This is a genomic window from Mycobacterium nebraskense, assembly GCF_002102255.1.
Taxonomy (GTDB): domain Bacteria; phylum Actinomycetota; class Actinomycetes; order Mycobacteriales; family Mycobacteriaceae; genus Mycobacterium; species Mycobacterium nebraskense.
Map to the genome: position 1 here is coordinate 1 of NZ_LQPH01000161.1, position 57,671 is coordinate 57,671.

The window sequence follows — 57,671 nt, forward strand, 5'->3', positions numbered from 1 at the left end:
CTACCTGCTGCCCCGGCAAGATGACCCGCAGTCGGCGACCACCGACCGGTTCCCGGCGGCCTCACCGCACTACTAAGGCATTGCTGAGGTGCATGCAGTCCCGACCGCGGCGGGACTAGGGCGGGGTTAGCTCCAGTTCCAGACCGACATTTCCCCGGGGAAGGTAGTTGTTGCACACGTGGGTGGACTTGGCGACAACGCCCTTGTTGTTGCAGAAGATCTTCATGTGATTGGGCCACGCGAACCAAAGCGGATCGCCGTAGACAGCCTCGGAGAACACGCGAGTTTTGCAACATCCAACGCACCTTTCTCAATAGCGCCCGACGGTCGCTAAGACATCGACCTAAACGCCTACTTTCTGCTGCACCCCGCACCAGAAGACGCTTCGGCGACATAGGCCCGCTGGTGACGTTGGCGGTTGGTCTATAGGGAAACCATCAAAGACCTCACCGTCGAGCATGAAGTCCTGAAGTCTTGGAGGACAAAGTGAAGCGGCTGCTGCGGAAAGAGGGGTTTGCGGACGGTGGCCTACGATGCGGGCTCATCGGCCTTGCGGCGGTGCGCGGCGAGGAAGTCATCGACGATGCGCTCACAGTCTTGACGATCGATGGCACGCAGCCCGGTGAGTCGGGCAAACGCCACTGGCCCGACGAGTTGACACAGGATGAGCTCCGGGTCGAAATCGTCGAGGTCGGCGCGGGCTTCGGGGCTTTGCAACAGGGCATCGAATGGCTGGCGATACTGGTCGATGATCCGTGTGCGCAGCGCGTGCCGGTCGTGGGTTTCCTGGGTGCCGTTTGGTGTGCGGCCAAGCGCGACCCAGGCCAGGGTGGTGACGTGCAGCGGTGCCTCCTGGAACAGCGTGGCCTGTCGGCTCAACAGTTCGATGAGTTGGTCGCGCAACGATCCCGTCTCCGGTGCAGGGTGGACCTGCGGCAGCAGCCTTTCAAATGTGGCGGCAAGCAGTTGAGTGGAGCTGCTGAAGTGGCGATACAGGGTCGTGCGCGCGACTTTGGAGGCTTTGGTGACCGCGTCGATGGTGACGGCTTCGATGCCGCCGGCGCTCAGGAGTTTGGTGGCCGCATCCAATAGCCGGGTTCGTGAGCGCAACAGGCGCGGGTCGACGTCATCATCGTCGTCGACCGGGAATTCCAGGGTGTCGCGCTCCATGTAGTCACCGTAAACCTCGCGCGTAGCTGGCCGGCACCGAATCGCGGCTGCATCGGTCGATTGATTCGACCCCTAGACGGCTACGCTACTACTAGTAGCGTAGCGATACCACTAGTACACTTGTCTGTAGGGGTCTGTGGGGCGAAGGAGGACGCATGATCGGGCAGCGGGTCGGACGATCCCTGGTTGAGCAGCTTCAGGGCGCGGCCACCACAGGCCGGTTCGTGTGGCGGACGAACGAACTCTGCCGGCGGGCGCGAGGGGGAATCGCACAGACGGGCGGGGCTGGTCGGCGATGAATGTGCCGCTTGGGCTAACCAAGACGCATGTGTGGGCGCGGGGGGTTCGCGATTTCAGGCTGGTCCGCCGCGGTATCACTCGGCGCCTACACCGACAGCCGCCGGTTGATGACCGCGGCCGCGTTCGTCCCCGTCACTACCCTCCTCGCTCCTGCTCCTACTTGGACGACGAGTTGATGAACCGGGAAATGTATGACCACGTGCGCGACGAGCCGATCAGGTTGATCTCCCGGCTGGGATTTCGCCTGCGCCGTTCATGAAGCGGTCACTGTTTCGGGGTCGGTGCATCGTCATTGTCAAACCGCCTGTGCGCAAAGGGATCACGTGTCGCTGTACCGGACATGCTGGACCGTCGACGGCGCGTTGGTCACCGCCTGAAGCGGCTGGTTGCGCGGCGGCGATCAGAGAGCTTCGGACACCGGTGGCGGTTTCGCCGGGCAGGTAGAAGGGTACTGGTAGTACTGTTGCGATACCGTTGATTTCTTTCGAAGTAGCGGGGCGGGGGATGGCAGACAACGGGTGGGTCTCTTCGGGCGTGGCGACCTTGAGTCGCCCTGTTCGGGAGCGACTTCAAAAGGTTGCGGCCGGTGAGGGCGCGTACAGCGATCGGCTAGCGCGCTTGGCGGGTTTCAGTATCCGACATAAGGTGCTGATCATCGGCATGTGGGTGGTGAGCGCCGCTGCCCTGGCGGTGCTGTTCCCGCAGCTGGAAACCGTTGTTAGACAGCAGTCAGTGAATCTCATACCGCGCGATGCGCCATCGCTTCAGACGGTAGACCGCATGGGCGCGGCCTTCGGCGAGCAGGGATCCAAGACGACGATATTTGTCGCGATGGAGGATCCGGCGGGCCTGACTGCGCCGGTGCGCGGACGCTACAACGCGATGATTTCCCGGTTGCGTGCCGATTCGGAGCATGTGCGCTTGGTTCAAGACTTGTTGGCCGACCCAGTCACCGCAAGCCAGGCAGTCAGCCAAGACGGCAAAGCCTGGTATGTGCCGGTGGGAGTGGCCGGAACGCTGGGCGATCTCAAAGCTGCCGAATCGGTCCAGGCGGTCCGCACGATCGCCGCCCAGGCATTCAGCGGCTCACCCACCGATGTTCGCGTCACCGGGCCCCCGGCCACCTTCCGCGATCAAATCGCTTCGGCCGAAGAGGATTTGGTTGTCATCTCGGTCGCGACGGCAGGCCTGATCGCGATGATTTTGCTGGTCGTGTATCGGTCGGTGTTTACCGCGTTGCTGCCGCTGCTGGTCATCGGTGTGAGCCTGGCGGTGGGGCGCGGAGTGCTATCAGCGTTGGGTGAATCGGGCATGCCGGTGTCGCAGTTCACCATCGCCTTCATGACGGTGATCTTGCTGGGTGCTGGCACCGATTATTCGGTGTTCTTGATCAGTCGATATCACGAGCAGCGACGCCAAAACGTCCCGCCGGATCTGTCGGTGATCAACGCGACCGCCACCATCGGGCGCGTGATTTTGGCTTCGGCCGCCACCGTGGCGTTTGCGTTTCTGGCCATGGTGTTCGCGAAGTTGAGCGTGTTCGCCGCGTTGGGTCCCGCGTGCGCAATCGCCGTCTTTGTCGGATTTGCGGCCACGGTGACTTTATTTCCCCCGGTGTTGGCGCTGGCGGCCAAACGCGGCATCGGTGAACCCAAGGCCGACCGCACACGCCGCTACTGGAACTGGATCGCCGTGGCCGTGGTGCGTCGACCCGTTCCACTGCTGGTCGCCAGTCTGGCCCTGGTGCTAGGCCTGGCGGCCGTCGCGCTGACTATGCACATCAGCTACGACGATCGCCAAGGACAGCCGGCGACCACCGCCAGCAATGAGGGGTATCACCTGCTGGACCGCCACTTTCGCAAGGACGTCATCATCACCGAATTCATGCTGGTTGAATCGCCCACTGATATGCGCACCAGCAAGGCCCTGGCCGACCTGGATGAAATGGCGTCTCGGGTCTCGCAACTGCCTGGTGTCACCAAGGTCTCCGGTGTCACCCGGCCCACGGGCGCACGCCTGGACCAGGCTCAACTGTCGTGGCAAAACGGCCAGATCGGTAACAAGATGGCCGGCGCGGTCGCCAAGGGAGACGCCCATAAGGATGACCTGGCCAAACTCACCCACGGCGCCGACCAACTCGCCGGCGGTCTCGCGCAACTGGACACCACCTTGCGCACCGCGTTGACACCGTTGACCGGGATCCTCACCCAGGCCCAATCCAGTGGATCCCAAGTCCAGCGGTTCCGTCCGCTGCTACAGCAGCTTTCGGCTACCGCCCCGGCCGTCGACCAAGCCATCCGAACCGGTCCGGGACTGCGCCAGCAAGCCGACCAAGCCCAAAACGCAATCGCCGCCATCGACCCGCTCGTTGCTGCGCTCAACACCTCCCCATGGTGTGCGACCACACCGGAATGCGCCCAACTCCGCGACCAGGTGCAGATCCTGGTGACCCTGCGCCATACCGGCTTCTTCAACCAGCTCGCCAACCTCGGCGACCTTTACCAGCCCGGCAGCGACACCGCGGCCGGCACCGTGGCCGACGTCCAAAACGCAATCACGTCGCTGGACAAGGCTTTCGGAGCACTCGGCGACCCCGCCGACCTGGCCGGCAACATCCGCCGCCTCCAAAGCGGCATCAGCCAACTCGCCTCCGGCGCACAGGCCCTCGCCACCGGCGTGCACACCCTGGCCGACAGCAACATCGAAATGCTGTCGGGCATGAGCCAAATCGCCACCCAACTGCAGAATTCCGCACGAACCACCGCCGGCTCAGACAACGCCAGCGGCTTCTACCTTCCCACCAATGCCTTCGAGAACCGCCAATTCGCCGACGTCGCAAAGCACTTCCTGTCACCTGATGGCAAGACCGCGCGTTTCGCCATCGAATCCAGTTACGACCCCTACAGCAGCGACGCGATGAACCTCGCCCACAAAATCACCGAGATCGCCGATGCCGCACGACCCAACACCTCGCTGGCCAACGCCACGGTGTCGATGGCCGGATTCCCCGCCGTCAACTCCGACATCCAACGCCTGCTCGCCGCCGACTTTCATCAGCTGGCCTTTGCGACCCTCGTCATCGTCGGCCTCATCTTGGTCGTATTGCTGCGCGCCCTGGTCGCCCCGCTCTACCTGTTGGGTACCGTCGTGCTCAACTACGGCGCCGCGCTCGGACTGGGAACCCTCGTCTTTCAATATGGCCTCGGCAAGGAAATCGCCTGGCCCGTACCGCTTCTAGCGTTCATCATCCTGGTGGCCGTCGGCGCCGACTACAACATGCTGCTCATCTCGCGACTACGCGAAGAATCGACCCACAACATTCGCGTCGGCGTCCTGCGAACCGTCGCAAACACCGGCTCAGTCATCACTTCGGCCGGGCTCATCTTCGCCGCCAGCATGTTCGGCCTGATCGTCGGCTCCATCGCGATCATGATCCAAGCCGGATTCATCATTGGCTGCGGCCTACTTCTGGATACCTTCGTCGTTCGCACCCTCACCGTTCCCGCGATCGCCACACTGCTGCGCGAAGCGAGCTGGTGGCCGCAACGGAAACCCCTGACTCACAACGGCCGACCACATCGGACCACATGACAATTAGCCAGGAGCGCATCCGCACCAGCGACGGGATCACTCTCGTGGCCGACTGCTACCAGCACGCCGCGACTCGCCCCGTCGTGCTGCTCCTCCATGGCGGCGGTCAGAACCGTCACGCGTGGGCCACCACCGCTCGTCGACTCCATTCCCACGGCTACACCGTCGTCGCCTACGACACACGAGGTCACGGCGACAGCGACTGGGACCCGATCGGACAATACGACGTCGAACGGTTCGTATCCGATCTGATCTCGGTACGAGGACACGTCAGCGCCGACAGTCCCCCCGCCGTCGTCGGCGCGTCGCTGGGTGGGCTGATCATCCTCGCTACCCATCTGCTGGCCCCACCCGACCTCTGGGCAGCCGTTGTCCTGGTCGACATCACCCCGCGGATCGAATTTCATGGAGCCCGTCGCGTCGTGTCATTCATGGCCGCCCACCCCGACGGATTCGGCTCACTCAATGACGCCGCCGACATCATCGCCGAATACAACCCCCGGCGCGCGCGACCCGAAAATCTCGACGGCCTGCACAAGGTCCTGCGGCAACGTAGCGACGGACGATGGATCTGGCGCTGGGACCCAGCGTTCATCAGCTCCAACTTCGATGTCCTGCAAGGCAATCTCATGACAGGCAGCGAGGAGTTCGACGCCATCAGCGGATTTCTCGCCGAAGGAGCACGTCGAATCACGGCCCCAACGCTGTTAGTACGCGGCGCACTGTCAGACGTAGTCTCCCAGGAAACCGTCAACGAATTCCTCCAGCTCGTCCCGCACGCCGAAACGACGGACGTCACCGGCACCGGTCACATGGTTGCCGGCGACAACAACGACGCGTTTACCGCCGCGGTCACCGACTTCCTCGACCGCACCACAAGGACCCCGACGTAAGCATCCAGCGAACCTGCACCCGCCCCGGCTGACACGTCGGACACCCATCGAGATGGCTCGATCTATCGTTCGCACGCCTTCGGCGCTTGTGCCGTCCTGTCGCCAGGCGCGCGGCTACTGATGCGCCATGGCCACTGATTGTGTTGCGTCTAAGTCATTCTCGTCAACAGGAAGGTCGTGCCGAATCACCCGGACTCGACCCCGCGGCAGACACGCCATGTAGCCGTGGCACTTCCCATAGAGCTCCCACGAAGTCGCCGCCGCATCCGGGTCGACATCGATGCGGTGGCCGCGGGAGAAACACAGATGCAGCGCACCGTCGTCGTCGCACCAGGCACGCGTGCAGATCGCTCCGGCCAGGTCCAACAGTGGCCGCTCCTCGGCCGAAAGATTGATAGGGTCGATCAACACTTCTTCCTCAGGCCAGCCTGCTGCCGGAGGGAGGGTCAGCCGCATCGGTCGGGAAATCACCAGCTGGTTGTGATCGTCCAGGTCGACTACCAGCCCTTCGTGCAGCGAGACTCGTTGCACGGTGCACTGCTCGATCCATTGCGTGTACATAACCACTCCCTTCGACGCACCAGCGAGTCGCCTACCTATGCTACCGCTAGTAGCGCACCGATACTATTAGTATTGCTATGCGCTCTTGCTCGCGTTCCACGCAGCAAGAATGCGCTGCAGACCTCGATCAATGCGCTCGCGCGCCTCCGCTGCTGTCGCCCGTCCGACGACGAAAGCCATTAGATTGGCCAGCCAGATATCTGCGATGACTCCGGCGATCTGTCGCTCGCAAGCTCCCTGCGTCGGCCCACCAACCGTGCGCGCCAGCATGCTTTCGACGACGTCGGCGGCGTGTTGCACTGTCAAGGCTTCGTCTGTGCCCGCCATAACGAATGCCCGAACCACGGCCTCGGTGAGCTGCAGGTTTTGCTGCCACTCGTCGTGGAGCCGCGCTGTCAACGATCCCAGTCCGTCACTCGGGGAAGCGGCGCACGTGCTCCAGTCGCGTTCCTGATTCACCCGCTCGAACTCACGGGCGAGCAGCGTCACCAGCAGGTCGGTCTTCGACGCGAAATGGTCATACAGTGACCCGACAGTGATGCCAGCTTGCTTGGCCACCGTCTTGAGACGCACGGCCTTGAAACCGCCCGCCGTTGCGACCGCTCGGGCAGCATCGAGGATTGCGGTGCTGCCCCCGGTACCGGTCTCGGAATCTGGCGCCGCGCGGAACGGTACGTCAACCGACACTACGACTTCACTTCGGGGATAGACCTTTCGACGAGGAGGTGGCGGGATGACATTCCTCAAATCCCCCTTCGGGGAAGACGATGTCTTTGCAGACCGTTGGATATGCGTGCAGCCGCAAGCGCAACTGCAAGAGCCGCGAGTGCGGTAAACGGGGCTAGCACGAGCGTACTGGTGACACAGCCATGAGTGGGTACTGAAGCTGTGCCGTCCAGACCGCGGTGCGAAACGCGGACCCGATCGGCGGACGCTTCCGGGCGCACTCGGCAGCGAATACTCATGCGGGTAGCCGCAATTCCCCACGCAACCCACGGCACCCGACGCTGCGACACCGGCAAGGAAATACCCCCAGTACTTTCGGTTTCGCTACGCTACTGTTCGTACCATAGCTCATAATGCAGTTGGAATGTCACATTGACGAAGGTGATGGCATGCCGTCAGCAAACATCCGCTCGTTACGGGACCGACGCCGCGCCGAGTTGATCTCCGAGATCCAGAACACCGCACACCAGCTTTTCGCCGAACGCGGATTCGCTGCCGTGACAACCGAGGACATCGCGGCCGCGGCCGGAATCTCGATCAGTACCTACTTCCGCTACGCACCCACCAAGGAAGACCTGCTTGTCGCACCCGTCCGGCAAACGGTCGCCGAAATCGTTGCGTCCTACCGCGCCCAGCCGTCCGATGCATCAGCAACCGAAACTCTGATGCGTCTGCTTATCGAAACCGCTTGGGACAAAGCAAATCAGAATCTGCAATACTGGCGAGAAGCCATCCGGACCGCCCCCCACCTACTGGGCGAATCGGCGCTGATCAGCGAGAACGATAACCACCGGCTCATCGAACTGGTCGCTACGCATATGGACGTCGACGCGGTGACCGACATCCGCCCCTCGCTGCTGGTCCACACGGGTTTGGCCACTGCACAATTCATACTTCGGCGCTGGCTTAGCACGGACACCAAAACGAGTCCACCGCTCCACATTCAACTGGAACAAGCCTTGAGAATCACACTAGCCGGATTCGACTAATCGCGGACCGCGATGAACCATCGCGCTCGGCGGCAGCCGCGGCCGTTGCCACGTCCACAGCCCGGAGGACCCGGCCGGTAACCCGAAACCCCACACCATATTTGTAACGGCAACCACCGGTGATCAAATGGGCTAACCCTAGTGGGGCAGGCGCAATTGCTAGGTAGAGCCCGCTTTTCGGGTGGCAAGATACTGATTCCAGTCGCGTTTGGCATATGCCGCCCAGCGGGTCGCGGTGACGATATCGATGGCGAGTAGGTCGGCCAGAACTGCGCCCGGTAACTCGGCTGCCATTGTGATGAGGCCGGTGTTGCGACCGCCTCGGATTGTCAGGCCGCTATGTTTGAGTCGCTTGCCGAACACGCCCGAGTTGACTGGGCGGTCTGGTGTTCGTCCGGGAAACAGGAGCCGGTCCGGTGTTGAGGGTTCGGGCAGGGTCGAGCGCCGGGTTGGACGCGGCAGTTGTGCGAGCAGTTGGGCGAGCTTAGGAGGCAGCACCATTTCGTGGTCGCGCAGGGTGAGGTAGGTGTGGCCGTCCTGGGTGTGTATCTGGTTCTGTCGTAACCCGAGTACTCGCATGGTGGTGATTCCGTACAGCAGGATGAGCGCACCACTGGCGCGCACATCGATGTCAATGGTGTTGTCGTTGAGGCATCGGCGGAGTTGCTCGAGGTGCGTGGCTTCGTCGATGAACACCGAGGGCGGGCTGGGTCGGTTGGCCGGCGCGGAGGCGCCGTGGGTGATGCGACGCTGAGTTGTCCAGTGCAGGAAGGGCCGGATCTCTCGGTGTCGCCAGGTGCCGTGGGCCAACCAGTTGTCGATGTCTGCTTGGTCCATGGTGGCGAGGGTGCGTCCCCGGGTCTCGAGCCAAGCGAGGAATTCCAGTGCGACGCACACCTGGCGGCGAATGCGTGCTGCCCCGGTGTCGGCGTCGTCTGAAAACTGACCCCGTGTCCCCGGGTGGTTTCTAGGGGCGGTCGCAACACTTCTCTAGGTTCTGGAGGTTGTGTTGTCATCGTCGCGTCGCGTGAAAAAAGGCCCGTGGCGTGTTCCCGCTGAATGAGTCCGTCAAGTTTTAGAGTCCTGTGGCCCGATGGTGGGCTGGAAGGGACGATGAACAGATGGCTGGTCGGAAGCGGCATTCCGCTGAGGACATCGTGCGCAAGCTGCGCCGAGCAGACGAGCTGGCTGCCGAGGGCAGGACCGGTGAGGAGATCGCCGCCGAGATCGGGGTGTCGGCGGCGACGCTGTACAACTGGCGGCGCGCCTACGGCGGAATGGACACCGATGCCGCGAAGGAACTCAAGGAGCTGCGCGAGCAGAACGGCCGGCTCAAGCGGCTGCTGGCCGACGCGGAGCTGGAGAAGGACGCGCTACGCGAGGTGGCCAAGGGAAAATTCTGAGCCCAGCTGCCAAGCGCCGCGCCGTGGACATGCTCAAGGACACGTTGAGCATGTCGGAACGGTTGGCTTGCAGAGCAGTTGGGCTTGCTCGTTCCACCTACCGGCGACTGCCGATGGCGACCACGCTGGCCGACCCCGACGCCGACCTGCGGGCCTGGCTGCGCGCCTACGCCACCAAACACCCGTGCCACGGATTCCGGCGTGCATGGGCGGCGTTGCGGCACGACGAGGGCCGGGTGATCAACGTGAAGAAGGTGCACCGGCTGTGGTGCGCCGAGGGACTGCAGCGGCGGGTTCACAGTCCGCGTAAGCGGGCCGGGACGTCCTCGGCGCCCCCGGAGGTGATCGCCGATGCCCCGAAGGTGGTGTGGGCTATGGACTTCCAGTTCGACTCCACCACTGACGGCAAGGCCGTCAAGATCGCGTCGATGGTCGACGAACACACCCGGGAGTCCCTGCTGCATCTGGTGGAACGGTCGATCACCGCCGAGCGGCTCGTCGCCGAACTGGAGAAGGTGTTCGCCACCGCAGGCGGGCCGCCGAAGGTGCTGCGGATGGACAACGGTCCTGAGTTGGTTTCTCAAGCGCTGCAACGGTTCTGCGAGAACAAGGTCGGAATGTCCTACATCCCGCCCGGCACTCCGTGGAACAACGGGTACATCGAATCGTTCAACAACCGACTACGGAAGGAGTGTCTCAACCGCAACCACTGGAGCACCCTGTTCGAGGCCCGGGTGGTGATCGGCGACTTCAAGCACGAGCACAACACACGGCACCGGCATTCGGCCCTGGGCTACCGCACACCGGCCGAGTACGCTGCGGCCTGCACGCATGACCACTACGCCATGGCCTGCGAGATCAACTGAATCCAGAACTACGACAACCTGGCTCTACAACCGGGTGGACTCAATATCGGGGACTCGCCACCCGGGCCGACGGCCACAGTCCGCCAAGCGTGAGCGATTTACGGAGCTGCGCGCCCGGGGCTGGTCCATCTTGGCGGCGGGTCGTGAAGTCGGTGTGTCCCGTACCGCAGCAAACAATTGGGCAAGGGGGTACAAAACCTATCGGCGTGGCGAGGCCGTGGGATTCGTGCCCGCACTCGATCGTTTGGCTGTGCGCCAGATCAGCGATCGCTATCTATCCGAAGAGGAGCGGATCGGCATCGCCGATCTGCGCCGCACGGGCATGGGTGTTCGGCAGATCGCCACCACGCTTGGCCGGGCACCATCGACCGTATCGAGGGAGTTGCGCCGCAACAGCCGCCGCGACGGCCAGTACCGGCCGTTTGAAGCCCACCGCTGGGCGGTTCAGCGCAGAGCGCGTCGTCACCAGCGGCGGGTCGACAAGAATCCCGCCCTGTGTGACCTGATCGCCGAGCTCCTCGCTCAACGGTGGAGCCCGCAGCAGATCGCCCGACACTTGCGGCGCGAATACCCCGAGGACCGATTGATGTGGTTGTGCCACGAAAGCATCTACCGGGCTGTGTACCAACCCCATTCGCGCTTGATACGGCCGCCACAGGTCAGGTCGTCACACCGGGGTCCGTTGCGCACTGGCAGGACCCATCGCCGCGCGCACCAGCGGCCGGGTCGGCGGCGTCCGAGGTTCGCCCAGCCGATGTTGTCGATCCATCAGCGGCCATTCGCTCCCGCCGACCGCAGCCAGCCGGGGCATTGGGAAGGTGACCTCATCGTCGGCAAGAACCAGCGCTCGGCGATCGGGACCCTGGTCGAGCGCCAGACCCGCCTGATTCGGCTGATGCACCTTCCCACCCGTGACGCCGACTCCCTGCGTATCGCGATCGCCACGACCATGGGTGGCCTGCCATCGAACTTGATCCGATCGATCACCTGGGATCAGGGCATCGAAATGGCCCGACACACCGACATCACCGCAGACCTCGGCGTGCCGGTCTACTTTTGCGACTCCCGCTCGCCGTGGCAGCGCGGCAGCAACGAGAACGCGAACGGGCTGCTACGCCAATATTTCCCCAAGGGCACCAGCCTAAGCACCTACACACCCGACCATCTGCGCGCTGTCGAATACGAGATCAATAACCGCCCCCGCCACACCCTCGAAGACCGCAGTCCCGCCGAACTTTTCACCGCGCTGCTAACCTCACCAGACCATCAACTGTTGCGACGTTGACTAGAAGCCACCCCGCCGTTGACACCCGGGATTGCTTAGTGGTTGTTTGGCTCGGCGGGCTCGGTGCAGGAGGTACCAGATGGTGTAGCTGCGGACCAGCCGTGCGTGTTCGGCGGGATAGTTGGCTAGGTGGCGATCCACCCATGGCTCGATACGTTCGAGGTATTCGTTACGCGGCGTCAATACTGCTGTGCGAACGAGGATTTCACGTACGTAGTTGACATGCCCACCGGGTGGGAGCTGATCGAGTGCGTGGTGAGTGATGGTCTGTCCGGTGCGCGCCAGATTCATGAGGAGCTCCGCGGCGGCGCTCTTGCCGAGCCAGACGGCGACGCTGCGTGGATCATTGGCGTTGGCAAGAGCGTCCGCCAGTGGCTTCAGTTGCGCCGGTATCTGGCCATCCGGCCCGGCTAAGGCGTTGTGCAGTAATTCGGCGGTGTGGCAGCGGCTACATCGATTATGCGCGCGAATACCCGGTTGACCGCAATTGGCGCAGCGGTAGTCGAGCGTGGAGCCAGAACATGGCCCGCAGATTTGGCGCTCGTCGGGGTCAAATCCGATCAGCACCGCCTGCTGGCCGCACGCCGCGCATGGTGACGGGTACATCTTCGCCTTGCGCACGCACGGTGTGCAGACAGGCCCCGCTGGCCAATGGCGGGCTACAACGCGCCGTTGTCGGCAGAACGCGCAGGTGGATTTCGAGTGTGGTGAACGTATCCCGGAATAGGTCCTCGTTGTGATGGCGCGGCAGGTGCCGCACAAGTGCGGGCCGAGGACGCTGCTGCTTTGGCGGCGCCGGGTGGCTCCGCATAATCCGCATACCCACACGGTGCTGGCTTTGGCGTAGCAGTTCGTGCAGATGCGTCCTTCCGATGCCACGTACGGGGCGCGGCGCCGTTGTCCGCATCCCGAGCAGGTGTATAGGCGCGGTGGCGCGCACGTGGGACACAGCACGCCGCCGTCGACGAGTCGACGTGCCCGGGGACGGAGGCGTCCGCAGATGCTACATTCCTTGCGCGACAACGGGTCGCGGCTGTAACAGTTCGTGCACACGGGTCCGTCGGGAAGATTGACGCGTCTGCTGACAGAGGTCTTTGCGCATCGCGCGCACGTGAACGATCGATCGAGATCTCTGCAGCGACCACAAATGCGGCCGGTCGGACCGATCGCGGTCAGAGACACGCGCTGTTGACAATTCGTACAGGCCGGCGGCTTCACCGACGCGTGGCCATCAGCCACCAGTACGTGCGTCAAGCGCATAAGCCCCCGCGGGCAGGACGCGTCCGGGTTGAGCACTCCGTCGCCATGAGCGGCCAGGTACGCGTCGACCTGATTGAGCGTTTTCGGCCGGTCGACACGAGCAGCTTTCAGGAGGCGGTCGGCATCTGCAAGCGATAGGTCGCCAAGAGCGCGGACTACGTGAGCGCGGACTCGATCCCACGCGTCGGGCCTGAAGTTCGCCGATCCTCTCATGAGCTGCGGTCAGGTCGACGCACAGTCGTGCGCCGCACCTTCGGCACCTCCCGCGGTGAGTCCCCGGCCGCCTTCTTCACCGATTGATTGACGGCTTCGATTTCGATCAGGTCGTTGGGCGAGCATTCCAAGATGTCGCACAACGCTGCCAGCACGTCCATTGAGAGCCGTTGGGGAGGCGCAGTGACCAGGCGAAACACTTGCTCTCGCGACAGGACCACGCCACGTTCGGCCAACAGCGGAACCAGATCAGTCGTCTGGTACAGCTCCCGTTGCGCCATCAGCGCCCGCAGCCGCCACTGATAACCCATCTTCTTGATCACGGTTGATCCTCCCCGACGGCAATGCCGCGTTTGGTGAGCGCTTCACGGAGCAAACGGTTGCGGTACTCGTCAGACGTGGCTATAGATCGACGTGGTGCTCGCATAGGAATGTCCGACTTGGTCTTGCACGAAGCGCTCCGGGTAATCGAATTCGGTCAGGTGTGTGACGTAGGGTCTGGCGCAGCGAATGCAGGTCCAGCTCCTGCGGCAACCCCGCGGCGTCACGCGCAGCCACAAAGGCCTCGTTCGCGGCGCGTCTGGAGAGACGGCCGCAACGTTCGGTGACCCATAACGCCGGATGCCGGCCCGCTCGAAAGCATGGACGAACCTCCTCCAGGTAGGACTCGAAAACCTGGACAATCCAGTCCATTTCCGGCACCGTCAGCACGACGCGTCGCTTCGGCGAACTACCGCGGGACGCTTTTCCGAATCGGACGAATACGCCGCCAAAACGCCCGTAGGACGGTAGCTTTGGATTCGATCTCAGATCCACCAGGTCTAGCCCCACCGCCTCTTGGCGCCGCAAGCCTTCTCCGGGGGTCTGCGACCTGTTGCATGACGTCGCTCGTAGTGGGTGATCTGGTGGGCGGTGCGGCGTTTCTCCGTGGGTGTGGTGCTCGTGGCTGGTAGTCGTTTCTGACTGTCGACTTGAAAGCGAGGGCCCATGCGAGCGTTTCCGGTGAGTTTGCCGTCCGGGCAACGGTATTGGACGGTGCTGGATGAGGATCTGCAGGTAGTCGGCATCGCCGATGAGTATCTGCGGCATCAGCGGTTCGGCCGCGACGGCGCGGAATCCACGACGAAGGCGTATGCACACGCGATCGCGTTGTTCCTGCGCTGGTGCGCCAGGACGGGCCGGTCCTGGCAGGCCGGTGTCGAGCAGTTCGCGTTGTTCATGACGTGGCTGGCCCATGCCGGACCGCTGGCCAGCGGGCGTCGATGACGTCGCTTCGGGAGTGGTGTTGGCCGGTCCGGGGGCCGCCCCGGCGCGGGGCCCATCGCGGATCAACGGGGTGCTCACCGCGGTGCGGGGGATGGTGGTGCACGCGGTCGCGACCGGCAACGGCTCGGCGGGTTTGGTGTCGATGCTGTACGAGGTGGCCGATGACCGAGACCTGCCGGCGGAAGCCCGCAACGACGATGGCCACCTGGCATGGCGGATGCGGGCCCGGCACCGGTTGCGGGAACCGGAAACGACGATCGATCGGGCCAGCGATGAGCAGATCGTCGCGCTGCTGCGGGCCTGCCGGTCCACGCGGGACAAGCTGATCGTGCTGCTGATGGCCAGGGGCGGGCTGCGTCGGGGCGAGGTGTGCGGGCTGCGGCGCAGTGATGTGCACCTGCTGGTGGATTCGCGCCGGTTGGGATGCGAGGTCGCTCGGGCGCATCTGCATGTGGTGCGCCGAGACGACAACCCGAACGGGGCGTGGGCCAAATCGCGCCGACAGCGGGTGGTGCCGCTGGATTTCCTTGTCGTGCAAGCATTCGACGTCTACGAGTTCGAGCGCATGCGAGTTCCGGCCGCGGCGGGTAGTGATTTCGTGTTCGTCAACCTGTTCCGCGGCCGCGTCGGCGCGCCGATGCGGCCCGACGCGATCGGCGAGCTGATGGCAGCGGTCTCCCGCCGGGCCGGATTGGACACCCCGGTCCGCCCGCACCAGCTGCGACACGCCTACGGCAGCAACGTCGTCGACGCCGGGGCCGGTATCGACGTGGTCGCTGATTTGCTCGGACACGCGGCTGTCTCCTCGTCCCAGATCTACCTGCATCCGGACGCATCTCGACTGCGGGCCGCGGTGGACGCGGTGCCCAGCCCCCGCGAACAGACCGGAGCGAGCCGGTGACCGCCGTGACGTCGGCCAGGACGATCCCGGGCGATGAGGAATCCTGCAAGTTCGCGCATGTGTTGGACGGGGCCGCCCTGAGTGGCGCGGCCACGCACCTGGCCAGGGCGCTGGACCAAGGACTGCTTGACGAGGCCGGATGGGATCCGGTGACCCGGGTGCTGTACTTGCCCGCGCAGCATCGGCTGCTCGGCCGGAAGGTGTGCCGGGTGGAACGATGCGTCGGAACCGTCCACAACGACGCCCCCGAGATCTGCCACCGATGTTTCACCAGGCTGACCGGCATGGGCATGAGCGTCGAGGACATCGCCGCTGCCGAAAGCCTGCCCGCCGCACCGGTTCCCGCGGAACGCTGCGCCGTCCCGCAGTGCCGGTGCACGCCGACGGTGCGGGACGCGGTGATGTGTGAACCGCACGCCCAACAGTTCCGGGGCAGGCGCATCCCGATCTCGCTGGAACAGTTCGTGAGCGATCCGCGAGTGCGGCCAAGGCCGCCGCTGCCGGCATGCCTGGTGCCGGCGTGCACCCGCACGGCCGACGGCGCGATCGGCTACTGCACGACCCACTATCAGCGATGGAGCGTGGACCAGCAAGAGCATGCCGAACTCGATGAACAGTGGTGGCGGGTCCGGGAATCGGGCGTGGCCGAGCCGGGGCAGGTCAACCTGCGGGCGCTGCCTTCCCTGGTAGTTGTGGAAGTGCTGACGGGCTTGCAGACCCGTGTTAGGGATGGCTTGCGGCTCACCGACGTTGTGCTGCGAGCGGTCTGCGACACGCTGCGTCGCCACCAGGTCGGCTCGATCCACGACTGCGATCCGGGCCTGGCTCCCGGCAAGCGTGCACGCTCGGTGCTGGCCTCGTTCGCCCGCGACGCCCGCCGCGTGTTGGCCGATCCGGGTGTCGAGCAGGATAAGGACCGCTGGGATCTGGCGATCTTCGGTACCCCGGCACGCTGTCGTTCACCAAGATCACCCAGCCCTGGCTGGCCGGGGCCGCGAAGCGGTGGGCTGCCGAGCAACTGCCCCAGCACCGCGGCAGCGGCGCCTCTCGCGTTCGCGGCAAGATCAACAGCATCGGGCTGCTGTCCGAGCACTTGCATCGCCGACCCGATCACGGGCTTGACCCGACCGCGCTGGGCCGGACCGACTTGGAGGGATTCCTCAACCGGCTCGGCCATCTGGAGTTCACCGGCCAGATCGGTCGCTACCGCCGCAACATGATCTGCCGTGACATGCGGCAGGTGTTGGCCGGGATCCGATCCCTGGGGCTGACGAGAACCGGACGGCCGGCGGCCGGGTTGCCCGGCGACTGCGCCATCGAACGCGCCGACATCCCCGCCGACCCCGAACGCGGCGAGCCCGGCCGATGCCTGCCACCGGAGATCATGGCCGTCCTGTGCGCCAACCTCGACTCCCTCGAACCCGTCGAGGTCAGGGTCGCCACCCAGATCGGCATCGACACCGGCCGCCGCCCCGAGGACATCCTCAATCTGCCGCTGGATTGCCTGGCCCGCGACAAAGACGGCGGCGACGTACTGGTCTACGACAACATCAAAGCCAACCGGCTCGGCCGACGGCTGCCGATCAGCACGGCCACCGCCGCGGTGATCACCGGCCAACAACAACGAATCCGTCAACGCTTCCCCCACACCCTGGCCGCGAAGCTGAAGCTGCTGCCCACGCCCTATCGAAATCCCGACGGGCACAAGGCAATCAGCAGAACCACCCTGCAGGCGCGCCACCGCGACTGGGTGGCCGACCTGCCGACACTGCGCACCCGCGATGGAGTCGAGTTTGACATGACCAAGATCGTGCCCTACGCCTACCGGCACATTGTCCCCGCTTAGTTCCCGTGTTGCGATTGGCCTGAAAGGCCCGGGCGTGCTCGGCGTTTCTGCTTTGGTGAGGCCGTGTGGTGTTTGTATGGTCTCCAGTCGTGATCTTGAGCTTTTTCTCGTCGCAGGGCTGGCAGTCCTGGGGTGTCGAGCACCGGCCGGTGATCCCAGAGGGGATGCCGGTGCTGATCGATGACGACTTGCTGTTCGAGGACGGCCCGGCCGTGCCGCGGCCGACGACGGTGATCAATCGGTGGTTGCGGCTGCTTCCGGCCAGCGGGGCTCCGGCGCCGAGTTCGTGGGAGAACTACGCGCGGGCGGTCAAGGAATGGACGGAATTCCTCGCCGAACACGGTGTGGGCCTGTTCGATTCGCGAGACCGGCTCAAGGCAGGGCTGAGCCGATACGCCGAGCACCGCGCCGCCGGAGCAATCCGGGCGAGATTCGCGGCGACCACGTGGGCGCAGCACATGAGCATCCTGTCGCTGTTCTACCGGTGGGCGATGGACGAGGGATACGCCGAGGCGGAGCCGTTCACCTACCGATCCGCGCGAGCGGTCTTCGCCGGCACCGGCCGCGATGTCCGGGTGAACTTGGCGGTGCGCCGCACCCCGAAACCGCATGTGACCATCAAGTATTTGGAGCCGGACTTCACCGACCTGTTCCGGAAGGGGTTGCGCGGTTTGGCGCCGGATGGCACCCGCGACACCGGGTTCGCGGGCCGGGAGATGACCCGCAACGCCGCGATCGGGGACCTCGCGCTGGCGACCGGGTTGCGGCTGGGCGAGTTCACACATCTGCTGCCGTGGGAAATCCCGGCTCTGCCGCCGGCGCCGACGGTGATCCCGATCCCGTTTCCGGTGCCTGCGGGAATCACCAAGGGCCGCAAGTTCAGAACCACCTGGATCTCCTACGACGCCTTGGCCGGGCTGCACGACTACCTGCAGCTCGACCGCGCTGCCGTCACCGACGGATCGGCCTGGCGGCCACCACGACGCCGGGGCGAACCGCTGCAGGTCACCGAACCGGACGCCCGTGGCGGCCGGATCAACGGCGTCCGCCGGTCCTGGGAGTCGCTCACCCCGGCCGAGCGACGGCGGCTGGTGGCACCCGAGGGCGGGTCGTGCCTGCTAGCGGTGAAGGGTGATGGTGGCCCGTTCACGGCGTGGGCGACGGTGTTCGAACGCACCTCCGACCGGATCCGCGCACGGTTCGAACCACGGTTCCCGCACGTCCACCCGCACCGACTCCGCCACTCGTTCTCGATGCAGACGCTGGAATATCTGGTGACCGGCTATTACCGACAGGCAGCGAAGCTGGTATGCGACACCGACGCCGACGCAGCGCTGGTGTTCTACCTGACCAAGGCCGACCCGCTGCTGGTGCTGCGCGATTTGCTCGGGCATTCCACGGTTCTGACGACCGAGAAATACCTGAAACGTCTTGATACGACGCGGATTTACCGGCAAGCCTACGAAACCGCCGGAGCCGCAGCGGGACTCACCGAGGATACCGCCGCACAGCGGGAAGCCGACGCCGAGTTCGACGACGACACCGAAGAGGAGCTGTGATGCCGACGACGGTGCTCGATGATCCGCTGCGTTTGGCCTGCGTGTTCAGCGACGGCAGCAGAGCTGCATTCGATCTCACGGGGTTGCCGAACCCCGGGTTGGTGCGTGATCTGGCCACCGGGTTGGTGGAGCTGATCCATCCTCACGGCAGCGTCGATACTGCTGGCACCGTCGACCAGTACGTGCGTGGGTTGCACAGGATGGTGCGAACACTTTCTGATCAGGGTTTCACCGGCGGTGTCGGCGATCTGCGGCGCGGACAGCTGGCGCAGTTCTGGATGGCGGGCCCGAACTGGCTGGAGGCGCTGACTCGGTACTTGGTGGAAGGTTATGCGCGATCCGGCGGCCGTCTCGGCGAGGGGGTGCTGGAGCTGGCCGCAGGGCGGCACTTCAACATTCAGCGCAATCGGCGCCCGTTGCCGCCCTATTCCGAGGGCGCATGGCAGCGGCTGACCATGGCCTGCCGACAGCAGGTCGACGACTCCTACGCGGCACATCGGCGCGCGCTGGCGTCCGCCGCCGGAGGGCGGCATCCGGGCACGGGTGCGTGGACTCATCAGAACTTCTGCTGGCTGTTGTCGACACTCGGCCCGCTTGGCAGCAGCGAAGCTGCTGAGGAAATTGGCATGTCCATCAACGTTTTCCGTCATCGAGGAGTCATCGCTGTCTTCCACGAGGCTGCGCTGGCGATGTTCCCGCATCTCGAGGTCGTGATCGCCTACCGGCTGCTGTTCGGGATCTATTCCGGCATCGTCCCCGACGGCATCGCCGACTTGGACATCGGGGACATCGACTGGGCCGGGGATTCGACTGTTCTGCTGTCCTATATCAAACGGCGCACCGCCGCCGAGAGCGCGACGTTGCCGCGGCCGGCGGTGCGGTTGCTCGAGCAGTGGCTGGCGCACTCGGCGCTGTTGCGCAGCTTCGTGCCGCCGGACGAGCGCACCACGCTGTGGTTGGGGATGAGCCAGCCCGGCTACTCCCGCCGCCTCGATGACGTGAACCGGTCCGCGATTGGCCGGTGGATGCGCCGCCATGGCATCGTCGGCGACGACGGTCAGCCGATGAAACTGCACCGGTCCCGCATCCGCACCACCCATCACGCGATGCGGGACAAGAAGTCCTGGACCGGGAATGCGCGCGCCACGATCGACCCGAACCACACGCCCGCGGTCGAGGGTGACCACTACCTGTCGGCGACGACTCCCGGTCAACGCCACGCCGTCGAGACGATCATCGCCGACGCCCAGCACGACATCCTCCGCCGCGCGCACCCTCCGGCCGTGATCACCGAGGAAGACGCGGCGGCGCTCGCCGAGGGTTACCCGCAGCTGCTGGCGGTGATGAAGCTCGACGAAGGCGTGCTCGCCGAGCTGGTCGGTGGCGCGCGGGATGTGTTCACCGCAGCCTGCGCCGATCAGCTGGCCGGGTTACACGGGCCGGCAGGCAAACCATGCCCGGCACGTCCCTGGGTCTGCCTGCTCTGCCCGCTGGCGGTGTTCGCTCCGCGGCACGCAGTGAACCTGCTGCGGCTCAAGGCATTCTTCTCGCGCCAGTGGCAGCAGATGCCCGCCGCCCACTTCATGACCGTCTTCGGCCCCTACGCCGCCCGGATCGACCAGATCCTCGACCGCTTCGACCCCGCCGAACTCGCTGTCGCAGCCGCACGCGTCACCGACAGCGACGACGAAATCCCCTTGCGCCCAGAGGAACGCACCGCATGACGAGCACAATCGCGACCGCAGCACCCGGCGTTCAACCACGGTCGCCGTTCACCGGCGCGGACATCTGCCGCGACGCCGGGCTCACGCTGCCGGGCGGCACGCCACGACCGGTATTCGACGACGACCTGTGGGATTTCACCGACGTGGTCGGGCTCCCGGTCCAAATGGCCCTTTACCGACGCCGATTCGACTTCACCACCATCACCGACACCCGCTGGCGGCTGGTCGCCAAGGAGCTGATCCTGGCGCTGCTGGCCCCGAATCACAATGCCGTGGTCCGTCTGCCACGCGCCTACCGCACCCCACTGCATCTGACCAGCTGCTACAGCCGCCTCTACGAGGCCGGCAAGTTCTTCGGCTGGCTCGATCAGCGGGGCATCACTGCCCTCACCGAGCTCGACACCCACCTCTGCGAGGAATACCTGGCGTTCCGACGCTACGTGATCGACCCCGACGGCGTCATCGTTGGCGAGCAGAGCCCAGGCGTCCGGCGCGCAGCCGCGCAGATGATCGTCGATCTGGTCGACTACCGTGACCTGTTCACCGCCGACCGGGTTCCGGCCGATCTGCGCCCCTGGGGCGGCGCAACAGCATCCGCGGTCGCCGAAATGCCTTCTGGTCGCGACGGAAACAAGACACCTGCCGTTCCTGCCGAAGTGCTGCAGCCGATGCTGGCCGCGGCCCTGCACCTGGTGCAGATCCTCGGCCCGCACGTTGTCGAGCTGAACGAGCAGATCCGCAAGATCGACCGTGTCTGGGCTACCGGAGCCCCCGGGCTTCGTCACGGCTCCCCGGCGATGGTCAGCGACATCACGATGCTGCTGGCCGACCACAGGGCGACCGACACACCGCTGCCGATGCTCGAAGAACACGACGTCAACCGCAGACTCAAGGCTGGCTGGGACGCGAACGACCCGCTGCTGCCGGTCTCCACCGGGACCCTGGCGCGGCAGGCCGGATACGTCCAGTTCTGGGCGAAATGGATGCCCACACTGCGCAAACCGCTGATCGACACCCTCAACACCGTCGGAGTCGAGAAGATCTTCGGCCGCAACGCCGCCGAAGTCCCGGCCGCCGATGGTGCGACCTTGCTGCCTTGGACACTGCCAGTGCACCGGTCCGAAGCGGTCGCCATGGTCGGCATCGCCCGCACCGCAGCGATCGTTGTCCTGGCTGGCGCGTCCGGAATGCGGGCCAGTGAGCTGATGGAACTGCGGGTCGGCTGCCGCCGGGTCGAGGAACCGATCTCCGGCCTGAAGTGCTATCGCATCGCCAGCAAAATCATCAAAGGTCAGGGCCTCGGCGGCACCGACGACGAATGGGTCGTCATCGAACCGGTCCACCGCGCGATCGAACTCATCGAGCAGCTCCACGACGACCCGCGTGACGGTGTTCTCCTGCTGTCCCGGTTCAGCTTCCGAGTCCGCTACCTCTGGTTCCGCGCCTGGGTGAATTCCCCGGCCGGAGCCCGTCTCGGACTCGTCCCGATCCCCGACGAACCAGTAGCACTGCGTATGCTCAGAAGAACGGTTGCCCTGGAGATGGCTTACCGGCCTGGCGGTGTCCTCGCCGCAAAACTGCACCTCAAACATATCGCCGCGGCGACAACGGAAGGCTACGCGGCTCGACCGGGCGGCGCTCAAGCAGAGTTGCTGGCCGAGGTCAACAAGCTCGAGGCCGACCACATACTCAAGCTCGTGCTGGCCGAGTTCCGCAACTACCAGCAAGGCATCCTGCCCGCCGGACCCGGCGCCCGCAGCCTGACCGAATTCTTCGCCACCATCGACACCGACCCGAACACCAAAGCCACTGCGGCGCCGAAGATCCAGCGCAACGACCGCGACATCCTCAACCTGCTGTCCAAACGCGCCACGGCGCTGCACCTCGGCCCAGCGAACTACTGCTGGTTCACCGACCCCTCCCGCGCGCTCTGCCTGAAACTTGCAGGCACCCTGACCGCGGACCGGCCGATGATCGGCATGTGTGACTCCGCACGCTGCCCGCAGGCCACCCACCACCAGCACCACCGGCCCGTCTGGGCCGAGCACGCCGAACGCACCAAAACCTTCCTCGGCCAACTCGGCAAAACCCGAACCGCCGAACGCGCTCGTCTGCAGGCCGACTACGACCGCGCCGTCCAGGTCATCACCAGCATCGACACTGCCACAGGAACCAGCGCACCCGAGGAACAGGCATGAGAATCACTGCCGCCCAACGCATCCACAACGAGAACCGCATCCGCGCCGCCATGGACCGGCTTCTGCGCGGCGAGATCTCACCCGGCGGCAACTGCGATATCAAGACCCTCGCACTATCAGCCGGGGTCGACCGCACCGCCTTCTACGGCACCCGGCCCTACGCACACCTACGCGCCGAATTCGAGCACCGCCTCCAGCAGCTTCAGCAGGCCGGAGAAACCCCGGACCCGAAAACCGCACAGATCGAACGCCTCAAGACGGAGGTCGAGAAGCTGAAAAACAACCTCGCCCACGTCAACTCGACAATCCAGGAGCTCACCAACTTCCGAAGCCAGGCCCTGGCCCGGATCGCTGCCCAGCACGACGAGATCCTTCGGCTCCGCACGGCCAACGACCCGGCGGCAGGCATCACCCGCCTCGCGTCGAATCGCCCGAAATACCAGCAGAGGGTAATGGGACCATGCTGACCGACCCGGCAGTGACGTCCATCACAATCGGTTTCGCGTTATCGCCACACGAACGGCGATCAGCGTCACGAACTCCACGCCGAGAATCGGCCACGTCAAACGCAACACGAACCCGACCGCACACAGCCACTGCGGAGACAAGCCATTCCTACGCCCAACGCCACGCCGACGCCGGCATCCCGATCGACGTCCTGGCCGAACTGCTCGATCACCGAAGCTATTCGGTGACCCGCCGCTACTACCGCATCGGCGAGGACCGCCGCCGCGACGCCGTCGACACGGTCACCACGCTCAGCTTCGACCGGCACGGCAACCGGATCTGGCGTGACGCACACGCCCTGCTGGACTCCGAGCGCGCCCGCCACGCCATCGGCGAGGTCGCCGTCCCCGACGGCACCTGCACCGAACCAACCAACGTCAAGGCCGGCGGCGGTGCCTGCCCGATCCGATTCCGCTGCGTCGGCTGCGATCACTTCCGCACCAACATCGCCTTCCTGCCCGACCTGCAGGCATACCTGGACGACCTGCTGCGCACCCGCGAACGGCTGGCCGCCACCATCGACGGAGTGGACGAATGGGCCCGCGCCGACGCCACCCCCACCGAGGAGGAGATCACCCGAATCCGGCGACTGATCAACAGGATCAAAGGCGACATCGCCGAACTCGACGACACGGAGCGAGCGCAGATCAACGACGCGGTCGCCATCGTGCGTCGTCATCGTGCGGCCCACACGGTCCCGCTCGGCATGCCCACCCTCGCCGCCACCCCACCCGCACCAGCAACCCCCGCTTCGGAGGCCACCGCATGACCACAACCACCGACACCACGTCGAATCACACACGCGCACAATCTGTCTCGTCGAGCACACGCACCCGATCGATGCTCGACGGCCGTCGCGGCGACTCGATGCGCCGACGCCGGCGCGTGCTGGCCGCGATCGACCAAGCCGCAGCCGCCGGCGACCGGCTCAGCGCGGCCGCGATCGCTCGTGCGGCCGGAGTCGACCGCACATTCCTCTATCGGTACCGCGACCTACTCGAGAAAATCCATGCGCTGCAAACAGATCCAGTCCCCGACGAACACACCGGCCCCACGGTCACCCAAGCCTCACTGCAGGCCGACCTGCTCGCCGCCCACGAACGCGCCGCCCGGCTCAACGCCCGCATCCGCCAACTCGAGCAGCGGCTCTCCCAAGCACTCGGCGAACAAACATGGCGCGAGTCCGGGCTCGACGCCCCAACCGACATCGATGCACTCCACCAACGGATCACCCATCTCGAACAGCAGGTCCTCGACCAACAACAACAACTCGACGAACGCGACGAAGACCTCGCCGCCGCCCGCGCTACCAACCGCGAACTCATGGCCCGACTCAACGCGCCAGGCCGGCCCCGCTGAAACCGCGAGTCGACTTGCACCACACCTGTTGCAGCAGATAGCATCCCAACATCAGCTTCTGAACTGCACAAACTCAGAGAATCACGCCGCTGCATCTGGTTGAGCCCCGGAGAGCAGCCCATACGCGTAGACGGTCTTCAGCAGCGTCGAGTCCCGCAACGCTGACAACGCTCCCTTGCGGTGGCGAAGTCGCGCCTGATCTACCAAGCCATCGGCGGCATCGAAGAGCTCTTGAACCTCGTCATAGCTCAGCGGGCGCCGTCCCGGCCGCCCCTCAAACTCGTTGACGTGACGCACGGTGTTCCAGTCATGCAGGATCTGTGCCGGGGCCTGCCCGAACCGCTCAGCGCACAAAGACGCCCATCCATATCGCGTGTCAGTAACGAAGTCGCCGAACAACCGCAATGCGTTTTGGTATCCCCGTACCGTCGAGTCAGCTTTTGGCTCCGCACCGGAAAGCAGTTGGGAGAAAAACGCATCCGCGTCATCTGCTTGCCACTGCCAGGGATACGTCCCGGTGAACTCGGCGAAACGGCGCACCACGCTCGCCCGCGCCTGCACCGTCGGTGGCTTGCACACCCGGGCTCGCTGCTGATCAGCCCAGCCAGACAGCATCGCGGTGAAGACCGTGGCTTCTGGATCCAACGGAAGCACTTTCGACACCAGCGACAGCGCTGCTGACCCCGGCAACTCGACGCCCACCATCCTGTTGTACTAGATGCGACAATGATGCGCCAGACGTAAGTGTCGAGACAGCACCCTTTCTGAGGTGTGATCCGATGTCCGCGGGACGCGCTTTACTGGGCGCTATACTCGCTCTCAACCGAGCAATTATGTTGCAGCAGATGCAATTCCGCTCGTCCTGCGGCAGAAGTGAGTACGGTGCATCGACCCGCAAGTGCACTGAACTAGTCCGACAAGCACCCTGTTGGCGCCAAGCGTCGCCTCACACCGCCCACAGCGCCCCGGCCAGGGTTCTTCCCAGCCCCGAGCAGTGCGCCGCAGCCGCATACGGTGAAGCAATCCGGCCGACGTGCGGGCCCGTCTTAGCCAGCGTGATACCCGGGGCCAACATCGTCGCCGTCTACTGGGCGATGCATACCGCCGTCTATCGGCTGGATCGCATCCACCCCGTTCCCACAGCAGCGCAGCACGACCGGCAGTACTCGCCGGCTAAATCACCAACAGTGCTTACACCCTCACCACAACATCGGCATATCACCGAGGCGCGCCGCCTCCACTGCGGCCCGATCCCAGCCGCGTTCCCGCAACACCGTGTGCAACGCGACCGAGCGCTCCCGCCGAGCCCATAACCCATCACTGGGAATCGACCTGCGGCCTCCTCCGCGCCGCATCCGGGCCATTCGTCGCATATTTTCACTCTGAGTGCCGATTACCACATGCTGGAATGTCGCCTCGGCCGCACAGACTTTCACGCACAGCGGGCTATCGCACTCGTGCAGGCCCAACTCGTCTGGCTGAAGGAGCACACTGAGTCGACGCGCCAGCGCGTACCGGTGCGGCCGCACGCAAATCCCTTTACCCCCACGGTAAATGAAGAACCGGCCATATCCGTCTTTACCGATAGCCCCCGTGAAAAAATCGCAGTCGTCAGCGCCGGGTCCTTGCACCACGTCGGAGTCAAAGCGCCGGCATTCGTCGGCGTGCACAACAGGATCGACCCACAGCGGCATCCCCAGATGAACACGCACGCGCCCACGCTAAACCCGGCCACCGACACCTTCGTCATGCGCCGCAGCGCCATTCGCACCTAGTGCTTGCGCCGCCGCGCCATCGTCATGCGCAGTAACGCCGTTCGCACCTAGTGCCAACGGCGCCGCGCCAGGGGCCGCCGCGCCGTTGCCCTCACCTAGTGCTTGCACCGCCGCGCCAGTGTGCGCGCTCGCCGCCTTTAACATCATCCGAACGCTACCGACTTTGACCCCAGCCAATTCCGCTATCGCCGCGAGTGATTCGCCGCGACCCTGCATTCGAGCCACCGCGATGCCGCCGGCCTGGCGGTGCGTGTGCCGACGCCGCTCTGCCTCTGCCCGAATCTCGAGGATGCGAGTTGCCTCCCACTCCTCCACGGCCGCCAGGCGACCCAGCTCAACGAGTAACGACGCCGCGTCATCGACGTTTTGCCGCTCGCACTCCACGCGTGCCTCGTTCGCTCTAAGCTGCGCCTCGCGAACCCGCCTACGCGCCGCTGATTTCGAGTTGATCGTTCCCATCGCCGCACCATACGACGAACCGGCTGTCCCGCTCTACCACACTGACCAACATCAGTGCGTCCACATTTGTCCACCACCAATGTTTCCCGATCCCCCAGTCCCACAACATAAGCCGATCCCACCCTCATGCACCACACACCAATGACCACCGGCATCAACCGTTCTGAACCACCCCAGACACCACACACCTCTTGCATTAAGGTCACAGTTTCCTAAGAACCGCCTGATCTGTGTAGGACAGATCTGCGGTGTCGTCTCTAACGTGCGCCTCGAAAGGGATTGCACTGCAGTGACGATGACTAGCCACAAGCTCACCGCCGGAGACGGTTACCAGTACCTGATCCGGCAAGTCGCTGCTGTCGACACCACCGCGCGCGGCCGGGCCCCGCTGATCGACTACTACTCGACCAAAGGCGAATCTCCGGGCCGATGGGTGGGATCGGGTCTGGCATCGCTGTCCTCGACAAGGGCACGTCCGGTGCCCCCCGAAGACCTCGCGAAAGTTTGGGCCGTACCGGTTGATTCGCCGGTCACCGAGGCCCAAATGAAGGCCCTGTTCGGGGAAGGCTTGCACCCCAACGCCGATGCGATCACCAAGTATGTCGCCGAATGCGGCGTGCGCGGCCTCGCGGCCGCCGAAGCCGCCAAACTGGGCCGCAAGTTCCATATCCGCGACAGCGAAACCACCTTTGTGCGCGCCCTGGCAGTGGCCTACCGCGATCACAACGAAGAAGCCGGCCTGCACTGGAACGCGCCCATCGCCGCGCCCACGCGCGCCGCGATCCGCACCGTTGTCGCGCGCCGAATGTTCGCTGAGCAGTACAAGCGCGCGCCCGCCGACGATCGCGAACTCAGTGGGTTTATCGCGCGGGAAACTCGCGCGCGCACGACCGCGGTCGCCGGCTACGACTTGACGTTTTCGCCCGTGAAGTCAGTGTCGACGCTGTGGGCGATCGCACCGCGCGCCGTCGCAACAGTGGTAGAGGAATGTCACGACGTAGCGGTCGGTGATGCGCTGGCGTGGCTAGAAACTCACGCCGCATTTACCCGTTCAGGTAAGGGTGGTGTCGCCCAGGTCGACACCACCGGGCTGCTCGGGGCGGCGTTCACCCACCGCGATTCACGCGCTGGCGATCCTGATCTGCACACCCATGTCGCGATCTCCAACAAGGTCGCCACGGTGGGCCCTGACGGTGTGTTGCGTTGGCTGGCGCTTGACGGGCAGCCTGTGCACCAGTTCACCGTGGCCGCCTCCGAGCTGTACAACACGCGCCTGGAAGCCCACCTTGGACAGCGACTGCAGCTGCGGTTCGCTGATGTGGTCGGCGAGGGCCGCGGCAAGAGGCCGGTGCGTGAAATCGTGGGAATCTCAGTCGAGCTGATGGCCGCGTGGTCGTCGCGGCGGCTGGCCATCGAAGCCCGCACCGCCGATCTGGCCAAGCAGTTTCAAGCCGCCCACGGCCGCGAGCCGACCCACGTGGAAACCATCGCGTTGGCTCAACAAGCGACCCTAGAGACCCGCGAAGCCAAACACGAACCCCGATCATTCGCCGAGCAGCGCCACATGTGGCGCGGCCAAGCGATCGAGGTGCTCGGCGCTGTGCGGGAGCTGACCGCGATGCTGGGCACCGTCTTGTCCGCGCCGGCGCCCCAAATCGATGCTGTCGATGACGACTGGATCACCGCGCGCGCTGCCCAAGTCATCGCCACGGTTGCCCGGTCCCGCGCGACCTGGCAACGCCACCACGTGTTCGCCGAGGCGCAGCGCCTCGTTCGTGGCAGCGGGCACGCCGCCGACGAGACGCTGGCCGACAAGATCACCGAGACTGCTTTGGCCGAGCCGCTGTCGGTTCAGCACATCGATATCGACGACGGTGAAATGGGAGAACCTGCGCAGCTGCGTCGCCGCGATGGAACCAGCGTGCATAGCCGCCACGGCAGCGCTACCTACACCTCTCAGGAGCTGCTGGCCGCTGAGCGACGCATCGTTGCTGCCGCCCTCCGACGCGGCGGGCGCACGGTCGAGGACATCGATATCGAGCTGGCGCTGGCAGACTCGGCCGCACGCGATAAGCAACTCAACGAGGGCCAGGTCGCACTGGTCCGGGAAATGGCAAGCAGCGGGCGCCGAGTGGCGTTGGCGCTGGCCCCGGCCGGTACCGGGAAGACCACGGCGATGGCCGCGCTGTCGCATGCGTGGCGCTCCTCGGGCGCGACCATCGTCGGCTTAGCCCCCACCGCGGCGGCAGCCATCGAACTGGGCGAGGATCTGTCGGCCCCGACCGACACCATCGCCAAATACGTCTGGTCGGCCGACCCGGCCAGCGGGTCGAGTCGCTCTGCCCCACCGCCATGGTTCACCAACGTCGGACGCGACACGCTCATCATCATCGACGAGGCCGGCAAAGCCGGAACGCTCGAACTTGATGCGGTGATCACCCACGCCTTAGCCCGTGGCGCCAGCATCCGGCTGGTCGGTGATGACTGCCAACTCGCGTCGATCTCAGCCGGTGGCGTGCTGCGCAACATCGCCCACAAGACCGATTCACTGACGCTGTCTCAGTTGGTTCGCTTTGGCTCCACCGCCGAAAGCGCAGCGACCCTGGCGATCCGCAGAGGAGACCCCTCTGGACTCGGGTTTTACATCGACCACCAGCGTGTGCACGTCGGTGCCGATCAGACCGCCGCCGACATGGCCTACACCGCGTGGGCCGCCGACCTCGACGCGGGCCGCGATTCCCTCCTGTTAGCACCCACCAACGCCATCGTCGATACCCTCAACGCCCGAGCCCGACTCGATCGCCTCGCCGCGGCTGACCCGGCAACACGGCGCGGCCACGAAATCACCCTTTCTGATCGGCTTGCCGCCTCTCCCGGCGACCTTATTCGCACCCGCCGCAATGCCCGCCGGCTGCGCTTGAGCCCCACCGATTACGTGCGCAACGGCTACCGCTTCCAAATCCTGGAAATCCACCGAAACGGCAGCATCAAAGCCCGCCACCTCGGCAGCGGCCAAACAGTGCGCCTCCCCGCCCACTACGTCATAAAGCACGTCACCCTCGGCTATGCGGCAACCATTGACTCCGCACAAGGACTCACCGCCGGACACGCCTGCCACATCGTCGGTGCCGGGAGTCTCACTCGCCAACTGCTCTACGTGGCATTAACTCGCGGCCGCATCGAAAACCACATCTATCTATCCACCGCGGAATCCGACCCGCACCGGGTGTTGTCGCCCAAAGCAACTCACCCCGAAACGGCCGTCGATGTCCTGACCAAAACGCTGTCACGCGACGGCGCACAAGTCTCGGCCACCAGTGCCGCACGCGAAGCCCGCGACCCCTTCGTGCGGTTGGGCCCGGCCGCGGCGATGTACTACAACGCCTTGGGCGACGCCGCCCAGGCCCTGGCTTCCCCGGCCCTGCTGGCCCAACTGCACATCACCGCCGATCAGCTCTATCCAGGGTTGACCCGCGCCGAAGCATGGCCAGTGCTCTGCAAACACTTGGCGATCATCGGCGCCGACGGGCGCGACCCGTTCGCCACACTGACCGAGGCCGCCAGCGTAGGCGAGCTTTTCAGTGCCCACGATCCCGCCGCGGTGCTCGACTGGCGCATCGACCCCACCGGCGGACACTCTGCCGGTATCGGGCCGCTGCGCTGGCTGCCCGCCACTCCCACTTTGCTGGCCAACGACCCCGCATGGGAGAACTGCCTGACCGGTCGCGCCGTGCTGGTTGCCGAGCTGGCAGACCAGATCCGTGAAACCGTCACCCACCAATGGACACCGGCGACCGCGCCGGCCTGGGCCAAACCCGTGCTGGCCGCCAACCCCCAACTCGCCGCCGAAATCGCGGTCTTCCGCGCCGCCCACAACGTGGTTGCCGAAGACACCACCCTGCTCGGCCCACCCCAATACGCCGTGCGCGCCCGCACCATCCAAAAACTCCTCGAAAACCGGGCTCAAGCGGTGGTGCGCACCCAAAGCCCGCATGCTCGCCGCTTTGAGCAGCTGATCGACTCCATCGATCCGCGCATCCGCGCCGACGGGTACTGGCCCCAACTGGCCGCCCACCTCGCCCAAGCCGCCACCAGCCGGCCCGACCTGCCCGGCCTCGTTCGCGCGGCCGCCATCCAACGTCCGCTCCCCGACGAGCTGCCCGCCGCCGCGCTGTGGTGGCGTCTTGCCGCCGAACTCACGCCCGCGGCCACCGTCGATGCCCCCCACACCGGCCTGCGCCCTGCCTGGATCGCTGACTTGCACAACGTCTTTGGGTCAGCAACCGCGCAATCCATCGTCGCCGATCCCGCCTGGCCCGGCCTCGTCTCAGCTGTCAATGCCGCCGACCCCACCCGCTGGACCCCCGCCGACCTTCTTCACGTCGCCGCCGAGCACCTGGCCGACGTCGACCCCGACCACACCATCCCCGCCTACCAATACGCCCGCACCATCACCTACACCGTCGACCTGATCGGCGGCCACCACGACCACGCCGACCACCCGCTACCCGAACAACCCCCACTGCACCCCGAGGAAGAAGAACAACTTCCCCCCGACCCCCACGCAACCAGGATTGACATGCCTGCCACCGACCTGTCTACGCAACCGTGGCACCCCGAACTCGTTGAGCCCGACCCGACCAACACCCCGCTTGAGACCGCCGACGAACTCGCCGGCCTGGACTTCGACGACCTCCCCCGCCACCGCGTGGCACCCCCGCCACTGCCGGCCGCTCTGCTTGACCTCACCAGCTTGCGGACCCAATACCAGCAGGCGCTGGCCGACCATCAGGCCCTGCATGCCCGCGCCGCAATTGGTGACGGACCGGCAATGCGCCAAGCCACCCCGCGCATCCGCGAACTGCGCCAGCGCGCCGACGCCGACCGCCCCTACTTGATCGCCGTTCACGACGTGACCGCCGAATGGGCCGACGCCGAAGCCGAATACGAGACAGCGCTAAGCCATGTCGACTGGGCGCGCAACCAGCTCGACGAGCTGCAGGCTCAACCTGACGTCGACCCACTTGACATCGCCTCGGCCAAACTCGATGTCCAACTGCGACTCATGGCACTCCCCGACACTGCGCCCGCCGAGCGCTATCAGGCTGCGCTTCGCGAAGCACTCGCGGCGCGTGCAAAGGCCGCCGGCGGCGCGGACCGCGTCATCAGCGGTGACGACGTCGACAACGTCATCGCCGAAGCACGATCCGAAGACGATCGCGCCGTGCTGGCCGCCCGCCGGCGCTCCAGCCAGCTGCGCCGTGACCTTGACCGCGCAGAACTGGCTGCCGCCGCCGCGTTCGCGGCCGCCGAAACCCGTTCGGCCGAGCACATCACCGCCCAACTCGGCCAACTGGCCATCGAGCTACGCGTGCTCGAAGCCGCCAGCCGCTTCCAACCGCACCGCCCCCTCAGCCTTGCCAACAGTGCCGCCGCCGACCTCTCCCCCGCCATAGCCGCCGCCATCACCAGCACCGCAAGGCTGCCCTTCGCCGTCACGGTCGTGCACGCCCAACCCTCGCCCGAGCGCCGCGCCGCCCTGCACACCCTGCACAGCGCGGCTGCAGCCTCCGAACGAAAGATCCTGTGGTGCAGCCCTACTCGCGAACAAGCCGAGGACGCCGTGACCAACGAGCTCGCCGACACCGCTGCCACCATCACCGAAACCCACGCCACCATCACCAACAAAAAGTCGCAGTCGCCGTTACCCCCCGGCAGTCTCATCATCATCGACGACGCCGCCAGCGCCGACCCTGCAATAATCGCCGACCTCGCCGAACACGCCGCGGCCAACCAGTCCGGCCTTGTCCTGCTCGACACGACCGGCCAAACGTGGCCACCCAAGCCTGCCCAGCGGCTCCTGCGACTCGTCGCCACCGAATTACCCTGGACGACAACCATCGGCGCGCCCCCAACGTCGGCTGTCATCAACCGCGGGACCCCGCCCGACCTCGACCCCGCGCTCACCCAGGCAGGGCGCCTGCACCCAGCCATACTCGACGAGCGACTGCGCGACAGCCTCGCACGCGCCGCCCAGCTCCACGCCACCATCCACGCCGCCTACCAGCGACACCTTGAGGCCACCTGGCTTCGCGAACGCGGCCCCCACGCCAAGCAACAATCTCCAGAAATCGGCATCACCGATGACTGAGTGATCTGCTTAGAACAGGGATCCGTTCCGTTCGGGGTCTCTCGCAGCCAAATTACCGACTCGTCGTCGTCCCCACCGTGCTACGACGCGCGGACGTGGGCAACCGGTTTTGTCGCCGCTCGGCGACGACGCGATAAATAGTTGAGCCAACCACAACCAATTCGGTGTTATACTTGATTTGAGAACAACTATTTCTGGAGGCAACCGTGCGTCTTGGCGGAATATCGGAGGTGGCCGAGGAGCTCGGCGTGAGCACTCAGCGCATCGCGACACTGCGGCAGCGAAACGACTTCCCCGACGCGGTGGGGGAGATTGCGCAGGGCCCTATCTGGGACCTCGATGTTGTCGCTGGATGGAACAGCTCAGGCCTCCGTCAGACCAAGGCCGGCAGGCCGAAGTCGGACGAGAAGACCCGCACGCTGGGTGGGCGATTCCTGCTGGAACACGCTCGGATCGGTGGTGGCGGCTTCGCCGACGTCTTCCGTGCCACCGACCGCAAGACCAGCGAACTGGTCGCCGTCAAAGTGCTGAAGGACACCGTCGCGGTTGACCCCGAAGCCATCAAGAGGTTTCGGCGTGAGCTTCGGCTCCTCGAAGACCTGCACCACCCCAACGTTATTTCGGTGCTTGCCCACGGCGAGACCGACGACGACAACATCTGGTATGCGATGCCGTTGGCGCAGGGCAGCCTGACCGACTACGTCGACACGGTGGGCGGCCAAGCGCGATTGATCGTCGACATCATGCGTCAGATCTGCACGGGGCTCGGTTACGTCCATGATCGGGGCATCTATCACCGAGATCTCAAGCCGGCCAACGTTTTGCGGCTGAGCAACGGCGATTGGGCGGTATCGGATTTCGGGCTTGCCGTTGAGGCCGAGCGGCACACCGACCCGCTGACCTCAACGCTGCGACAAGGGTTGGGCACGTGGGTCTACACAGCACCGGAGCAGTGGCAACGGGCCCGAAGCGCCGACCACCGTTCCGACATCTACGGTCTGGGCAAGATCCTGCAGGAGCTCGTGACTCAGGACTTCCCAGTGAACAACGAGGTGGAGCCCGGCCCGCTGCGACCTGTCATCGAGACCGCGATCGCCAACTCGCCTGATCGCCGTTACCAGTCGATCGAGCACTTCATGAATGCACTCGAGCGTGCTGTTGATGCACACGAGGAATACGTGGCCAACGAGTCGAAGGAAGAGGCAGCGGAGCGCCTGCAGGACCGCATGCGCAGTCCGTCGGTCGCCGACGCGGACTTGATCGAGATGATCGAGTGGGCAGCCGCGTTGGATGAGTCCAGCCACGACGACATGCACGTGCTGACCCGAGTGCTGCCCTGGTGCACTCGAGGGTCCGTCAAATTCCTCTGGAGCGAACAGCGGGGCGCGTTCCAGCGCGTCTACCAGCGGTTCACCGACTTTCTGAGGCATGGGAACTTCTCGTTCGAGTACTGCGACGTGCTGGCTGACTTCACCCGCATTGTCGTGGCCGAGACGAAGGACTCCAGCGTGATGCGGATGAGCGTGGGCGCGCTCGCGTCGCTGGGGCCCCGCCACAACCGGTGGCACGTGCGTGACGTCCTGGTCAAGATCCTGCAGGAGGTCAAGTCTGACGAGATGGCCTCGGCAGCAGTGGAAGCGTTACGGGCGGCCGACGCCGATGACGTCGAGTGGTCGATCAGCGATTTCGCGATCCGCACGCTGCCCCCCGCGATCCGTAGCGGCGTCGAGAAGCTGCGGCCTCCGAAGAGTTCCGCATCCTGAACCAGATCGCCTTGCCGACAACGTTTTCCACAAAAGGGGTAGCTTTATGAAAATCGACCAGTACGTCACCCTGCGACCCACCGTGACGGGCAATGCGTCCTTGCGCGAGCCGCAGATCGAGGCATACGAAACGCTCACCGGGCACGACTTCGACGCTCCCGAGGGCCGCGAAGTCTCCGTCGTGCTGCCGGTGGGCTGCGGGAAGTCAGGCCTCCTGGCTCTCACGCCGTTCGCCGCACAGTCTCACCGCGCACTGCTGGTCGCACCGAACCTCAAGATCGCCGACCAGCTGCTGAAGGATCTGACACCTAGCGACCCGAAGTTCTTCTACCTTAAGCGCAAAGTGTTGGACTCCGCGCCGTTCCCAGAGCCCGCAGAAATCCGAGGCACGTCGACCAACGTCACCGATCTCGAAGTGGCTGACATCGTGGTGACGAATATTCATCAGCTCCAGCGAGCCGAAAACACCTGGCTTGCAAAGCTTCCTGCCGACTTCTTCGATCTGATCATGTTCGACGAAGGCCATCACAACGTGGCCGAGAGCTGGGACACTCTGCGGCGGCACTTCCCGGACGCACGCATCGTGAACGTGAGCGCCACCCCCGGTCGTGCCGACGGGCGAATCATGGCCGGTGAAATCATCTACAGCTACCCCATCTCTCGCGCGGTGGAGAAGGGATACGTCAAGCGCATCAACGGCTACCGCCTCAACCCGACCACGCTGCACTACGTCCGGCGCCCTGACGACAACACCGAAGTCGAGGTGTCCTTGGAAGAGGTCCGCCGCCTCGGCGAGCGCGACGCAGGCTTCCGGCGCAGCGTCGTGAGCTCAGACGCCACCCTCACCACCATCGCCGAGGCCTCCCGCCAGAAATTGTTCGAGCTGCGGGAAAAGACCGGCGAGGCCAGGCTTAAGATCATTGCGGCGGCGTTGAACATGGAGCACTGCAAACAGGTCGTCGCCAAGTTCCGCGAACTGGGGCTCCGCGCCGACTTCGTTCACAGCCTGATCGAAGGCAAGAGCAAAGCGAACGAGCGAGTTTACCAGCGGTTGGAGAACCACGAACTCGACGTGATCGTACAGGTGCGCAAACTCGGTGAAGGATACGACCACCCGTATCTCAGCGTCGCCGCTGTCTTCAGCATCTTCAACAACCTCAGCCCTTTCATGCAGTTCGTGGGGCGCATCATGCGGGTGATTCCAGATGTTGACCCCTTCGATGCCGTCAACGATGGCGTCGTCGTTTTTCACGTCGGCGGCAACATCACCGGGGTCTGGAACGACTTCCAGGAGTTCGCCGAAGCAGACCAAGAGTTCTTCGCGCAGCTCATCGACGAGACCGTTGTTGAACCCCTGCCCACTCGCGAACCCCCACCTGGAGGTGGCCAGAACGCTCCGCTGCCGGTGATCACTGGCCAGGCCGACATCCAACTCGAAAACCTGACCCTGATCGCCCTCAGCGCCGACCCAGATGTTGCGCAGGCCCTGACCGTGCTCAAGGAAAAGGGTATCGACACCGGAGTCAAATTCGATCAGCTACAACGCGTCCAGCCCACCAAACAACAGACACGTCGATCCAAAAAGACCCTGCTCGACGATTTGGTGAAGAACGAGGCTGGCAAGTTTCTGGCCAAACACAGCCTCAATCGCGTTGGCCGCGAGCTGGACCGCACCCGGGAGAACTTCGTCACCGTGAAATCGGCCATCGACAGGCGGATCAAGACAATGGTTCCCAGCGGTGCCACCAATAGGAAGGATTACACCGCGGACGACTGCGACTACCTCATCGCGCGGTTGCCTCAGATCGTTGCTGCGGTCGAGGAGGAACTGCGACATGGGTAAGCCCCGCTCACTGCTGCGAACGCTGTCGATTGGCACGGCAGGACGACGGCACCCGTGTCGGTCAGACAAAAACCACGTGCTCAATAAGGGCGACCCGATACTTATCGTCAAGGTCGACCGTGACACTGCCCACTACTGCAGCGATTGCGCTCGAACGTTCATCAACACCGCCCGACAACAGCTGTCTGCCCTTGAAGAAGAGCTCGGGCGAACAACCCCGCCAAGCAGCTGACATCCAGAGTCGCACTCAGGATCCCGTCCACCTCTCTAATCGTCGGGGACAGCCTTACAGACCTCCGATGGTTCTGGCGTGCCAAGGCGGTAGTCCGTGATGTCGGGCTCGTCGACCACAGGTCCCATCGCAGTCGCGACTCTCGGCAGCGCGGAAAGCATTGTGAGAGCGTCGAAGCGGTCACGGTCGCGACTCATATCGTCGTAGACGATCTGAAGGTCCGAGGTGGGCAGTTGTTGCTGCAGTTCTTCGAAGGCTGCGGCTGCCGCGCCCGGCTCGGGCAGGCCCGACCGGACTACCCAGACATCTAGATCGCCAGGTGTGATAGCGGATGCAGCCAAGTGCGAGGTAGTCGATGAACGTCGCACCGACGAGCTCACGGCCGGCGACCACCACGAGGCCATGCTGACCCACGTCCACCTGGACAGCATCCCCAGCATCAGTGTGGCCTACAACGATCCGCATTTCAGCGCCCACGATGGGCTTAGGGCGTGACGAGCTCAAAGGCCGCCAGGACGTCGGTGAGGGCAGCGTCCATGTCTGCCAGCGTGATTGTGCTAATGCTGCTCAGGTCGGCGGTGAGCAAGTCCACCGTCGGGTCCGCTGCGATGCGGGCTTTGGCTTTGCGCAGGGCTTGTTCAATGACGGTTCGGGCGAACCGGCCGTTGGCGGCGACATCGATGAGCATGTGTGGTTCACCGGGGCGTGTACTTGGCGTGTTGCATAGCCACTCAGCGTTGCTGCTGAAGCGCGAAAGAGCGGAGGGTTCGATGGCCACATGGAACCGCGCTGCGAACAGCTCAGCGATCCGTACCAGGTCGTCGGTGTCGCAGGAGGTGAATTCGAGCTGGAACGGGAACCGTGACCGCAGTCCCGGGTTAGCGCTCAAAAGCCGGTTCATTGGGCTGGCGTAGCCAGCCATGGCGATCATTGTGTCGTGGCGATGGTCTTCTGCCCACTTCATGATGACGTCAACGGCGATGTGGCCGAAATCGCGCTCATTATCCGGTTTGTAGAGTTCGGGTGCCTCGTCGATGAACAGTGCACAGCCTTTGGCAGCTTGCAAGATCGCTGATGTTTTCTTCTCGGTGCCACCGATGTGCTCGTCGACAAGATCCTTGCGGGAGACTTCGATGAATTCTGGCGATTCGAGGATGCCCAGGCCGAAATACATCTCGCAAATCAGCCGTGCTATCGAGGTTTTCGCGGTCCCCGGCGGGCCGACCAGAGTCATGTGCAAGGTGTCGCGCTCACCGATCTGGACGCCGCGCTCGGCCATCTTCTGGTCGTAGACCTTGACGAACTTGAGTTCCTTGACATGCTCTTTGACGCGGCGGAGCCCAATGAATTCGTCGAGTTCGCGTTCGGCGCGCTCCAGCACACGTACGGCTTCCTTGCGTTGCCGGGCTCTGCGCAGGTCGGCCACGCTCGGTCCAGAGTCCGGGTCCCACCGATTGGACCGGGCGGCAATCACGTCTGGGGTCGTGACGGTGACGCCGTAGCCGGGGTCATCGAGCGCGGCGGCGGCGTCCGGGCGCAGTTGACCGTCTACGCTGGCTGCGCTGAACTCTTTGCGGGCGGCGGCCTCGTCCCCCAACGCGCGGTGGCACAAGCCGCGATATACGGCCGCCTCGGCCAGCAGGTGCGAGGTATCGATGCCGCTCTGGTCGAGCTTGGCCTGGTCGGCCTGCGTCACGACGGATGTCAATGTGGCCAGCGCCGCCTCGAACTGTCCCAGCCCGGTTTGGGCGATTCCTTTGAGCAGCCGTGTGGCGGCCTCCACGATTCCACCGCTGCTCGACGAGGCCTGCGAGGTCCACGTCAACAAGTCTGGCCAGCGGCGCGTCAGGAAAAACATTGTGGCCCCGATGAACCGGTGTATCTGCGCTTGCGCGGGCTCGACGGTGAGGTCAACCCCGTCGAGGATCTTTTCGGCCTGGTCGTAGTCGCCTTGGCTAACAAGTGTCGCCGCGTAGGCGATGGTGATCCCGGTCGGAGTGTGCGGGTAAAGGTCAATGAGGAATGGCGTAGACACGGTTGGCGCTAGCGCAGAATCTGCCAGGCCAATCCGACGCGTTTCGCGATGCAAAGTCGATAGCGCATCATATGCGCCGCGCATGGTGTTAAGGCTGACGTCGCCAGCAACCGCCAACCCCATCCACGCGTCGCACATGCCGGGATCCATGTCGGTGGCCTGCGTGAAGGCTTCGCGCGCTCCCGCGTGATCGGCCACGGGCCCACCGAAGCCCAGGCGGCTAATCCCGATGTCGAAATAGTCACGGGCACTCACTGGTGATAGTCCCTTGCTCGTGGTCGAGGTGGTGACGGAAATTCTACGGGCGACTCAGACAGCTCGAACGATCGCTGCTGCTCAGATGATGTATCTAGCGGCAGGCCGGGGTCCTCATCAGGGGTTGCCGACGGGGGCGCCTGGTGGCGACCCACGCCCTGGGCCGGGCGGCGCGGATGGCTCGGTAGCGATGGCAGCCCATCTGAGCCGGCCATCGGCGCCACCTCGCCTTGATCTGGTTCCCCTGGCTGGCCGTTGCTGAGGGCATTGGACGCCGCCAGGTGCGGGCTGGTGTCGCTGTCCGGGACGCCTTGTTGGGACCCGGGGTCTGAGCCGTTGCGGTGGTGGTGTCCGCGGATGTGCTGGACGGTCTTTTCGGTGATGACGGCGGGAATCACCACCTCTGGCGCGGCGGCCGCGGCGGCGCCTTCTGCCGCTGTGGCGCCGGCCCCCTCTGCTGCCGCAGCCGCGGCATGTCCACCTGCGGTCGCCGCGGCCTCGCTCGCCCCGGCCTTTTCTGCTGCCATCCGGGTGGTGGTGGCCCCGGTCGTCCGGGTCGCCGTGGTCTCCTCCTCACCGCGCATCCGGCTGGGCCGAGGTTTGACCGCATCGAACCCCGGCGTTGAGGTGTCGGCGTCGCCGTTAGAACCGTCATCGTCGCCGGCGCCATCGCTATCGCCGCGTCGCGCGACCCGTCGAAACAGCCCGCGCGCTTTGCGTCCCGCCTCGGCGTAATCGTTGTACTCATCGCGCACAGCGCCGCTTGTGGAGCACCACGCCCCAGTGATGTGGTGGGCGATCGTGCCCAAACTGTCTGTGTAGAAATGCTTGTCGATGTAATGGAACAAGAAGATGCCTACGACCGAACCCAGGCTCACCAACAACAGGCGCGGGACCGCGGTGGCGCCATGCCCCAGTTGCGGCGTGGTGAGCGCCCACCCCATCCCGACCGCACTCAACGCCAAAAAGACAGTGAAGATCATCATCTCGACGCCATGCAACAACACCTGCGAGACGCAGCGCACCGCGTATTTCTTGCCGCGCTGCCAACCGCTCATGCCGACCATCGCCGCGGGAACCACCACGATGCAGTAGTAGGTGGCTTTGGCACCGACCAGCAACGTGCTCACCCCGACGTACCAGATGAACAGGCCGATCCAAAACGCGGCGAACAAGAACACCAGCCCCAGCACAAAGTCGTTGGCCCCCAATTGTTGAGCGTGCGCCAAGGCTTGGGGAGCACCGCATCCGGCCATCGCGTGCGCCGGTCCAGGACCTTGGCTATGCGCGGCCAAGATGGCCTGGGACCAGGCCTGGCGGCAGGTGCCCACATCATCAACGACCATGCCGAAGTTCTGTAACTGTAGAGCTGGTCGCGCCGTCGAAGACACCAGCTGCGCCAGCAGGGCGTCGAGCTGGGTATCCAATGACTGGCCCGGAGCGTACGAACTCTGGCGGGCGTCCTGGGCGATCTGAAAGCCTGTCGCTCGACCCATGCCCAGCAGGCCGTGATCGCTGACTAGATCGTCAATGGGGTCACGAAAGACCGTCCACACCAATGCAGCTAGCACCGCGGCGGTGCCTAGCAGATTGCGGGCCTGGGCCGGCCGCCCTCGCTGTTGGTGATACCCCGCCAACACCACACAAACCGCGACCGCCAATGGCCCCAGCCACATCTGGTTGACGAGCATGTTCACTGTAGCGAAAACGGGGCGCCCGATTTGAACGAGGGCCAAGAGCCACGAGCTCGACATTGCAAATCGCAGAAGCCACAGCGCAATCCCGATAGCGAATACGACAAGAGCAGCTTCATTGGTCAGCCACCAGGCTGCGGTGGTATGCGCGATCGCGGTTTGGGTGGCTTTGACGATCCACGACCCCCACGATTCGGGATCGAACGCGCTGACGTGTTGGCCGTTGTTGAAGGTGGCTTCGGTGGTATCGACCATCGAGAGGAAGTAGTCAGCGATCGGCACGTTGTCCAAGTCATGCAGTCCCGTCCACCCCAGAGCAGCGGCACCCACCGCCGCCGAGGCTTTAGGTGCGGCCACCACCGCCCACAGACACAGCACGTAGACACCTGTCATCGCGCCGATCACGCGGCGCAACCGTGGGTGCTCAACTAGCCAGACTGCGAGGGAATCGCTGGCAGTCATGCGATCACCGATGCGGTGCTATCGAATGCGCGTGCCTGCTCTTCGGTTGGCGCGCCGAAAAATTGAACGCGTGCGGGACGTCCAAGTTCGTCGACTAAGAATCCCTCGCCGAGTCGGGCACGATCGACCGCCCCGGCCTCGGTGGCGTAGCCGCCCCATTCCCCGCGATCAGAGAACACGTCTTCATCAGCGGTGGAGCCAGGACTGGTGTCCTCGCTTAGTGCGCTGACAAGCTCTGGATACATTTCTGGGTCGATGCGCGCCCACTTCAGTGTCGCGTAGGCCAGTTCAGGGTCTTGAACACGAAAGATCCATTTTTGTGTGACAAACTCATCCCCCATGCGGGCAAGGTCCCTGAAATCCTGTGTGATGAACCAGATTCCACTCGCGTGCTTACGGCCCCGCCGAGTGAATTTGTGCGCAATGCGTGCCGTGGTGGGAAAGGCAAGCAGTTCGGCGCACTCCTCGAAGATCATGACGTCGAATACGTCGAGGCGGTCGAACATGTATCGCTGCTCTAGCTCAATGAGCAGGCCATAGATAGCCATTCCGGCGCGCTGGGTCCCCGACAGTTTCGCGTAGAGATCGGCGTTGGTGAGATCCTCGGTGCTGGGCAAGCCCAGGTTGCCGGTCAGGTAGACCGTGGCCGGGGAGTCTTCTGGCCGGTAGGGCGGCAAGTGGTCATCGAAAAGCCCGGGAAAATCCTCCTGGGCTGTTTCTAAGCGCAGCAGCAACTCGTCGTTGTCGGCGTCCGGCTGTGAACGCAGATAGTCCAGCAGTGTGCGGTGGCTCGTAATCCCTTGCCTGGCCCGGGTTTCCGGTCGCACCAAACGTCGGTAACGCTTGGCAAGCAGGCTGTCATAAGACAGCCCAATCCAGGGCAGGATGTGCGAGGCCGCGATGCGCCCTGCCAGGTGCGCTGGGAAGATCACCAGCGGGTCATACAAGTACTGCGGCGTTGTCGGGTCGATGAACCGTACACCCTCGATGGGTGTGAGGGCCTGCTTCCATTCAGCGATTGTGTCTGGCTCGAACACCACAACGCGTCCGCCACGCAGGATCAGTTCATACGCCGAGAGTTTGGTGCGGTTGGACTTCCCGCCGCCGGGATCGCCGACGACGGCCAGCCCGGTGTTCTTGTTTCGGCGCGCAGTTCCCTCGGGATCGTGAAGGATGATCGCCGGTCGCATCGTGGTCTGGTCGATGGCCAGCGCACTGCCCTTGACGTTGCCCACGCGGCCCGAAATCAGCGGCAAGAACAGCGACCACTTATGTGCGCTGGTGGGATTGCGAAATTCATCGAGCGGGCAGGTGTTTTCACTTCCGGTATTGAATGCCTTCCACAGCAACGCCTGGGCGCCACGGTGGCGTTTGACAGCGATGCCGACTGTGTCAAGCTCCTGGCGGACCTGTTTGACCGCATCCTCCAAGACCCGCGGTGAGTCGGCACCGACCGCAATCATCACCGTGTGGTCAAGCTCGCGTTCGGCGGGATTGCCGTTCAGATGCGATGTGTAGGCCCGCGTGCGCGCTAGCTTCCTTGGCAATTCGTCGTTTTCAGCTCCGCGGTGACCACGCTGACGCATCTGGTCTTTGATGTTTTTGGTGTAGCGGAAATTGCGGGCTTGCGCATCCTGGGGTGTGCGAATGTAAATATGTTGGGTCCACTCAATACTGGCCTGGGTGTTCACGTTGAGCAGCGCATTCAGATACGAAGCGCGTGGAAAGGCCAGGCCTGTCTCCGGGAAGTGCTCGACGGTCAAAAACGACTGGTAGCTCGATCTGCAGGTGGGCTCGTGGGGATCATAGACGCGAACCAAGGCTTTGAAACTGGGTCGCCACCATGGCCGCCCGGCGTTGTCGCCTTCATCGAAAGCGATGGTAGGGAAATCGTGAGCGCTCAGTGAGGACGGCCCCGTGCTGGCCGCTGGCATCGGCTCATGGATGACGCCGAGCATGGCGCGATGTCGCCGATACCAATGGATTTGCGCTGGACTAGCCGCGCGAACGTGAAACTCATCAGGTAGGGCACCACAGATCTGGCGGGCAACACTGGCGTAGTGCTGAATCGATGTGCTTGAGTCTTTGTCACGCCCGCTGACCCAGTCCCAAGCCCGCCTGCCCTGTCCGAGCGGTGTGCGTCCCGCGGTGCCAGCATCGACTGGCACCGTTAGCCAAAACCGTGGGCGCACGGGACCGCGATATCCCTTGGTGATCCACTTGTTCGCTTGGGCGATAGTTGGGACCCAGTGCTTGCACTGCCCAATCCATGTCGACTTGTTGGTGTGCGGACCCACCATTGCCCGCATGATGGCGTTTTGGTCCTCGGCGACCAGCAACCCGCGCACTTGCGAGCCTGAGGGCAGGTAGCGCCCCAAGTTCCGCGTCAGCCTGGCGGCTCGCCGGTGGACGTCAAGCGAGCGCATATTGACCGACAAACCATCGATCAAGAATTCGGCATAGACGCCTCCGCCGGTGAAGACCAGATTGTCCTCGACACGTTCAGGAGGGTCAAAACTGGAGTCAACACGCAGCTTCCTCTCAGCGGCACGAGGCTGCGAGGTGATCAGGTGAGGTGGCCGAATAGTGTTGCGGGCAAAAACGAGACGTGCTGAAAGAGATGGACGTCCCTTGGGCAAAAGTAGCCGCATCAGCCCAACGGTCACCACACAGAGCACCACCCCGCCGGCGAGGACCGGAAGCGTGGTTCCGGCGGGCTGGCTGTCGACCCATAGCAGCGTGGGACCCGCGATCGCGGCAATGGCCACCCATTCCACCCCGCGGTAGGGCCCGCCGGGCCATTCCTGCCCGGGAGCGGCTTCCCCGATCTGGATGTCGATGTCGCGGATGCCCGACCACGCTTCGGCCTTGTCGACGGGCCGTGGTGGGGCAACTGGGCCGGTGGTCACCATCCGCGGGTATTGGAGTGGCCAACGCTGCCGGGCAGGTGCTCAAATTCCTGGTTACCGCGCTGATACAGCCCGACGATGTGGGCTACGACAACTGCAAGAGCCACCCCGCCGGCGATTGCCGACAATCCGGCACCGGTGCCGCGCTTCCAATGGTCTCTCATACCGCGCACGATGCCGCTGCCCAGGAAGTATGTGCCGCCGACTGCGACGATGATGTAAAGCACTTCGTGGCTCATGTTGATCACGCCGGCCCCGGCAGCCACATTTGTCGTGTGGGTAGCCAACGTCTGTAATGTTAGCTGTCTAATCATGATCAATCCCTCTTTCTCTCAACGTGAGTGATGGTCAGTGCGGTGCTACCGCCGTGGTGGGCACCGGTGTCGGTGTCGCGTCAGCCAACAGCGGGATCGCGTCGATCTGGGCAACAAACCAGGTGCCGCCCACCGAACGCAGCGTCAGGGAATAAGACAGCGATACGAGGGTGTAATCGGATCGGCGCGCCGAAACATCGATGTGCGTGGCTAATTCGTTGTTATCGGAGGGAGCATCGGGTGGAGTGTTGTCGGCCTGAGCAGCAGTCACTGTGGCCGAGGAGTACGACCCTACGGCTGTGATGCCCGAGTCGGTGGTGATAAACCGTTCCAGTCCACCCGAGGTGGTTAAAAACGACGTCGCAAACCCAGACAGCATCGTAAAAAGTGGGCTGTTGGCAGCGATTGGTGCTGAATAGCCCAGCGGCACATAGGCTCCCGGAGGCGGCATATCGACTCTGCTGATCCGATCAAGAGCCTGAATGCCCATATCCCGGTATACCGCCACCGGCAGCTGGTAGAAAGCCGTCGTCGGCGGCGCCGACGGGTAGGGCAGTTCGTCGATTTGAACCTTCACGCTATAGAGCACGATGTCGTTGGAAGAGGTCTTGCGCTTAGATGCCCACGCCGCCGGGTTCGACACCGTCATCGACGATGTCGTGGGCAACTCGTACTTTTGTCCCCCGGGAAAGCAGCGTGTCAAATTCGAAGCACCCGAGGTGGTTCCGACAAGTAGCCCTTTCACGCAATTCACGGCGAAAGCCTTCACGGGATCGGTCTCGTTGATCACGTCGCGGGCCACCGCCGCCACTGGTGCTGGTTCAGGGGGAAAGACAAACCCCCACAGCAGGGCGATACCGTTGATGGACGAACTGGCCACAAGAATCACAAGAGCGACCCGGCCGGCGCTGTGGCCCAGCACCGTGATGCGCTTCTTCCATACGTTGCTGATTCTCACCACATCGTCCTCATGTCGCCTGGTGCCCAATGACTTTGATGCTCGACACCGCGAAGGTTCCATCACTGGGATCGGTGTCGTGTCCCGACCCAAAGCCGGTCGGGTCAGGCCCGTTGGTCGGTTCCGGGCCGGTGGCCGGGGTGGGCCCACCCAGGATTCCGCCGAACGGTCCGCCGTCTGGGGCCGACACGCTGGGCTGGGGGGCTGCGACCGGACGGCTGGTGTGCCGAATGATCACAGTGATTTTTGAGGCGCTGATCCCGGGAATCAGTTTGACCGCTTCGCCGTGAGCATTGCCGGTGTCCTGGTCGACGACCGTGTGCGCAGTGTCATTGAACTGCCACTGCAGCAACGTGACCACCCGATGCTGTAGCCATGGGTCACCGCCGGACCCCTGGGCCGCAGCAGTATCCCCCGGCACGATACTGACCGCCGTGATCACGTAAGCGCGTTCGATTCCGGCGGGCCCGAGCGTGATATAGAGCGGTTGTCCATCCGTATGCCGCACGCAGATCCACGGCGATGGCTTGTCGGGATCGGCAATCGATTTCGCCGAAGTTGAGGCGCCCGCCGGGCAGTCGGCTGAGGCGGTAAACGGCAGTGGGTGATCGCCGCCATCAGCAGGAGTCGGCGCTGGTGCTGCCGCCATTGTCGGTGCGGGGCCCGATTTGACTGCGTGCTGGCGCAGACTCGGCGAAGGGTTGTCGGGACCTGAGAGTGTGACGCCCAGCGTGGTTATCACCGTTGCCAACAACACGACGCCAGCGAACGCGCCGAGTACCCACGGCGTAAATCGGCGCGTACGCCGCTCCGCCTCGTGATCTAAATCAGCGTCGGCACCGGGGCTTTCGTTTTCTGCCGAGTCGGTGTGGTCGTCGCCGTCGGAAACGAACGCACCCGCAAAGGCGTCGGCACTTTGATCCTCGCCGAAGGGTGCGGCGTCGTTGTCGCTGATCGCGCCATCATCATCGGGATGCTCGTCGGCTGACTCCCCGGCCGCGCCGCTGTCGAGGGTGTCTTGGTCGTGTTCTGCATCGGCGTCGAGATTCACCCCAATCTGACGCAGCCATTGCTGATCAGAAACCGAGCTCACGGCCGCCGCCGCCCCGAACGGTGCCCGCTAGCCCGGCGCGGCGTGAATTTGCGCCGGTGATGGTAGGTGGCCGGCAAACGCTGCACACGCGGCAATGCCGTCGCCGAAACCTTGACATAGCCGTCGTCGCGGTCAGAGGCCAAGCCGGTGTCCTCACCGCGCACCACATACATGCGTTCGCGATGAGCAATTACCGGCGGCAGCGGTGTGGATGGCGCCGCCTGCGGTGGGCCTTGGGGAGCGGTCCGGCTCCAGTCCTGCTTAAGACGCTCCTCGTCGGCCGCCCCTCGGGCGCGGTGTGCGCCTATTAGCTTGGCCGCTCCCCACAAGCACGCCGCCGCGACCAGCAACGGAGCGAGTTTGATGAGCAGTTCGACGATCGCCAACACGATCGCGGCGATGACTGTCATCAGCACTGCGGCCGTCGCCACAAGCCCCTTCATCGCGGTGTCCCTTCGTCGTCTCGGCGCCGCTAAATCGGGTGGGCGCCTATGCACGCAACCGTAAGCGGTAATAGGCAAGGTTGTCCACATGGTTAGACGATAATGGTTGCGTTTAGGTAGTTTTGTGGGCGTGATTGCACCTAATGATGGGCCAGCGCGACTCGACTACTTCGTCTCTGAACGGCTGGCGGTCCTGCACATGTCCCGTGTCGAACTGGCCCGCCGCGGCGGACCCAACCGCTCGACACTGCACAAATCCAGTAACGGCTCACGCACCATGTCGCTGGCCACGCTGGCCCGACTCGATGAGGCGCTCGGGTGGGCCCACGGGTCGTCAAGGGCGATCCTTGACGGCGGGGTCCCAGCCACACCACCGCCCCAAGACACCCACGTACACACCGTTTTGCACGCCGTCGAAGGCCTCGTCGAGCAATGCCACTCAATCTTGGCCGACGCCCGTCAGCTGCTCACCGAACTCCTGACAAGCCGGGACCCGGCCGAGCATGCCCGCTGACATTTTCGACGACCAACGCCGAGCATGGATAGCCGCACACGCTGGGATATTTGTCTTCCAAAAGCGTCGCGCCGAGCTGCTCGCCAAAAAGATTCGCGCTCGCACACGCAGCCATGTTGGTGCCCGACCCGACCCACACGACGACGTCGTCGCCCTGCCACTACCGATGCGCTCCGCCACCTCAGCCAGCGGATCATTTGAAGTCGCACTGGTGCTAACCTGTGCGGCCATCGCGCCGCTGGGCTGGTTGGCCGGCAAACTCGCCTACGGACTAATCGTCACGCTCATCCCCGAGCGGCTCCGCGCTTACCCGATACCGGCACTGCTCTGGGGCGCCGCGCTCGCAGCGCTGCCCTTGCCGTTCTATAACCCCTCCCCTAGTCTCTGGGGCGAGCTGATCATCCCCTGGCTTCTAACACAACTGCCCGCAACCCTGCTCACCGCAGCCGTCTGCGGGGTCCTCGAAGGCTGGCTAGCCGTGGAAGGATCCAGCGACTGGTGGCCACTGACACCCCAAGCTGTCGAGGTTGACGACGACCTCATTCTCGGGCCGACGCTGCCCATCACCACCGTCTTAGATCCACTCCCCGAACCGGGCTCCGCCCGCCGCATACCGCCATCCCTGCACGCGCGCCGGCGAACCCCACCACCTATCCACTGGGTCCCCATCCTTGGCGGGACTGCGGTCATCGCAGCGATCTCCATCTGGTGTCTCATTTGCGCAATCAGCGTCCTGTTCGGCTCCACCAACCAGCACCTCGACACGGTCAGCTCCCGGTCAACCTCGATGCAGCTATTCGCGAACTGAGTTCGCTGCTCGGGGCCAACTCTGGCGCGCTGATGCCTACACCGCTTTGCAAAAATTGGGGTGTGAGCGGGGGGTGGCGGCACAGATACGGTTCAAGGTATGGATCGGGGTACGACCGTAGACGCAGTTGTGCATCGGGTGTTAGCCGCGCTCGAGCGAGCTGGCCAGGTTTGTGACACGCCGCCGGGTTCGCAGTCGCTCGAGGCGATGCGGCAACAGATCATTGCCATGCTCAGCGATCCGCCGTGGTATCTCAACACCTCGGCCGGGCAAGTGCTGTTCTTGAAGATCCTGCGTCAAATCGCCTCAGACGCAAGCGATATCGTGAAAAACACGCGTCAGGACCCAGGGTCATGTGAGGGCAACATTCGTCGGTAGGTCCGCAGCTGGAGTGCTACTGCGGACACGGCCAGCGTCGAGAAACGCTTGATCGCGTCGACAGCAAATTAGTTGCAGCACAGGCAGATTACACGGTGCAGCTACCCGGAGCTGCCCAGCGGTCGCACTTGGGAAGCTGGACGCGAGCACCGAGACCAATGCGTCAGTCATAGATTGCGCCCGTCGCGGCAACCGCCCGTCAACCCCACTGCGCCTTTTTGATTCGCCGCTGAACCGCCTGGTCGAACAGAGCCAGGAACTCGGTCCAGTCTGGAATATGAACTCGCTCGCCAGCCGTGCCGCGCTGCAACAGCTGGGCTTCTTCCCGGCTTTGGGGAAGCAGTTCCTGCCAACCGATCGCCTGGCCGAATTGCGACGATTGGCCCCGACTCCCCCCTGTGGGCTCATAGGCTTCGGTACGTCGGGTTGTCTCTCCCAGCCAATGTGAGGCCTGTTCGAGCAAATGGCGCTCGTGAGCTCCATACATGATCAGCGTGCCCGGAAACATCTCCCGCAGCGCTTCAGCGTACTTGGACCCAAATACAACGTCGAAATGCGCCGACGCCTGCACCGTCGCCAAGATGTTGACACCCAGTCCCGCTGACTCCCCCACGTAGGTCAACAGATCCGGCAACGGACATGAGTTACATACCTCGTCGAGTTCCAGCAGCAGCGGATGCGTCAGTTGATGATTGGCCATCTTGCGGCGGAAATGACGCACGATGGAATCGATCAGAGCCACCGCGGCTCCGGCGACCGAGCCGGTGTTCGGGGCGATCACAAACAATGTGGCGTCCGGCTCATCAAGCATGTGGACGTCGAATGACTCCACAGCGACACGTTCGACCGCGCTCAAGTACGGTGCTCCCTCGTCGGCGCTCAAACCCAAGCGCAGCCACGGTGTTACGGCCTTGGACACCGTGATCTTGATGCTGTCACGCAGCCGGGAATCCATCCCGGCGATAACAGAATACAGCGGGGCCGCGAGTTTCGGTTGTTCGCAAAGCCCGTAAGCGGTCAGCCACGACGGGCGTCCGAGCTCGGGGATGGGTTGGTCGCCGCCGGTTTCGTCGATACCGAAATCCTGCACGGCATCGAGCACCCAGGGCATTCCCAAACTGTTGCCCTGCGGGCTGGCCGCGTACAGCAGGCATGCCAACGGCGGTGCGGCCTGACTTTCCCAAAGCCCGCCCGCAGCAACAGCGTTGCCGCCCGATGCGCCACTGAAACCCACGCCCGAGGTCGCGAGCATGGTCTCAGCAACGGTCAGTGCTTCATGGGCGCTGGCGATCGTGCGGGTCGGGTCGGTGACCATACGCCTAACCCCGGCCGGCCATACCTCAGTGTGCTCAGGCCGCAGATCAATCACACCGGTAATCCCGATATTGCGTCGTGTTAGAACAAGCTCTGCCAGGTCGGGTTTCGACGACACCAAAACTTCCGGCCCAGGATGCACGAGCGCCGCCGGGGCCAAAATCCTGCGTGTTTTACCCGTACGTGTTGGTGCGCTTACCAGAATGTGAGGTGCTGTCTCCGCACGCACGGCAACGTTTTGGCGATTGTAGGTGAGGCCGCAGTACGGGGTGTACGGTTCGTTGACCACTACGTCATCATGGGCGCCACTGGCCGCGAACGTCTATCAAAGCAGCGACATTCGCGATCGCCGGACGTAGGTCACTGCGGCGGAAGCTTCGGGTTTACACCGCCGCTGCCGAGTGGAGCGCCGTCGCCAGTATCCGGTTCACCGTTGTGTGGTGCAGCTTGAGTTCCTCTGAGATTTCACCCGGCTTTTGCCCGTCAGCGTGGCGGCGCAGCACAGCGTCAATGATTTCTGCAGGCTGCTTGGTTCTTTTCGATGCCATCACTGTGCGTACGGCGTGTTCATGACGCTCTCGCGGGGGCACAGCGGCGTCCACTCTTGGAACCGATGACAGCGACCGGTCCGGCTCGACCGCCACCATGGCCCTATCACGCTCACCTGCTGAGGACCCAGCGACTGGCAGAGGTGTCGCCGACAGGGACACCGGGACGTCCTCCTCGACGAGGGCCGGCGGCGCCTCGGCGCGGCTGTGTAGGAGCCGGGTCAGGGCTACCAGCGCAACGGTGGCCTGCGCGGTCGTGACGTCAATGATCAGCGGCCACAACCATGCCAAGCTTGGGCGGATACCGCACCGGATAGCCAAGCTGCACAACGCATCAAATGACAGGCGAAACGCACCGGCCCCCAGTAACAGCGTCATGATCACCGCCGCCCAGAACGTCAAGGTGGGCCGGCGGTGCACCTTGATGAGCAGCGAGAGCCCTTCCGTGGACCCGAGCAATACCAGAGGTGGGGCCGTGGCCACCGCGGCCGCCAGCGCCGGGGCGACGTGATCGGCCTGCACGATCGCGTGTAACGCGTTGCCAGCGATCGAGGCCGCGCTTGCTCCTATCAACACCACCCAAAAGAAACGCACTGCGCGCCGGTGGGTTTTCGGATCGGTATCGGCGGGAGTGCTGCGGGCGCTATCGCAAGCCATACCCGCAATCGTGCACTCCCACCCCGGTATTCGTCTACCAAAGTCAGCCACATTGGGAGGATCGATTACCGCAGATAAGCATCCTCGTTGCGGAATGTCACAGACCTCAACGTGGTGCGAAAACGCTGTGTTTTCACGGTGATTCGCTCGCCCCGCTGTTCGATACGGATATCGGGTGCAGCGCTGGCGGGCACATCGCCGACCGTGATCGATGTGCGCGCGGGTGGGTAGTTGTTGACGCGACCATTGTGTACCACCATCGTCGGAGGACGTGGCGGCTGGGCTGTGACGTCGCGCGTCGTCCAGATCCGTGGGGAAGCAGACGTCATTGTCCAACGCCCAGTGGGGTCGTAAACGGCGACCTGTTCGCCTGCTGCGGCCGCCCGGCGAATCAGCCGTTTCACCGCCTGGTCATCATCGGCGTGCAGAGCAATTCGGGTGGGGGCCGCGGGATCTGATATCGGCATCAACAGCATAGCGTCTCGCAGTTCACCCAGCAGAACACCCGATGCGCCGGCTACGACAGCTGTGTTGAGTTCGGTAGTTACTGGCGTTGATGGCAACCTCAGCCGCCTGCACCCAGGCAAGGTCAGCGCCAACGCTTCCCACTGTCGGCCCGCCATCGGGTTGAGCACCAGCCGCGGCGAGCTGGCAAGCGGTTGCACGGTGGTCAACCGGACGAGGGCTGAAGCCCGCACGCCGGCAGGATCGCTGCGCAACGCGATCACCAGGGTCGTGTGGTCGCTCTGGTAGGCCCACACGTCGTCGAGTTGAGCAGAGCGCACGTCACTGGCGCTGAAGAAATACGCTGTGACATAGGCCTTCCCGCCGCGCTGCAGATTCGTCCAGCGGTCCTGGTAAGAAGCTGTCGCGTTTTCGGGCCCACCCAGGCTGGCCGCTACCGCGTCGTTCATCTGCGCTGCGGTCAAACGCCTTGCACGACAGTTTGTTTGGCACAGCGCTCTGGTGATGCGCTGAGAAGCCGCCACCGCCGCGCCGATCGTGTCTCGCCGCCACAGCAGTCCAGGCAGAATGCGGTCGCTGCGCGTATCGAAGCGGACTACCAACGTCACGCTACGCTGACCGGCCGCCGGCAGCCCCCGTAGCGCCGCTTCATACAGTTCGGCATAGTTGTCTCTGGCTGTGCGGCTGCCCTCGCAGATGATGTCGACATCAACACTCAACCCGCAGCGCTGCATCTCTTGTGCGATTACGCTAATCGGCACGGTATTAAGTGTTTTGGTGTGGTCGGCGTGCAATAGGGTGGGGATGTAAGGCTTGCCCAGCACAGTGATCATCGTGGACACGGTGTGCCCGTCGATCACAACACCGACTGTGTGCTCGTTGAGGGTGACATCGACCGGTTGAGGCAGCTGGAGTCTGCGCACCCGGCGGCGCGTCCAGGACATGGCCCGCCACGCCCACTGCCACACGGTGCGCTCCCGGAAGGTCAGCACACAGATCACCAGTCCGGTCGCGGCGCCGCTGGCGACGGCGATCGGCCACGAATCCAGCGTGGCGCTCAGTGCCAGCGCAACCAGACCTGCGACCACTTCGCCGGTGACCACGGCGCGGGGTGCGATACGGGCCGAGACAAACCGTTGCTTCATCAGATTCGCTCCCTGCGACGCGAGACGGTCAGGCCCACAGCAAGTCCCAATACGCTGACGACGGCGAGACCGGTGATGGCCATCGCGACCCAGCCCGGACGTGCGTCGCGTGGCGGGGGCGGGGCCGGCACTTTCAACTGGGCGCGCTGAACCCCGGGGGCAAACGTCTCACCCGGCGGCACATCCCAGGTCAGCGCCGCAACGGGGTCCACAGTTCCATAACCGACCACGTTGTCACGTCCACCAGCGGGAGGGTGCGCGGTGGCCTCTAACCGGTGGATCACTTGATGGGCTGTCAGGTTGGGAAATTTGGCCCGCACCAAAGCCGCCACTCCCCCGACGAACGCCGAGCTAAACGAGCTACCAGCGATAGGGTGCAGCTTGTCGTCATCGACTGAACCGTTGATCACCTGCCCGCTCGTCGACAGCCCCACGATGTCGGCTCCCGGCGCAGCCAGTCCTACCCACGGGCCGTGCAATGAGGCGGCGTCGCCGCTGGCGGGAACGCCGGTCGAATCGGTGGCCGACACCGCCAACGCGTAGTCGCTAAACCATGCTGGGGTGGCGATCGTTTTGACTGACGACCACCCCCGAGTGGGATCACCCGGTAATGGGTCCGGGTTTTGCCCATTGCAGCCCTGGGCATGAACGTTGCCCGCCGCGGTCACGATCACCACGTCGCGGTCAACCGCGGCATAGTGGACCGCGTCGGCCAAGGCGCTTTGATCCTGGGGCTTGGCTGTCGAGATGCACGACACCACACTGATGTTGATCACTTTGACGCCCAGATTCGCCGCGTGCACGATCGCGCGAGCCAACGAATTGATGTCACCGGCGCGGCGAACATCCTCGGGGTTGTCGACCACGCCGGGATCAACCAGGCCGAAAGTCTGCGCGGTCTGGCGAATCGACAGCAGCACCGCGTCTGGGGCGATGCCGATCAGCCCGTCTGGACCACCACCGGGCGACGGTTCCAGCGGCGCCGGCCCGCGAGCGTGGCCGAGAGTAACCGGAGACGGCGGCATACCCACCCATGATGGCTCGTCGGGCGGCGGCGGCGGCGGCGGTGGTGGCGGCGGCGGCGCCACCGTTTGGGTCACCGTGACCGTCGGCGGAGGCGGTGGCGGTGGAATCGCGCGCGGCGGCGGAGCCCCGGCCGGCGGGGCCGCAGGCGCCGCCCACGCCGGCTTGGGGACCAGTGCGAGCCCTGAAGGCGCCGCCCCAATCAGTGAAGCCACTACTGTGCCGTGCCCGTCGCAATCCGATAAGCCGTCGCCAAACGGGCCCATGACATAGTCCCCGCCAGAAACTAGGTGCGGCAGCCGAGGTTGTGCAGCCACGCCGGTATCGATAACCCCGACGACCACGCCAACACCGGTGGATTCTTTCCACGCTTCTGGCATGTTCATCAGCTGCAGCGCCGCGGGCAACTCACGCAAATCACTGCCGGGCAACACGCCGGTTGTTGTGCACGCCGCGATCTGGCGCATCGGCTGATCCGGCCCGGGTGCGGGATCGGGCGGGGGTGGCCCAGGCGGCACCACCGGGGGATCAATCGCGCCGGCCACGCCGCCAGATACGGCAACCAGTGCTGCGGCGAGCCCGATCGCGCCCAGCGTACTCACGGCTTTAATCATCAGCCGTGGACCGCATTTCGTACCACCCACAGCAGATTCAGCAGCCAGATCGCCCATGGCACAACGAAAATCAGCAGAATGTACTCGCTGACTTCGACGGCGCGGTTTACCGGTGCGCTGATCCGCGCATTGGGCACCACCAGCGCTCCAAGCAGGCCCGCCCCGGCCAACATTAGCGCTGCGCCAACACATATCAGGGTGACAACCGGCGAAGCCGGGTTGGGAGCGCTTGCGTATCGTCCGATCACCACCGCTACCGCGACGACCGCACCAACGGCCAGCATCACCGATTGATTGCGATCAACAAACGAGCGCGCCCGGAGCAGAAAGATTGCGCAAATCCCCAACGTGAATGCCAAAAACCGCCACCCGCCGCCAGTTTCGGGCATCACTGCATAGCGCGCGGCCGCCACCAACACCACAGCGCCGCCAGCCAGCAGACCCGTCACGATGGCGGTGCCGCGCCGAGCCCACGTCGCGATCTGCTCAACGGTTTCATTGCCCGGACGCTCCACCGGCGACACCGTGTTTAGGGCAGCGCCTTCTCGAGTCTCAAACACCCCCCGGTTAGTGACCGAAGGAAACCATGGCCCGGGCACTCCGGCCCCCACGATCCCGATGCTGGTTGCAAACGTCACTAGCACCAGGTCCGCTACCAAGAAGACGACCGCCAGATGCGCTGGCAGCACTCGCCAACCGCTGGCGTGGATCGCCGCCACCGCGCCCGCAGATAACCCGACCACAGCCATCCCCGCAAACACAGTCAGATAGCGGCCGGTCAGCATCGTCAATGCCGCCACGCCGGCCAACACGGTGGCCGTCGCGGCCACCACATGCCAGCCACCGGGTGGTCCCGGCACCGACATCGCCGCGCCTGCACCGGCGCAAATCAGCGCCGACCACACCAGGAAGTCCGCCGATCGGCGTCGCTGCTCATCTCGTGCCCGCGTCGCCGCCCTCGCCGACACCAAGAAAACGGCGGCTAATCCCCACGACACCGCCGCGGGCAGCCAGCCGTGCTGTTGCCACCACAACTGCGCCAACATCACCTCGGCCCACGCGACCAGCGCTGCGAAAAGCCCCCCGGCTACCCGACGCGCGACCGTGACATCGACTGTGGCGAACTGCTGGCGTGCTGAACGAGCCAGCGCCGTCGACACCTCCTCAATGACAGGTGCGAAGCGTTCGGTGGCGTCAGTAGGCAAGAGACACAACAAGTCCCCGTCGTAGACACGGCTGTCATCAAGGGATCGCTGCGGATCGAGCGGAGTGGCGTCTGCACGGCACAGTTGAAAGGTCAACGTGTCATCAAGAGGTGCCCGCCCGCGATCTTTGAGAATCGCATTGACCCGCGGGATGAGGTCCTCGATCACCGCAATCAACGCCACCCCAGCAGGCAGGACGTAATCGATGAGCGTGTCATCCCCGACCAGCAAATGAACCTTGCACAGCCGAGGGACTTCCGGCGCCTGTTGTGCGGAATTGGCGGTGGTCATCGGGCATCGGCCGCTGTCGAGAACCCTGCCGCCAATGCGGCGGCGGTCTTAAGCACCGCCCTGGCGGTCTTAGGGTTGACCCTTCGAAGGTCCAACTCGCCCGCCGAGGCGATGTGGGGGTCAAAGGGTACCTCGATAATGCGATCGTTTTTGACCCAGCTCCCGAAATGCTCCCTGAGTGTGGCGACCAGTTTGGCCGCCTCCTTACGATCCTTCCGATTGCGCGCCGGGCGAATGTGGTTGATCACCAACACTGTTCGCGACAGCAACTGGTGATAGCCTTCGTCGCGCAACCACTCGAAATTGGTGCTCGCGCCTTCGGCGCCGTCCGGGACGGCCGAGGCCACCATCAACACCGCATCGGCGCGCTCGAACACACCCTTCATCACCTCGTGTTCGAGATCGACACCGCAGTCAACGAAAAGCACACTGTAGAACCGTTGTAGACGCATATGGCCCTTGCTGAACTCATCAGCGGTCAACCCCTCCCCGCGAGCGCCTCCATGGCGCGGGGAAGCCACAACGTCTAAACCAACTTGGTTGTGGCCCGTCAAGGCCCCAACATCGGCGTAGCGATGAAGATTAAGGTCGTCGTTAATCGCACGCAGCGATGACGCCTTGGGATCCACCCGAGCCGCCAAATTTGCGGCCTGTGCCGGATCGGCGTCGACAGCGACCACTTGGTCGTTACGATTGCGTGCAAACTCACTGGCGGTCGCGACAGTCATCGCGGTCTTGCCCGAACCGCCCTTGCCACCAAGCACCACGACGGTATAAGTGCCACGCAAATTGGCCCCGATCGCAGCCTTGAGGCCACGCACTGTGCGCTCGTCGCTGGACTCACCGACGTTAATCAGCCCACCAGAAACCTTGAGCAACGCCCTGCGCCACCCCTTGGATGGCGCCTCCTTGTGTGGGGCAATCAAGTCCGTGGCGCGCAGGTGCTCTCGCAGCGCGTCCGAAGACCGTGGCGTGCCCGCGGTGCGAGGCGACGGTTGGGGTGTTGGCGCACGCCAACCATGTTCTTCTGCCGGCGGATACGGACGCGCAACCTGGCTGGGATCTGCGTGACCGGCTGGCTGCGGTGCGCCGTGACGCCCACCGAGCGCCGCCTCCGACACTCCCTGCGGTGGGCGGCCCAATTGACTTGAGGAACCGTAGCTTTCGCTGGGCGTCCCCTGCTGATGGGGACCGGCCTGCTGCGCCCACGGAGGTGGCGGAGGGGTGTCTTGGCCCTGGGGTGCCAAGGTGCCCTCCGGGGGCGAAAACCGCGGCGGCTGCCAACCCGGGGCTTGTTGGGGCGCCGAAGACGGCGCCGGCGTCGCATCCTGGGCGGGGAGCCCAAGAGCGGCCTCCGGGGGTGAAAACCGCGGCCGCCCATCATCGCTCGTCGGTTCGCCGCTGTTGTTGGGATGGCTGGGCTCAACTGCGCCTGGCGCGGGCTGCGTCTCGGGCGGCGGACCTGCCGCCAGGCCATTGAAAAAGTCGCGTTCCTCACGCTCATGCGGACTTGTCATACCGTGTCCCCTCGTCACCAGACGTATTCGAATTTCGCTTAGCGCCACATAATTTGGCCACAGCGCGACAGTAACAACCACGGTTTTCATCCGTCTACAACGGACACCATATTCGCCTGTATCGAAATTTTATGTCCGCTGATGAGTCGCCCAGCCGCGTCCCGAGGGCAAAGTTTCGAGCAGCTCGAC

Annotated in this window: 45 protein-coding genes and 2 pseudogenes (1 of these 47 running past the window's edge); 23 read left to right on the forward strand and 24 right to left on the reverse strand. The window is 64.4% G+C overall.

The features are described from left to right. Nucleotides 1-126: 126 nt before the first annotated feature. Nucleotides 127-283, reverse strand: a pseudogene (locus AWC17_RS32205) (DUF5078 domain-containing protein); the annotation flags it as partial. Nucleotides 284-528: 245 nt separating this feature from the next. Next, entirely contained in the window at nt 529-1,170 is a 642-nt protein-coding gene (locus AWC17_RS24480) for a TetR/AcrR family transcriptional regulator (protein ID WP_007172204.1), read from the reverse strand. 804 nt (nt 1,171-1,974) lie between these two features. Between AWC17_RS24480 and AWC17_RS24485 the strand changes: the two genes are divergently transcribed. Continuing rightward, the gene (locus AWC17_RS24485; protein WP_170320644.1) at nt 1,975-5,061 is read left to right on the forward strand and encodes an MMPL/RND family transporter; all 3,087 of its coding nucleotides are present in this window, start codon (nt 1,975-1,977) and stop codon (nt 5,059-5,061) included. Beyond that, on the forward strand, nt 5,058-5,954 hold the full coding sequence (locus AWC17_RS24490) for an alpha/beta fold hydrolase (protein ID WP_042910691.1): 897 nt from the start codon (nt 5,058-5,060) through the stop codon (nt 5,952-5,954). Before AWC17_RS24485 ends, AWC17_RS24490 begins: the two co-directional genes overlap by 4 nt. 114 nt (nt 5,955-6,068) lie before the next feature. Here AWC17_RS24490 and AWC17_RS24495 read toward each other — a convergent pair whose 3' ends face one another. Continuing rightward, nucleotides 6,069-6,515 carry a DUF6188 family protein gene (locus AWC17_RS24495; protein WP_007172201.1) on the reverse strand — a complete coding sequence of 149 codons (447 nt, stop codon included), beginning with the start codon at nt 6,513-6,515 and terminating at the stop codon, nt 6,069-6,071. 75 nt (nt 6,516-6,590) lie between these two features. Continuing rightward, entirely contained in the window at nt 6,591-7,088 is a 498-nt protein-coding gene (locus AWC17_RS24500; RefSeq protein WP_232008068.1) for a TetR family transcriptional regulator, read from the reverse strand. A 542-nt stretch (nt 7,089-7,630) separates the two neighbouring features. Between AWC17_RS24500 and AWC17_RS24505 the strand changes: the two genes are divergently transcribed. Continuing rightward, entirely contained in the window at nt 7,631-8,230 is a 600-nt protein-coding gene (locus tag AWC17_RS24505) for a TetR family transcriptional regulator (RefSeq protein WP_033717415.1), read from the forward strand. A gap of 159 nt (nt 8,231-8,389) precedes the next feature. Here AWC17_RS24505 and AWC17_RS24510 read toward each other — a convergent pair whose 3' ends face one another. Continuing rightward, on the reverse strand, nt 8,390-9,067 hold the full coding sequence (locus AWC17_RS24510) for a hypothetical protein (protein ID WP_174814221.1): 678 nt from the start codon (nt 9,065-9,067) through the stop codon (nt 8,390-8,392). 284 nt (nt 9,068-9,351) lie between these two features. On the opposite strand from AWC17_RS24510, the gene AWC17_RS24515 reads away from it, so the two are divergent. Continuing rightward, nucleotides 9,352-10,499 (forward strand): IS3 family transposase gene (locus tag AWC17_RS24515; protein ID WP_087139632.1). Its coding sequence is split into 2 segments (ribosomal slippage): nt 9,352-9,619 and nt 9,619-10,499, totalling 1,149 coding nucleotides; the frame shifts between segments, so codons are not numbered across the junction. 34 nt (nt 10,500-10,533) lie between these two features. After that, entirely contained in the window at nt 10,534-11,784 is a 1,251-nt protein-coding gene (locus AWC17_RS24520; protein ID WP_422119893.1) for an IS30 family transposase, read from the forward strand. Here the strand turns inward: AWC17_RS24520 and AWC17_RS32210 are convergent, their stop codons facing one another. From AWC17_RS32210 to AWC17_RS33640, 3 genes and pseudogenes are all read right to left on the reverse strand, one after another. Then, on the reverse strand, nt 11,785-12,390 hold the full coding sequence (locus AWC17_RS32210) for a hypothetical protein (protein WP_131727352.1): 606 nt from the start codon (nt 12,388-12,390) through the stop codon (nt 11,785-11,787). 863 nt (nt 12,391-13,253) lie between these two features. Continuing rightward, the gene (locus AWC17_RS24530; RefSeq protein WP_007172195.1) at nt 13,254-13,580 is read right to left on the reverse strand and encodes a helix-turn-helix domain-containing protein; all 327 of its coding nucleotides are present in this window, start codon (nt 13,578-13,580) and stop codon (nt 13,254-13,256) included. Continuing rightward, nucleotides 13,577-14,109 (reverse strand): annotated as a pseudogene (locus AWC17_RS33640) (tyrosine-type recombinase/integrase); the annotation flags it as partial. The gene AWC17_RS24530 and the pseudogene AWC17_RS33640, both read right to left, overlap by 4 nt. A gap of 150 nt (nt 14,110-14,259) precedes the next feature. On the opposite strand from AWC17_RS33640, the gene AWC17_RS33645 reads away from it, so the two are divergent. The 10 genes from AWC17_RS33645 (at nt 14,260) to AWC17_RS24585 (ending at nt 24,617) form a co-directional block, all read left to right on the forward strand. Further along, nucleotides 14,260-14,523 carry a hypothetical protein gene (locus AWC17_RS33645; protein WP_225325868.1) on the forward strand — a complete coding sequence of 88 codons (264 nt, stop codon included), beginning with the start codon at nt 14,260-14,262 and terminating at the stop codon, nt 14,521-14,523. Next, the gene (locus tag AWC17_RS24540) at nt 14,492-15,424 is read left to right on the forward strand and encodes a tyrosine-type recombinase/integrase (RefSeq protein ID WP_007172190.1); all 933 of its coding nucleotides are present in this window, start codon (nt 14,492-14,494) and stop codon (nt 15,422-15,424) included. The genes AWC17_RS33645 and AWC17_RS24540 overlap by 32 nt, the downstream gene beginning before the upstream one ends. Continuing rightward, nucleotides 15,421-16,644, forward strand: a complete 1,224-nt coding sequence (locus AWC17_RS24545; RefSeq protein WP_007172189.1) for a hypothetical protein — start codon at nt 15,421-15,423, stop codon at nt 16,642-16,644. The genes AWC17_RS24540 and AWC17_RS24545 overlap by 4 nt, the downstream gene beginning before the upstream one ends. Next, nucleotides 16,641-17,270: a hypothetical protein gene (locus tag AWC17_RS33650; protein WP_007172188.1), complete on the forward strand. Its 630-nt coding sequence runs from the start codon at nt 16,641-16,643 to the stop codon at nt 17,268-17,270. The genes AWC17_RS24545 and AWC17_RS33650 overlap by 4 nt, the downstream gene beginning before the upstream one ends. Nucleotides 17,271-17,359: 89 nt before the next feature. Further along, nucleotides 17,360-18,829, forward strand: coding sequence for a tyrosine-type recombinase/integrase (locus AWC17_RS24555; RefSeq protein WP_162839945.1), 1,470 nt, complete (start codon nt 17,360-17,362; stop codon nt 18,827-18,829). Further along, on the forward strand, nt 18,829-20,553 hold the full coding sequence (locus AWC17_RS24560) for a hypothetical protein (protein ID WP_007172186.1): 1,725 nt from the start codon (nt 18,829-18,831) through the stop codon (nt 20,551-20,553). Before AWC17_RS24555 ends, AWC17_RS24560 begins: the two co-directional genes overlap by 1 nt. Beyond that, on the forward strand, nt 20,550-22,751 hold the full coding sequence (locus AWC17_RS24565) for a site-specific integrase (protein ID WP_007172185.1): 2,202 nt from the start codon (nt 20,550-20,552) through the stop codon (nt 22,749-22,751). The genes AWC17_RS24560 and AWC17_RS24565 overlap by 4 nt, the downstream gene beginning before the upstream one ends. Further along, the gene (locus AWC17_RS24570; protein WP_007172184.1) at nt 22,748-23,218 is read left to right on the forward strand and encodes a hypothetical protein; all 471 of its coding nucleotides are present in this window, start codon (nt 22,748-22,750) and stop codon (nt 23,216-23,218) included. Before AWC17_RS24565 ends, AWC17_RS24570 begins: the two co-directional genes overlap by 4 nt. Beyond that, nucleotides 23,212-24,027 carry a transposase gene (locus AWC17_RS24580; protein WP_231588340.1) on the forward strand — a complete coding sequence of 272 codons (816 nt, stop codon included), beginning with the start codon at nt 23,212-23,214 and terminating at the stop codon, nt 24,025-24,027. The genes AWC17_RS24570 and AWC17_RS24580 overlap by 7 nt, the downstream gene beginning before the upstream one ends. Then, nucleotides 24,024-24,617: a hypothetical protein gene (locus AWC17_RS24585; protein WP_007172182.1), complete on the forward strand. Its 594-nt coding sequence runs from the start codon at nt 24,024-24,026 to the stop codon at nt 24,615-24,617. Before AWC17_RS24580 ends, AWC17_RS24585 begins: the two co-directional genes overlap by 4 nt. Before the next feature lie 81 nt (nt 24,618-24,698). Here AWC17_RS24585 and AWC17_RS24590 read toward each other — a convergent pair whose 3' ends face one another. Together AWC17_RS24590 and AWC17_RS33900 are read right to left on the reverse strand one after the other, a co-directional pair. Continuing rightward, a complete protein-coding gene (locus tag AWC17_RS24590) occupies nt 24,699-25,322 on the reverse strand; it encodes a hypothetical protein (protein ID WP_007172181.1) in 624 nt (207 codons plus the stop codon). Nucleotides 25,323-25,563: 241 nt separating this feature from the next. Then, a complete protein-coding gene (locus tag AWC17_RS33900; protein ID WP_256380170.1) occupies nt 25,564-25,692 on the reverse strand; it encodes a hypothetical protein in 129 nt (42 codons plus the stop codon). 382 nt (nt 25,693-26,074) lie between these two features. Here AWC17_RS33900 and AWC17_RS33130 point away from each other — a divergent pair, with 382 nt between their 5' ends. The 5 genes from AWC17_RS33130 (at nt 26,075) to AWC17_RS32845 (ending at nt 37,335) form a co-directional block, all read left to right on the forward strand. Continuing rightward, nucleotides 26,075-26,392, forward strand: a complete 318-nt coding sequence (locus AWC17_RS33130) for a hypothetical protein (RefSeq protein WP_156174104.1) — start codon at nt 26,075-26,077, stop codon at nt 26,390-26,392. Nucleotides 26,393-27,146: 754 nt separating this feature from the next. Beyond that, nucleotides 27,147-33,002: a MobF family relaxase gene (mobF, locus tag AWC17_RS24605; RefSeq protein ID WP_046182041.1), complete on the forward strand. Its 5,856-nt coding sequence runs from the start codon at nt 27,147-27,149 to the stop codon at nt 33,000-33,002. A gap of 248 nt (nt 33,003-33,250) precedes the next feature. Further along, complete coding sequence (locus AWC17_RS24610; protein ID WP_197083339.1) at nt 33,251-34,765, forward strand: serine/threonine-protein kinase; 1,515 nt, start codon at nt 33,251-33,253, stop codon at nt 34,763-34,765. Nucleotides 34,766-34,811: 46 nt separating this feature from the next. Continuing rightward, a complete protein-coding gene (locus AWC17_RS24615) occupies nt 34,812-36,608 on the forward strand; it encodes a DEAD/DEAH box helicase (protein WP_007172175.1) in 1,797 nt (598 codons plus the stop codon). A 553-nt stretch (nt 36,609-37,161) separates the two neighbouring features. Then, complete coding sequence (locus AWC17_RS32845) at nt 37,162-37,335, forward strand: hypothetical protein (RefSeq protein ID WP_154074410.1); 174 nt, start codon at nt 37,162-37,164, stop codon at nt 37,333-37,335. On the opposite strand, the gene AWC17_RS24625 is transcribed toward AWC17_RS32845, so the two are convergent. The 7 genes from AWC17_RS24625 to AWC17_RS24655 all read right to left on the reverse strand — a co-directional run bounded on the left by AWC17_RS24625 (nt 37,325) and on the right by AWC17_RS24655 (nt 47,003). Beyond that, entirely contained in the window at nt 37,325-39,130 is a 1,806-nt protein-coding gene (locus tag AWC17_RS24625; protein ID WP_007172172.1) for an AAA family ATPase, read from the reverse strand. The genes AWC17_RS32845 and AWC17_RS24625 overlap by 11 nt on opposite strands. After that, complete coding sequence (locus tag AWC17_RS24630) at nt 39,127-41,286, reverse strand: hypothetical protein (RefSeq protein ID WP_007172171.1); 2,160 nt, start codon at nt 41,284-41,286, stop codon at nt 39,127-39,129. Before AWC17_RS24630 ends, AWC17_RS24625 begins: the two co-directional genes overlap by 4 nt. After that, on the reverse strand, nt 41,283-44,198 hold the full coding sequence (locus AWC17_RS24635) for an ATP-binding protein (protein ID WP_225325408.1): 2,916 nt from the start codon (nt 44,196-44,198) through the stop codon (nt 41,283-41,285). The genes AWC17_RS24630 and AWC17_RS24635 overlap by 4 nt, the downstream gene beginning before the upstream one ends. Beyond that, nucleotides 44,192-44,443 carry a hypothetical protein gene (locus AWC17_RS24640; protein ID WP_372517422.1) on the reverse strand — a complete coding sequence of 84 codons (252 nt, stop codon included), beginning with the start codon at nt 44,441-44,443 and terminating at the stop codon, nt 44,192-44,194. The genes AWC17_RS24635 and AWC17_RS24640 overlap by 7 nt, the downstream gene beginning before the upstream one ends. Nucleotides 44,444-44,543: 100 nt before the next feature. Then, nucleotides 44,544-45,467, reverse strand: a complete 924-nt coding sequence (locus tag AWC17_RS24645; protein ID WP_073877513.1) for a conjugal transfer protein — start codon at nt 45,465-45,467, stop codon at nt 44,544-44,546. A 10-nt stretch (nt 45,468-45,477) separates the two neighbouring features. Next, nucleotides 45,478-46,560: a hypothetical protein gene (locus AWC17_RS24650; protein ID WP_046182038.1), complete on the reverse strand. Its 1,083-nt coding sequence runs from the start codon at nt 46,558-46,560 to the stop codon at nt 45,478-45,480. Beyond that, nucleotides 46,557-47,003, reverse strand: a complete 447-nt coding sequence (locus tag AWC17_RS24655; protein ID WP_007172165.1) for a hypothetical protein — start codon at nt 47,001-47,003, stop codon at nt 46,557-46,559. Before AWC17_RS24655 ends, AWC17_RS24650 begins: the two co-directional genes overlap by 4 nt. A 130-nt stretch (nt 47,004-47,133) precedes the next feature. Between AWC17_RS24655 and AWC17_RS24660 the strand changes: the two genes are divergently transcribed. From AWC17_RS24660 to AWC17_RS24670, 3 genes are all read left to right on the forward strand, one after another. Continuing rightward, the gene (locus tag AWC17_RS24660; protein ID WP_073877511.1) at nt 47,134-47,517 is read left to right on the forward strand and encodes a helix-turn-helix domain-containing protein; all 384 of its coding nucleotides are present in this window, start codon (nt 47,134-47,136) and stop codon (nt 47,515-47,517) included. Further along, nucleotides 47,507-48,325 (forward strand): hypothetical protein, encoded by an 819-nt coding sequence (locus tag AWC17_RS24665; protein ID WP_007172163.1) that lies wholly within the window; start codon nt 47,507-47,509, stop codon nt 48,323-48,325. Before AWC17_RS24660 ends, AWC17_RS24665 begins: the two co-directional genes overlap by 11 nt. A gap of 99 nt (nt 48,326-48,424) precedes the next feature. Continuing rightward, nucleotides 48,425-48,703, forward strand: coding sequence for a hypothetical protein (locus AWC17_RS24670; protein ID WP_007172162.1), 279 nt, complete (start codon nt 48,425-48,427; stop codon nt 48,701-48,703). A 199-nt stretch (nt 48,704-48,902) separates the two neighbouring features. Here the strand turns inward: AWC17_RS24670 and AWC17_RS24675 are convergent, their stop codons facing one another. From AWC17_RS24675 to AWC17_RS24705, 7 genes are all read right to left on the reverse strand, one after another. Further along, nucleotides 48,903-50,306 carry a type IV secretory system conjugative DNA transfer family protein gene (locus AWC17_RS24675; protein ID WP_040624275.1) on the reverse strand — a complete coding sequence of 468 codons (1,404 nt, stop codon included), beginning with the start codon at nt 50,304-50,306 and terminating at the stop codon, nt 48,903-48,905. Between the two features lie 94 nt (nt 50,307-50,400). Next, a complete protein-coding gene (locus AWC17_RS24680; RefSeq protein ID WP_080691135.1) occupies nt 50,401-51,222 on the reverse strand; it encodes a DUF2637 domain-containing protein in 822 nt (273 codons plus the stop codon). Between the two features lie 65 nt (nt 51,223-51,287). Continuing rightward, on the reverse strand, nt 51,288-52,832 hold the full coding sequence (gene eccE, locus AWC17_RS24685; protein ID WP_085165179.1) for a type VII secretion protein EccE: 1,545 nt from the start codon (nt 52,830-52,832) through the stop codon (nt 51,288-51,290). Continuing rightward, nucleotides 52,832-54,469: a S8 family serine peptidase gene (locus AWC17_RS24690; protein WP_040624272.1), complete on the reverse strand. Its 1,638-nt coding sequence runs from the start codon at nt 54,467-54,469 to the stop codon at nt 52,832-52,834. Before AWC17_RS24690 ends, eccE begins: the two co-directional genes overlap by 1 nt. Beyond that, nucleotides 54,469-55,965 (reverse strand): type VII secretion integral membrane protein EccD, encoded by a 1,497-nt coding sequence (eccD, locus tag AWC17_RS24695; protein ID WP_007172157.1) that lies wholly within the window; start codon nt 55,963-55,965, stop codon nt 54,469-54,471. Before eccD ends, AWC17_RS24690 begins: the two co-directional genes overlap by 1 nt. Next, complete coding sequence (locus AWC17_RS32850; protein WP_007172156.1) at nt 55,962-56,843, reverse strand: MinD/ParA family ATP-binding protein; 882 nt, start codon at nt 56,841-56,843, stop codon at nt 55,962-55,964. The genes eccD and AWC17_RS32850 overlap by 4 nt, the downstream gene beginning before the upstream one ends. 768 nt (nt 56,844-57,611) lie before the next feature. Then, on the reverse strand, nt 57,612-57,671 hold the 3' end of the coding sequence (locus tag AWC17_RS24705; RefSeq protein ID WP_157859019.1) for an ESX secretion-associated protein EspG. The gene runs 822 nt beyond the window's last position; only the last 60 of its 882 coding nucleotides appear in the window; its start codon lies beyond the right edge, outside the window; it ends in the stop codon at nt 57,612-57,614.

What these genes read in the sequence shown, in the direction of transcription:
- AWC17_RS24510 (WP_174814221.1), bottom strand. Translation starts at nt 9,067, where the DNA reads ATGGACCAAGCAGACATCGACAACTGGTTGGCCCACGGCACCTGGCGA.
- AWC17_RS24580 (WP_231588340.1), top strand. Translation starts at nt 23,212, where the DNA reads ATGCTGACCGACCCGGCAGTGACGTCCATCACAATCGGTTTCGCGTTA.
- AWC17_RS24670 (WP_007172162.1), top strand. Translation starts at nt 48,425, where the DNA reads ATGGATCGGGGTACGACCGTAGACGCAGTTGTGCATCGGGTGTTAGCC.
- AWC17_RS24540 (WP_007172190.1), top strand. Translation starts at nt 14,492, where the DNA reads ATGCCGGACCGCTGGCCAGCGGGCGTCGATGACGTCGCTTCGGGAGTG.
- AWC17_RS24570 (WP_007172184.1), top strand. Translation starts at nt 22,748, where the DNA reads ATGAGAATCACTGCCGCCCAACGCATCCACAACGAGAACCGCATCCGC.
- AWC17_RS24565 (WP_007172185.1), top strand. Translation starts at nt 20,550, where the DNA reads ATGACGAGCACAATCGCGACCGCAGCACCCGGCGTTCAACCACGGTCG.
- AWC17_RS24480 (WP_007172204.1), bottom strand. Translation starts at nt 1,170, where the DNA reads ATGGAGCGCGACACCCTGGAATTCCCGGTCGACGACGATGATGACGTC.
- AWC17_RS24585 (WP_007172182.1), top strand. Translation starts at nt 24,024, where the DNA reads ATGACCACAACCACCGACACCACGTCGAATCACACACGCGCACAATCT.
- AWC17_RS33900 (WP_256380170.1), bottom strand. Translation starts at nt 25,692, where the DNA reads ATGTTGGCCCCGGGTATCACGCTGGCTAAGACGGGCCCGCACGTCGGC.
- AWC17_RS24690 (WP_040624272.1), bottom strand. Translation starts at nt 54,469, where the DNA reads ATGATTAAAGCCGTGAGTACGCTGGGCGCGATCGGGCTCGCCGCAGCA.
- eccE (WP_085165179.1), bottom strand. Translation starts at nt 52,832, where the DNA reads ATGAAGCAACGGTTTGTCTCGGCCCGTATCGCACCCCGCGCCGTGGTC.
- AWC17_RS24490 (WP_042910691.1), top strand. Translation starts at nt 5,058, where the DNA reads ATGACAATTAGCCAGGAGCGCATCCGCACCAGCGACGGGATCACTCTC.
- AWC17_RS32210 (WP_131727352.1), bottom strand. Translation starts at nt 12,390, where the DNA reads ATGTACCCGTCACCATGCGCGGCGTGCGGCCAGCAGGCGGTGCTGATC.
- AWC17_RS33650 (WP_007172188.1), top strand. Translation starts at nt 16,641, where the DNA reads ATGATCTGCCGTGACATGCGGCAGGTGTTGGCCGGGATCCGATCCCTG.
- AWC17_RS24655 (WP_007172165.1), bottom strand. Translation starts at nt 47,003, where the DNA reads ATGAAGGGGCTTGTGGCGACGGCCGCAGTGCTGATGACAGTCATCGCC.
- AWC17_RS24495 (WP_007172201.1), bottom strand. Translation starts at nt 6,515, where the DNA reads ATGTACACGCAATGGATCGAGCAGTGCACCGTGCAACGAGTCTCGCTG.
- AWC17_RS24680 (WP_080691135.1), bottom strand. Translation starts at nt 51,222, where the DNA reads ATGGCTTGCGATAGCGCCCGCAGCACTCCCGCCGATACCGATCCGAAA.
- AWC17_RS24665 (WP_007172163.1), top strand. Translation starts at nt 47,507, where the DNA reads ATGCCCGCTGACATTTTCGACGACCAACGCCGAGCATGGATAGCCGCA.
- AWC17_RS24485 (WP_170320644.1), top strand. Translation starts at nt 1,975, where the DNA reads ATGGCAGACAACGGGTGGGTCTCTTCGGGCGTGGCGACCTTGAGTCGC.
- AWC17_RS24590 (WP_007172181.1), bottom strand. Translation starts at nt 25,322, where the DNA reads ATGGTGGGCGTCGAGTTGCCGGGGTCAGCAGCGCTGTCGCTGGTGTCG.
- AWC17_RS24615 (WP_007172175.1), top strand. Translation starts at nt 34,812, where the DNA reads ATGAAAATCGACCAGTACGTCACCCTGCGACCCACCGTGACGGGCAAT.
- mobF (WP_046182041.1), top strand. Translation starts at nt 27,147, where the DNA reads ATGACTAGCCACAAGCTCACCGCCGGAGACGGTTACCAGTACCTGATC.
- AWC17_RS24505 (WP_033717415.1), top strand. Translation starts at nt 7,631, where the DNA reads ATGCCGTCAGCAAACATCCGCTCGTTACGGGACCGACGCCGCGCCGAG.
- AWC17_RS24560 (WP_007172186.1), top strand. Translation starts at nt 18,829, where the DNA reads ATGCCGACGACGGTGCTCGATGATCCGCTGCGTTTGGCCTGCGTGTTC.
- eccD (WP_007172157.1), bottom strand. Translation starts at nt 55,965, where the DNA reads ATGACCACCGCCAATTCCGCACAACAGGCGCCGGAAGTCCCTCGGCTG.
- AWC17_RS24635 (WP_225325408.1), bottom strand. Translation starts at nt 44,198, where the DNA reads ATGGTGACCACCGGCCCAGTTGCCCCACCACGGCCCGTCGACAAGGCC.
- AWC17_RS24630 (WP_007172171.1), bottom strand. Translation starts at nt 41,286, where the DNA reads ATGACTGCCAGCGATTCCCTCGCAGTCTGGCTAGTTGAGCACCCACGG.